Genomic DNA, 57,671 nt, shown 5'->3' with positions numbered 1-57,671 from the left:
AGCGCCCAGTTTGAAAGCTCCCGCAATTCCACGGCCGTTGGCAATTCCCCCTGCAGCTACCACAGGAATTTTTACACTATCTTTAATTAATTGAATCAAAGCAAAAGTTCCTGTTGTAGAAAGTTCAGCCTGATCCAGAAACGAAGGTCTGTGCCCACCGCTTTCAAAGCCGGAAGCTACAATGATATCCACTCCGGTTTTTTCCAGTGCAATTGCTTCATTCAATGTTGTTGCATTTCCCAGGACAATAGTTCCCTGACGATGAAGATCTTCGATGAGGTTTTCATTCAACAGTCCAAACATAAAGCTGAAAACTTTAGGCTTAATATCAAAAATAACATTCAGCTGATTCTGGAATCTCGATTCAAAAGAGGGTGGAAGGCCAGGAATAGCCGTGTTTAAAAGATCAAAATAAGGTTTGAAAGTTTCAACCGCCTTTTGATATTGCTCTTTTGTATATTCTTCGTTAATGATATCGTGATCACTTACCCAGAGATTAAGATTATAAGGTTTGTCCGTTTTGGACTGTATGGCTTTGTGAGTGTCATAGATCTCCTGTGGTGACAGAGTATACGCTCCGAAACCTCCCAATCCGCCAAGATTACTCACGGTTGTTGTCAGTTCTACGGTGGAAAGTCCTCCACCAAAAGGACCTTGCAGAATAGGATATTCAATTCCTAATAAATCTGTAATTCTATTTTTATTCCACATGATGGTATTGGTTTTCATTAAAAATTGAATTAAGGCTGTACATGGGTCAATGTCTTGTTAACAATCAGCCATCGTCCGTCTATATAATTGAAAGTTATGAAATTATAATAATTGAAATCATACATCCTCACGTTTAATTTCGCAACAGCAATTGAATTTATAATGTCTATTGAAATAATTTCAGCTTTAAATCCTTTGCCGGATTTCTGTGGACTTACACGATTTCCAACACCTTCAATATATTGCTCTGCAGTTTTGAAATAGGGAACTTCATTGACGTCTCCGAAAAGCAATGCGCCTTTATAAAAAGCTTTGGTAAGAAGTTCAGTATTCCCTTCATTAATTCCTCTGAAATAATAATGCTCTATAACATTCCTTATTTCAGCTTCTGAGGTCTGATTATTTTTCATATTCTTTATATTTTGCGCATGGCCGTTCAACGGAAAGCTGAACAGCCATGCTATAATTAATGATAGTTTCATGATAAATGATGTCCGGCACCCATCCCACCGTCTACATTGATGATGGCTCCGGAAATTAATTTGTTCTTGGCAATCGCATGGATCATCTGAGCAACTTCTTCCGGCTCACCGATACGATTGATTAAGTGGATTCCTGCATTATTGTCAAGATCTGCACCATGCATCGGAGTTCTGATCAATCCTGGGGCAACCGTATTGACTCTGACATTATCTTTCCCAAACTCGGCAGCCAGTTGCAATGTCAGAGCATGGATAGCTCCTTTACTCGAAATAGGTGCTGTAGAAGGAGATTCAGCAATTGCGTGATATACCAATGGTGTTCCGATATTGATCACGACGCCGTCTTTTTGTCTGATCATCTGGGGAATGACAGCCTGCGTAGTGAAGAATGTTCCTTTTAAATTCGTTGTTAAAAAACGGTCCAGATAATCTTCTGTAACTTCAAGGAAAGGTTTATTCTCGTAAATGCCTGCATTATTGACAAGAACATCGATTGATCCAAATCTTTCAAGTGCCTTTTTTACCAATGCTTCTCCTGTTGATTTCTCTGAAACATTTCCGGCAACCATGGCCAGATTTTCTCCCGCTCCCAATTCATGAAACACTTCCTCTAATTTGGATGCAGTTTGTGAATTGATGATGACATTGTCTCCTCTGTCTAAGAAATAACGGGCGGTTTCCAATCCTATTCCTGAAGAAGCTCCTGTTATAATGACGGTTTGTTTTTTCATTGCTGATTTATTTTTTTTCTGTTGAAAATCCCTGTTCTTTTAATACTGAAACCTGTTCTCCGGCATATCCCCAGTTATCATCTTCAATTTCATTGATGACAATATGAGTTAAATGAGGATCCTTATTCAAAACTGAAGTTACAGCCTCGTTTATTTTTCTGATTAATTGTTGTTTTGTTTCGCGGTTAAGATCTTCGCGAAGTACTTCTACTTTGATGAATGGCATGATGTCAATTTTTAAGGTTAGAATTAATAAGCTTCCGCAACAAGATGAATGTTTAAGTCAAAATTGTTGTAGATCAAGGTGTCACCAAGATTGGTGAAGAAATTGGAAGACCTGAATTTAATGTTGAATTTCGTTCTGTCAACCACGATCTTTGTTTTTAAAACAGCTGTGTTATCTGTTTTTACAATCTCCAGGCTGGTATTGATTGGGTGAGTAATATCTTTTATCGTAAGATCTCCTTTCACATAATAAAGATTCTCATCACCCGGTTCCGTATGAGTGATCTCGAAGTAAGCTTCAGGAAACTGTTCCGAATTGAAGAAATCATCGGAAGCCAGATGGTTGGCAAACTGTGCATTGGTTTCGGCATCTTCAATATCAAGGATTTTGACAGAACGGGTGTCAATGACAAACTTTCCTGATAGAGATTTCCCTTCTTCAAATATGAAGTTTCCTTCTTTGATACCAATTGTGCCGTTATGAGCGCCGGTTACTTTTCTTCCGATCCAGTCAATAGTACTGTTTTCTGCATTGACTTTAAAGTTTTTTGTGTCCATTATTATTGGGTTTAAATATTGACACAAAGTTCAGCCGATCGAAAGAAAAAGTTACGTGATGTACCTCACAAAATAGAGGAGGAGACCCATCTTTTTTTAAGGTTGATTATTGATGGAGTCTGCTCAAAGTTTCTCTGGTTACTCCCAGATAAGAAGCGATCAAATGTTTTGGAACCAGGTTGTACAACTGAGGGTACATGGATAGAAGTTCTTCATACCGGAATTTAGCATCATTATTCATGAAAGAAAGCAACCGTTTCTGGGCGGCTACGTATCCTTTATTGGTTCTCCATCGGAAGAAATGTTCAACTTCATGAATTTCATTACAGATTTTTTCCCTGTCTTCATTGGAGATAGAAAGAATAGTAGCATTGGTAATGCAGTCTACATTAATGGTAGCCCTTGTTTGGCTGTAAAGTGCATCAAAATCTGTTACCCACCACGTGGGCATGGCAAACTGAAGGATAAACATTTTCATACTGTCATTCAGATAAAAAGCTTTCAGGCAGCCTTCCAGAACAAAATATTCATGATTCACAAAATCACCTTCAGAGATGAGACTTTGTCCTTTCTTTAAACTAATCAGGTTAAAATGTTCGAAAACATAGCCAAACTGCTCTTCAGTAAGAGTCGTGAATTTAGAGATGTGATCCTTTAATATTTCTTTAGAATTAACCATGATGTGTAATGAATATTCAAAAGTAAGAGTTTTTCAGAATAGTTTTAAAAATAATCTGATAACGCTGTGTCTGATTTTCTGAGGGTTATATTCCGGATCTTATATTTATTTTTCTTATATTTAAACAACGCCCACAAAAAAGTTTTAACAAAACAGGATGTGTGACGACTTATTATAAAATTAAAAACTATGGGAATATATTTAGCGCCCGTTATTTTCTTCGGGCTAATCATTTTATTCGCTTCGTTCTTTGTCGTTAAACAGGAAACTGCAGCGATTATTGAGCGTTTTGGGAAATTCAAGGCTGTAAAACATTCCGGCCTTCATCTTAAGATGCCCATCATAGATCAGATTGCCAAAAGACTGAATTTGAGAATTCAGCAGCTGGACGTCATGATTGACACAAAAACATTAGACAATGTTTTCATCAAAATGAAAATTTCTGTTCAATATCAGGTGATCAGAAGTCAGGTGGGAGATGCTTATTACCGTTTGGAAAATCCTGAAAATCAAATTACTTCATTTGTGTTTGATGTGGTGAGGGCAGAAGTTCCAAAACTGAAACTGGACGATGTTTTTGTAAGAAAAGATGATGTGGCTATTGCTGTGAAAAGTGAGCTTCAGGAAGCAATGAACAGCTACGGATATGATATTATCAAAGCTTTGGTAACCGATATTGATCCGGATGAGCAGGTAAAACATGCGATGAACAGGATTAATGCTGCAGAAAGAGAAAAAACGGCTGCAGAATATGAATCTGAAGCACAAAGAATCCGTATTGTAGCGGTTGCAAAAGCAGAGGCAGAATCTAAAAAATTACAAGGGCAGGGGATTGCCGACCAAAGAAGAGAAATTGCAAAAGGACTTGAAGAGTCTGTAAGAATGTTGAATAATGTGGATATCAATTCTCATGAAGCATCAGCTCTTATTGTTGTAACACAACATTATGATACTTTACATTCTGTAGGAGCAAGCAACAGAAGTAACCTTGTACTTCTTCCCAATTCACCTACTGCAGCAAGCGGAATGCTTAATGATCTTGTAGTGGCCATGACCACCGCAAATACTGTAGGAGAAGCTACAAAAGGAAAATATCCGGATCCACCTCAGAAAGAAACCGGATTTTAAGATACACGGGAAGTAAGAAGAAAGGAATAGATAATTAGAGATGAATCATTTGCTGATTTTTCCTGATCGTCCAAAAGTACTTCTGACTTCATTCTTCCAGCCTCCGGCAAAATAAAAACGCTTCTGAATTTTCAGAAGCGTTTTTCATGTATTATTTCTTCGTTTTAGAAACCTGTTCTATCAGTGTATATTTGACTGAAGATGCATCTGCCGGCGGATTCTCAATTTTTTCTGTTTTTACTTTTAAAACATATTCGTAACCCGGCTCGTAAGTGAAGCCTTCAATATTGCTGTAGAAATTGGTCCAGCTTTCAGATGCACTTTCTTTTACCTGCATACATTTCATACGGCCGGCTCCTGCAGAGCAGTCTACCGTTTGTGGTCCTACGATAATGGTTTTTTCATTGGCTGCCATTTCAGTTTTTTTTGTTTTAGAAACCTGCTTTACCAAAGTGTATTTTATAGAAGATCCATCGGCTGGCGGATTGGCAATTTTTTCTGTTTTTACCTTTAAAACATATTCATATCCCGGTTCATAAGTAAATCCTTCGATATTGCTGTAGAAATTCGTCCAGTTTCCGGAAGTGTTTTCTTTTACCTGCAGACATTTCATAGGAGCTACGCCTGTACAATCTGCTGTTTGTGGTCCTACGATGAAGGTTTTTTCATCACCTGCTGATGCATTGGCTGTGGTTGTACATTGCGTCATTGCGAATAATGCTAATGCGGGTGCTGCCCCTTTTAGAATTGTTGCTATACTTTTCATAAACTTGATTTTCCCCATACCTCGCAATTACTATGCCGAAAAAAAATCCTTATTTGTAGTACTTCTGCTATTGTTTTTTACTTTTTTAATTATTTAATTTGAATTTCTTAAACACTAACCACAAATTAATTCTTATAATAAATATGGATAATCAAATGCAAGTTGAAAATTACAGGATTCAAAAACCTGAAATGTGGGCAGGAAATATTGGGGATGAGGAAATAAAAGACCGCATCAAAGATTCCGAATTTGCCAAAAAACAAATTGATGAAGGCCGGGATTACTGCTATTTTTTAGACAAAAAATACTATACAAGCAATACGGAAAACAGTGAGTATGTCTGTATGGCGTATACTCTGAACGAGCCTGGAAATCTGGAAAGAGCATCTGTTTCTGATGTGATTGTGGAGGAAAATGAAGTCTATCAGATTCACAGAATCAGCGTGTTGAGAGACGGAGTACTGATAGATAAGATTCCGGATACGAAAATTAAGGTTCTTGACAGTGAAAATCAGAGCAGCGGAGGAGTTTTGAGCAGTAATAAAAAAATCAATATTACCATCAAAGATCTCAGGCTGTATGATGTTCTGATCTTGGAAGATTCAAGGATCAAAGAATTTACAGACCGCGATTTTCTGAGAAAGGAATTTTCAAAATATGTCTGGGTAAGTCCTGATAATTATTGGGCCTATGGCAGTTTTAAATTTACATTCATCAACGAACGTGAACAGACTATTGCCTACAAAAAGACATTTTTCAGAGATGAACAGGGAAATGTTCTTGAGCCGGAGATAAACCATCTGAAAAAAGGAGACAGATTTGTCATTGAAGAAGAAAACTACATCAATCCTGTGGATTCCGGACGTGAAATTTTTCCTTATGTAGACTTTGCTACAGAAAGCAACTGGAAGGACCTTTCCAACTATATTGTCCCTTTCTATGAGGAGATTTTTAATAAATCCTCTTTGCAGGATTTTGCTCCGAATCTGGTTGAAAAACTGGATGCCATTGCTGATCAGGATGAAAAACTACAGTTTGCCATAGAATATGTACAGAACCATATTTATTATGTGTTCAATGCGGATGAAATGAATGGTCATAAACCACAGGAGCCATCAGTAACCTATGAAAATAAACAGGGAGATTGCAAGGCAAAGTCGGTTTTATTGAAGGTGATCCTTGATTATATAGGAGTAGATGCATCTGTAGTGCTGGTAAATTTTAATACGGATTATTATATTAAATATTATCTGCCATCACTGTTAAGTTTCAATCATGTTGTGGTAAAAGTGAATTATAAAGGTGAAGAATACTTTATTGACGCAACCATCCGTGATGAATTCGGATTGATTGAAAACAGAGGATTTATCTATTTTATGCATTATCTCGAAGTGAAGAAGGATCAGGAGCTTCAGGTAAGGAAATCTTATAAATTCCCTTATTTCTGCATTAATGAAAGAGTCGATTTAACCGCACAGGGCAATACCGGAAAACTTACTCTGTCAACAACTTACAAAGGAAACAGAGCCAATGCAATGAGAAGGTATTTTAAAAGTACCAACAAAAGAGAAATCATAGACAGCTGGAACAGTTTCCTCTTTTATGCGCTTAATTATTCAGGTGACCGTAATGGTACTGATGTAAGAAACGTATTCAAAGATGCCGCTATTGATGTAGTAAGTGATGACAAGAGGCTGAATGAGGTGAAGATTCAATATACTGCAACTATTGAGAATCCTTATTTTGTGGATCCGCAGAAAAACCGTTTTCTGATGTACTTTGACCGAAATGTTGTAAAGGCGAGTGCTAGAGATTTCATTCATAAAGATTTGCCTTTCTGGCATAATTTCGACAGTGAAAAATATGAAATCAATTTGCAGACGGACCAGAAAATTGATGTTGAAGAGAAATATACGGTTCAGGAAAGTACGATATCCAACCCGTATTTTGACTATAAAAGCCGAAAAAAAGTAAACAAAAATGGGGCAAGTGTATACATTGAATACAATCCTCTGATCAATATTGAAATTCCGCAAAGTGAGTTTGAAAAGTTCAGAACAGACCATCATACCGTTGCAGATAGTAATTTCGGACTGGGAATTGACATCATTGAACCAGGACTTATGAATATGCTTAAATTCAGCTTTAAGAAGAAATTCAAATAGAATTCTTTAAGTTTAAATTTAAGGGTTCAAAGGTTTAAGGTTTAAAGCTTAGAGTATCTTCGGGCGGCGAAGCCGCCCGAAGATACTCACTCATTATGATATTCATTTAAAATAAAAAACACAAATTCATTGATGTATAGGATATTTTTTCTTGCTTCTTTTATGACCGTTTCTATGGTCAGTGCCCAAAAATTAATCAAAGAAAATGTTACAGGATTCTGGAAACTAAAGGAAGCTGGATTTTATGAAAATAAAAAGAAAGTAGTAAAACAATTTGATAATTGCCGTCTGATGAGAAATTATGCCATCAGAGAAGATGGTTTTGCCATTTATAATTATGTGGAAGGAACAACAGGGGATTGCAGCCCTTCCGAACCCAGACTTTCTTTTTGGAGGATTGTAGACAACAGAATCCAGTTTTATGTGGATGAGCAGAATATCCTTGAAGAAGTGGAAGTAACAATCAATAAAGATGATACTATAACCTTTTCAAGCTATATTCCTGAACGGAAAAAAGTAAATGGAGATGCATTCGCTGAAAAAATTGCAAACACAGTTCATTACGATATACTTGAAAAACAATATTAACCGTAAACACAAAATTTTTTGACTTATGAATTATGTAACGGTCATCTATCTCGTGAATCTGATATTGTATGCCATGTATTTCTTTGGAAGAACGGGAAGTGAGGTTGATGTCTCAGGACTGGATTATATCGTTTCCGGAATATTATCTCTGTTTCTGATCTTCGCCGGATATCTGAATGCAAAAAAGGGAATGATCTACAGAACCATTTTGTGGATGTTTTTCGTGAATGTGTTCTTATTCGTCTGCTCGGGGTTGTTTGATCATTTTGGAAGTGATTTTAATATTCTTTCTACGAGCAACAGTGACAGTTTTCTTTTTACATTGGCGTTCATCATTTATAATGGCTATCTTTTTCCTTTAACAGTTATTCTTGAGGGCTCAGGCATAGCATTGTTATTTCCTGTTGTACTGTCATTTATTCTGCCTTCAATAGGATATATGATAGGGAAGAAGCTCCACCCAAACAAACAAAACCCTACTGAATTATAGTCATTGCCAACCGAAGGTGAAGCAATCTCAATCGAAAAGTAAAGGCTGGAAATATTATTAGAAGGAATGCTTTTAAGGCGCAAAGATTTTATCTCTGATAAAATTTCAAAACTCTGTTTTATCATTCCGGGCAGAGCAAGGAATCTAAACTTTAATATCCTCTACAGCTCTTGAAAACCAGGCAGATATTATTAAAAAAAATCTGCGAAATCTCCACAATCTACGAGAAAAATCATATCATCATTTGCTGAAAATCTCACATTGTGCGAAGTCGGAATGCTCTGCGTCTTCAAAACTAAAAAAAGAAAAGAAACTCAAGGCTATTCCTGCTTTTGAGGCTGGTTATTGGACGTAAAGAATTTCTGCTTACCGATCAGCAGCTCAAAAAACAGTCTGAAATCTGAAATTAAAGACCATAAAGGATATTTAAAAGTAGCCGGTTTATTTCTCTCAATCACAGCATGACTGAACCAGGCAAATCCATAGCCTACAATCGGGATGTACCATAGAAATCGCTCCTTTCCGGAACTGATGACATACCCTATAACGAAAAATACGAGAAATGTTCCTATAAAATGGAATATGCGGGTTCCTGTTTTACTGTGTTCAGTAAGATAAAACTGGTAAAATTCTCTGTATGTTTTGATTCTTTCAGTCATGGCGGTCTAGTTTATTGATTCTCCTGGTGGTAAAGCAATAATTCTGCCGATTTTCATCAAAGAATTAAAAAGTAAAAAGGCAAAATAACAAATCAGTCTTTCCCTCAGGTTTAACGTCTTTGCTATTTTGCCCTTTTGTAACTATTTAGTTGCTTTCTTAGCTATTCTTTAGTTCTTTTCCAAGCTTACTGTTTTTATATCCATAGCAGAAATAAATAACCATACCCACAAGGAACCACATTCCGAACCAAAACCAGTTTTCATGGCTCATTCCTGTAAGAAGGTACAGGCATGAACTTAATCCGATCAATGGAATTAATGATAAATTCTTGATAAAAGCTACTACACATAGAATCAGGTTGATGATAATAAAGAAGAAAATAGAAGCCCTGAATTCTCCTTCTTTAGGATCTGACCAGTTCATCAGATTGTCAAAAAACTCTGGCTGCCATTTGTAGAAAACCAATAAACTACCAATGAAAATAACAGGAAAAATGATTTTACCATTCACATAAGGAAGGTGAAATCTGCCCTTAATCTTTTCTTTTGCAGGAAGCATCAGCACTCCGGCACATACCAGTACAAAGGCAAAAATAGTTCCGATACTTGTAAAATCAAGGATGAACGTTTTATCTGTAAACAGGATAGGAATACCTACCACAATTCCCGTAACAATAGTTGCGTATGAAGGCGTTTTATACTTTGGATGTACCTTTTGAAACCTTGCAGGCATCAGTCCGTCACGGCTCATAGCATACCAGATTCTCGGCTGTCCCATCTGGAAAACCAATAGTACAGTGGTAATGGCAACAATGGCAACGAAGGATACTACAAGTTCCATCCAGGCCACATTAGCATTTGTTTTTTCAAATATGAATGAAAGGGGATCTCCTACACCATCAAATTTTTTGTAATCTACCATTCCTGTTAATACCAGTGTTAAAGCAATATAGATCACTGTACACAATACAAGAGAGATGATCATTCCTTTTGGTAAAGTCTTTTGTGGATCTTTGGTCTCTTCAGAAAGTACACTTAAAGCATCAAATCCGATATAAGCGAAGAATACTCCTGATACGGCACTCATTACTCCCGCAAAACCATTCGGCATGAAGGATGGTGTCCCGGTTACAGGACTTACAGGAGTCCAGTTTTCAGTATTGATATAAGCAAAACCAACCAGTATAACCAATAGAATCACTCCCAGTTTTAAGATAACTAAAGAGTTATTGAAGTTTTTACTTTCTTTTACTCCTACGTAACAAAGCCATGTAATTAAACCATTGATAACCAATGCCGGAATATCTACAATGAATTTCAAACTTCCGATTAACGGAGCGGTTTTCCATGCATTTAGCAGTTCTTTGTTTTCTGAGCCATATTGAACAGCTTTTCTGGCTTCAGTATAGCTGCAGGTCAGATAATCAGGAATATGCATTCCGAGGCGTCCTAAGAAACTGGTGAAATAATCCGACCAGGAAAAGGCTACATAAATATTTCCGAAAGAATATTCCATGATTAAGGCCCAGCCAATAACCCATGCGATTAGCTCTCCGAAGCTAGCATAAGCATACGTATAGGCAGAACCCGCGGTTGGAATTCTGCTGGCAAATTCAGCATAGCATAAAGCGGTAAACCCACAGGCAAAACCGCAAATCAAATATAGAAGGATAACACCGGGGCCACCTCTGAAAACGGCTTCTCCCAAACTGCTGAAACTCCCAGCTCCAATGATAGCCGCAATACCAAAAAATACAATGTCCCATACACCTAAGACTCTTAAAAGTCCAGTTGAAGTATCTGTATCTGAATAGATTTTTCTTCTAAAAAGTTGACTCATTCAATAACTATATTTGATTTGAAAAAAAGCAAATGTAATGATTTTTTATCTTGATGTTAACAGTTGTTAAGAACATTTGAATAAAAATGCTCAAACAAAGGATGTTAATCTTTATAAAGAGGTATTTCTACATAACTGTCATTGTACCATTTTATTTCCAGAGGTTCACCAGCATCTTTTATGGTTTCATCACTTACATTTTTTCCTGTCCCATAGTTGACCTGCCAGCTTTTACTTTTATTAACTCCTACCAATAATACCAGTTTGCTTCCCTTTTCTATTTTTTTGCTCATAAAGAATGAGTTTTTGATCGGGATCTGCTCCTTTCTGCCAGGCTTAAGAAGATGACGTTTGGAATTGTCTTTTGCATAGCTGGCCCTTGTAAGATGCGTAGAGAGTAAAAATGTCTTACCGTCCGGCTGTACCTGATATAATAAGGTATTGGAATCAAAATCTTTCTTATTAACAGAAACATTGAATACTCCGGATAAATTTCCGCTTAGTACAATATCTCTGTCCAGGACTTCACTTTCAAAATGAATAGAATGGGTTACATTTACACTGTCCTGTTTGCTTACTTTATGGTAAAGATATTTCGGATCTCTGTCTTTAAAATCAATGGTCTGTTTGGTAAATTGTTCGGTTTTGGGTTTCTCAAAAGCCGAAGAACCGTCTTTACGATCCTGAAGATAAAATTTAAGAGTAGAAGAATGCATTTTATCAAGATCGGGAACATGTTTCCATGTATTACTGTTCATAATCTGAAAATTGACCTTATCCTTTAGAAGTTCCGGCTTTTTGCCATCTTTCAGAATATAATCAAACCAGGAAAATGCAAGCTCATCAATACTTATTCTGGCTACGGGATCTATGAGGATACTTCCGGAACCATAGACATAGTTGTATCCATAACTTTGAGCACCTGCATGATCATATGGTCCGATCACTAAATAATGATTAGGATTTTTGTTGTATTTGTGATGTTGTTTATAATAATACATGGCTCCGATCTGATCAGCATCATAATAGCCTGTAGTTGTTAAAACGGGAATATTTATTTTAGCAAAATCCTTTTTATAAGGAACCATTTTCTGCCAGTATTTATCATAACCGGGATGATCCAGCCATCTTTGGAAAATTTTATTAGGCTTTCCGCTGATCGAATCCAGAGCTCTGAATGACCTGCCACTTTTGTACCACGCTGTATTGACAGAATCCCATTTCGGATAATTGGTGAAGGTTGCTTCGTCAGTCAGCTTATTATTGGTAACATAGCGGATCCACTGCATCATATAGCTCATGAAGACATTGTTTTGAGCAGGATAATCTATCCCGATTCCTACAGATACCTGAGGTACAATGGTCTTTAATGCCGGGTGCAGTTTTTTGGCTGCTGCCCATTGGCTGAATCCTAAATAGCTTCCACCTATCATTCCTACTTTACCGTTGCTCCACGGTTGTTTGCTTACCCAGTCTATGACTTCATAAAGGTCCTGTGCTTCATCTTCAAATGGATTATTAGGGTCATTACTGCCCCTTTTTCCACGCGTATTAACCACAGCTCCTACGTAATTGTAGACTGCCGCTCTTTTTCCCATTCCTGCATCTACAAGTTCTCCTGCATAAATATTATTGGTAAGAATAACTGGAAGGGGAGATGTATTTTCTTTTTTTCGTACAACAGTAATCGTGAGTGTTGTTCCGTTTTTTAAGGTAAGGTTCTTGCTTTCGATGATGAATTTTTCCTGCTCCTTTACTTTGAACAGCTGCATAACCTGAGGCTTGATGCTGGAATAAGTTTTATAATTGACATAATTTTTACATAGAGCAAGAGCAGAAGTATAATCTATACTGTCCTTATCTTTTTGCTTATCAAGAGCTGCTTTCAGAGATTTTTTATATTCCTTTACATCACCATCCAGAATGGTCCCGATCTTGGCAATCAGCGGATCAGGATAACTTTCATATTTTGTAGTAAATGCTGCCTGAAGGGCATTGGGAAAAGAGATTTTTTTATCTTTTTCCATCTGTTTGGCCATGCTGTAGATTTCATAAGCAAGAGATTTGTTCCCTGCCATATTATGATCTGCGTATTCTTTACGGTAGTCAGCTAAACTTGTAATAGAATTTTTATAATCTTTTGCAGCGAGTTGTAAACGAAACAGGTTGTCTAAAAATGTGACGGTAGATTTCGGTTTATTTTTAGAAGACTGATGTTCAGTAATCACCTTTAGAGCGAGTTCCGGAATTTGTTTTTCAAGAATGACAGAATCTGTTGTCGCTGTTTTCGGAAAGTAAAACTTCTGGGCCTGCATTAGATTGACAAAAACTAATGCTAAGAGTATCTTAAATTTCATTAATGGTATTTTTTGAGCCACTGAAAAAGCATCACATCGAAATATGTTCCTGATCATTGAGTGCTCATGGGTTATTTTTAGCCGACTAAATTAAGAATTTTTATCATTAAGGGATGAAATAACCCTTTTGTTGTTTAAAGCCTGCTGAAATTTACTGAAATAAAGGTTTTTAATCATTATAAACAGGTAACTCCACATAGCTGTCATTGTACCATTTTACCTCCAGCGGCTCCCCGGAATCTTTTATGGTTTCATCACTTACATCTTTGCCAGAACCATAATTGATCTGCCAGTTAGGATTTTTATTAACGCCAACCAGCAGCAGGAGTTTGCTTCCTTTTTCTATTTTTTTACTCATCACATAGGAATTGTTAATAGGAATTTGTTCCATTTTATTGGGCTCAAGCAGCTGCCTTTTTTCATTGTCTTTTGCATAGCTGGCTCTCACAATATGAGTAGACAGCAGCGAAGATTTCCCATCCGGTTGAATCTGGTACAGATAAGTGTCCGTATCAAAATCTTTTTTATTGATGGAAACATTAAATACACCAGAGAGATTTCCACTTAAGATCATATCCTTGTCAAGAACTTCACTTTCAAAAGCAACGGAATTTGTCATTTTTATGCTGTCTTTTTTGCTGACTTTATAATAAATGTCTTTCTGATCTCTGTTCTTAAAATCAACAATTTGAGTTGTAAAACTTTTAGTTTGGGGTTTATTAAATACTGAAGAAGTGTTCTTCTTGTCCTGAAGATAGAATTTCAAAGAAGAATTATGCATTTTGTCAAGATCAGCAACATGTTTCCAGGTATTCGTGTTCATCACCTGAAAATTGATTCTGTCCTTTAAAATTTCCGGCTTCTTACCTCCTTTCAGGATATAATCAAACCAGGAGAAAGCAAGATCGTCAATGCTTATTCTGGCCACCGGGTCAATAGGGTTACCATTCACATAAGTAAATCCGAAACTTTGTGCACCTCCGTGATTGTAAGGACCTATAACCAGATAATGATCTGCATTTTTATTGTATAAATGATGTTGTTTAAAATAATACAGCGCACCAATCTGATCATCATCATAATATCCCGTTGTAGTCAGAATAGGAATGTTAATTTTAGAGAAATCCTCTTTGTAAGGAACCGTTTTCTGCCAAAATTCATCATATCCAGGATGATCCAGCCATCGCTGGAATATTTTGCTCGGCTTTCCGCTTATTTTGTCTAAAGATCTGAATGATTTACCGCTTTTGTACCATTTCGTATAAATAGAATCCCATTTTACAGCATTGGCAAAATCTGCCTCATCTGTAAACTTATTATTGGTAACATACTGAATCCACTGCAACATATAGCTCATAAAAATATTATTCTGAGCAGGATAATCAATCCCGATACCTACGGCAACCTGAGGAACGATGGTCTTTAATGCCGGATGAACTTTTTTTACGGCTGCCCACTGGCTGAAACCTAAATAACTTCCGCCAATCATTCCCACTTTTCCGTTGCACCAGGGCTGTTTGCTTACCCAGTCTATCACTTCATAAATATCTTTCGATTCATGTTCAAAAGGATTATTCACGTCATTGCTGTTTCTTTTACCCCGGGTATTGATTACTGCTCCCACATAATTATAGGTAGCCGCTCTCTTCCCAAAAAACTCATCAAAAGGACCAGCGTAGATATTATTGGTTAAAATAACAGGAAGTGGGGAAGTATTCTCCTTTTTACGAACAATAGTAATCGTTAAAGTATTCCCGTTGATCTTAAGATCTTGGGTTTCAGTAATGAATTTTTCCTTGTCTCTGGAAGCCAGCAGCTGCATGACCTGAGGTTTGATGTTGGAATACGTTTTATAGTTCAGATAATTTTTACATAATGCCAAAGCCGTTCTGTAATCAATGCTGTCCTTGTCTTTTTGTTTATCCAGCAGACTCTTCAACAGTTTTCTTGATGCATTCACATCTCCGTCAAGAGCGAGCCCAAGCCTTGGAATCAGTTTTTCTGGAAGACTTTCATATTTTTGGTTGAATACTTTCTGAAGGGCATTCGGAAAGGAAGAATTAGTTTCTTTTTGTTCCATTTTAGCCAAAGCGTACAACTCAAGACCTATAAATCTGTATCCACCCATATTGTTATCGGCAAACAGATTGCGGTTCTCTGAGAGGGAAGTCAATGAATTTTTATAATCCTGAGCCACCATCTGCAAACGGAAAAGATTATCCATAAGATCAACCGTATTTTCCGGTTTATACTTTGCGGACTGAAGCTGAGGAATGATCTGCTGAGCAAGTCCGGGAATCTGTTTTTCCAATATAACAGAGTCATTTACAGCGGTCTTTGGAAAGTAAAATTTTTGTGCCTGCAAAAGGTTCACAAAAATTAATGCTAAAAGAATCTTAAATTTCATGGAATGGTGTATTTATGGTATGTTTTTAGCTGCTGTTGAAAAAGTATCAAATTAAAATACGTTTTTGATAACTGTTTATTAAAATTGTTTACATTTTATCAAACGAAAGTAGTAAATTTTATCATTGTATAGTGAGAAAATTTTCGTTGTTATGAAATAAGTATTAACATCCATTAACGCTGTTAAAACTTGCTTAAACAATAAGTTTTTAATATTTTCGTTAACTTATTTAGACTAATTTTCTTATATCAAGAAGAATGAAATCAAAAAAAATACTTTTAGCGGCTGCTGTAATCTATTTCGGAATCTCCGATGCTCAACAGTCCCAATATTTTACCCAGAAAGAAAATTACAGGCTCAATCTAGCCGAAAACCTTTATCAGACTAAAATTTATAACGCTTCACAATACGAATATGCAAGACAATATTTCTATAATCAGAATTTGTCCCGTTCGAAAAAGGAAGCTGCGCAGTTTTTTGATAATGTAATTGGTGTGATTCTTCAGAAAAATCATGCTGAAGAAGGGTTAACAGCTTTTATAAAAGAATATCCTAATTCTGCTTATTTTGCTCAGGCTAATCTTCCGCTGGCAGATTACTATTTAGCGAAGAAAGACTTTGACAAGGCGCTGGAAACGCTGAAAAAGGTAAATCAGTATCAGCTTTCGAAAGAGGAAAATACCCAGTATATTCTGAAGCTTGGATATGCAAAATTTATGACGGGTGATTCCAAGGGAGCAATTGATGCACTGGAAGAAGCTTATAAATCAGCGGATCAGTCTCAAAAAGGAGATATTGCTTACATGCTGGGACATTTATATTACAGCAACAGACAGAATGATAAAGCTTTCCAGTATTTTGATTCCATAAAAGATCAGGATAAATTCTCGAAGCTTGTACGTCCTTATTATGTACAGATGTATTATAATGATAAGAATTACGATCAGGCAATTACAGAAGGAAATGCGCTGTTAAAAGAAAATATTTCAGATTCTTATAAAGCGGAAGTTCATAAGATCATCGGAGAGAGTTATTTCATGAAGAATGATTACAGTTCTGCTTACCCACATTTAAAAGATTATCTGAGCGTACAGCAGAATCCATCCGAAAACGATTTGTATGAGATGGGATTTGTCGCTGCACAGCTTAAAAAATATGATGAAGCGGTTTCTTATTACAACCAGCTTCTGAACAGTAATTCTGCTTTAGCACAAAATGCTTACTACCAGTTAGGAAATGCTTATCTGGCAGTTGATAAAAAGCAGGAAGCGCTTTCCGCATTCCGTTCTTCTTATCAGATGGATTATGATGCGAAAGTGAAAAAGCTGGCTCATGAGCAGTATGCCAAATTAAGTTATGATATCGGAAACCCGTTTGAAAGCCCTTCTGCGGTGATCCAAAGTTATATCAACGAAAATCAGAATGGTGCCAATGCTACAGAAATGAGATCATTATTGGTGAAATCATATCTGTATTCCGGAAACTATAAAGAAACCCTGAATGCAATTGACAGATTGCAGAGTTCAACTCCCGAGATCAATAAAGTAGACCAGGAGGTTTCTTATTTATTGGGGACTGAAGAATTCAACAAAGGAAATTATGATGAAGCTGAGAAATATTTCTTAAGAAGTCTTGGCTTTAATATCAATAAAGAATTCAACAGCAGAGCTTTATACTGGCTGGCACAGGTATATTACCAGAAAGGAAATTACCCTTCTGCCATTGTTCGTTATGAAAAGCTTCTTACGGAAAGCTTCCCTGAAAAACAGCAGCTGCCTTATGATTTAGGGTATGCTTATTTTAAATCCAAGAAATTTGATCAGGCTGCTACTTATTTCAAACAGTATCTTACCAATCCGAAACCGGAGTTTAAAAATGATGCAGAACTTCGTCTTGCAGATATTCATTATGCCAACAATGATCTGAATGAAGCGATTGCTATCTACGATAAGAATGAAGATGCTACGGATTATACTTTGTATCAGAAAGCAATGGCTTTAGGATTTAAAGGAGATACTCAGGCGAAGATTACCAACCTTAAAAACCTTTTATCGAAATATCCGGATTCTGAATATTTTGATGACGCTCAATACGAAATAGGAACAGCGTATGCAGCTCAGGATGATTTTGCGAACTCCAATGATTATTTCGGAAAAGTAATTAAAGGATCTTCTGATAAAGATTTAATAGCAAATGCCTCAATTTACAGAGCGCAGAATTACATAGACCAGAATCAGAATGATAAAGCGCTTTCTGAACTGAAGTCTCTGGGTGAGCAGTATAAAAATACAGCCTATGCTCAGAAAGTGGTTCAGGCTGCAAAACCTATCTTCACGAAAAACGGAGATGTTTCAGGGTATGAAACTTTCGCAAGAAATATTGGGGTGAATGTAGATACTGCTGAAATAGATGAAATTAACCTTTCAACAGCTAAACAGTTCTTCGCTAAGAAAGATTATAAAAGTGCCATTTCTTACTACGAAAAGTATCTGACACAGAACCCAACAGGGGAAGGATTGTACCAGGCGAAGTATGAATTGGGAGAAAGTTACTATCAGACCAATAATTCAACTAAAGCTTTACTTGTTCTTCAGGAAGTTGCTGTAATTCAGAATGATTACCAGGATGATGCACAAACTCGTTTAGCTCAAATCTTTATTGCACAGGGGAATACGGCAGAAGCCAAAAAGTATCTTGAAGGCATTAAAAATTCGTCTGATATCAGCATTAAAAATTATGCTAATGTAGAGCTGATGAAACTGTATGCAGAAGAAAATAACTTCGCAGAAGCAGAGAAACTGGCTAATGCAGTCATTGCTAATTCTAAAAACTCAGCAGCCGTTATTGAAACAGCAAAAGTGATCAAAGCAAGAAGCCTGATGAACTCAGGAAAAGATAAAGATGCTCAGGCAGCCTATGTTTCGCTTGAAAAATCCTCCAATACTTCGGTAGCAGCGGAAGCTTTATATGCTAAAGCTTATTATCAGAACAAAGGAAAGGCTTTCAAGTCTTCTAATGAGACCATCTTTAAGCTTGCCAATAACTATGCTTCGGAAGAGTTCTGGGGAGCAAAAGCATTGGTATTGATGGCGAAAAACTATATCGGTCTGAAGGATAATTATCAGGCAAGTTATACGTGTGATCAGATCATCGCGAATTACAAAGATTTCCCAGAGATCGTAGCTGAAGCTAAAGAAGTTAAAAAACAGATTAAGAAATAATACATGAAGGTGTTTAAAATTACCCTATATTCTTTTTTGATTTCCACTTCTCTCTGGAGTTGCATTCCGTCGTACAGTGCCTACCCAAAAGAGTATAACCATGCAAAAGCTGATTTCAAAAAGCAAAAAGTTTTTGTAATGAACAAGGATCTTGAAAGAGAATTTAAAATTTTAAAACATTCTGATATTTATGAAATTGTAGAAGACAGTACCCATGCAGCAAAAATAACTCTGCATCCGATGAAAACCTATACTCCTCCTTGCGGAAACCCAATGATTGGAAGTATGCTGACAGTCGGATTATTGCCTTCAGGATTTCCTTATGATATTTCTTACAGTTATGATGTAGCTGAGAACAGTACAACAAAAAATTATCAATACAAACTACAGGTTTATCAAAGCCTTTGGCTGTTTAATATATTCAGACTAGGGAGAACTTTTTCAAAACAGTCAGGGAAAGCTTTATTAGGCAGCTATATCGCTTCCAATAAATAAAAACCCGTTATATATTTTTTTCAAATAAAGAAAATATGAACAAGAAGATTCAAATATTATCTATATTATTTTTAGGAATTTCGTCTGTGGCGTTTTCCCAGATCAAGGAGGAAAAACTGGTTCTTAATAAAAAGAGAGAACCGGAAGTGAAGAAGATCGAGAAGAAGAAGACTTCTGTGGAAACCATTAAAAATTATCCGCCGGAAGAGAAATCGCAGACTCCCGTGAAATATACCATCACGGATGTTCCTGCTGTTTCAGACTTCAAGACTTCAACCATTCAGGGTGAAGATGTAGCTCCGAAATTTGATGGAATGGCTCAGAATAACTACTTCCAGTTCGGAATGGGTAATTACGGAAAAATTCTGGTAGACGGAAACGTCTCAAAAACCCTTGAAAATAAGCTTGAAGTAGGAGCAGATGTTCATGTTCTTTCCACTAATGGTCTTAAAAAAGACTACGACTGGAAGTCCGGGCAGACTTCTGCTAATATTGGCGCTTTCTTAAACTCATATGGTGAAAAGGGGAAATTCAACCTTAATGCTGAATATGGTTTAGACAGCTATAATTATTATGGAATCTACGCCATGCAGCCTACCGGAGAGCTTGATCTGAAACAAAAAGTAAATCAGTTTAAAGTAAACGGATATTATGATTTTTATTCCAATGAAATCTTAAATGATGTAAGGGTAAAATCATCATTCCTGAAAGATCATTTTGATGCGCAGGAAAACCAGGTGTCCATCCTTGCCAATTTCTCCAAACATGCTGTTGAATTAGGAAAATCAGGAATCAACCTGAATGCTGATCTTGGAGTAGGATTAGAGGCTGTGAAAACCGATTTTGCCATCAGAGATAAAAATTCTTCCAATTTCTTCAATACAAACCTTACTCCGAAAGTAACGTTCAGAAAAGGAGACTCTTATCTGATGTTAGGTTCTTCATTTTCTTTCCTGAATGCTAAAAATTCAGCGGAACTGTTTTCTCAGCAGAAAAATAATAAAACGTATTGGTTCCCACAGGCGGAGTTCCAGTTTGCAGCAGCTAACGAATTTAAATTCTACGGGGGGGTAGACGGTGGTTTGAAACTGAATACCTACGGAGATATGTTACAGACGAATCCATTTATCCTTTCTGACCAGTTTTTAAAGCCTACAGAGACGAAATATCATTTTTATGTAGGATTGAGAGGGGACATTGATGAAACACTGAAATACGACTTCTCTGCGGGTTACGGAAAAATGAGAGACATTATGTTCTTCAAAGCGAATGGTCTTTTCGATAACAGCTCTGTTAACCGTTCTGCCTACAATTTTGCCAATACTTTCTCTGCGGTATATGATGATGGAAATGTAAGCGATATCAAAGGGAGTGTGCAGTATTTCCCATTGGCAAACCTGATTTTAGACGGAGAATTGAGGTTCACCAAGTATGATCTTAAGAATTTCGATAATATTTATAACGTTCCTTTGTTCAATGCTAGCATCGGGGCGAAATATACAATGCTTGACAAAAAGTTATTGTTAGGATTTAAAGGAATCTTTGCAAGTGACAGAACAACAAACTCTTATGCAATCGAAGGCGTAGGCGCTCCAAATGTAATCTTCCAGTCTACAGAGAATACAAATGATAAAGTTGGCGGTTATGCTGATTTAAATCTTTCTGCAGAGTATAAAATTCACAAAAATTTCAGTATTTTCGCACTCGGAAATAATCTTCTGAGCTCAAAATACCAGACTTACAAAGGATATAAAGTCCTGGGTGCACAGATTCTGGGAGGTGTGAAAATTACTTTCTAAAACATAAAAGACAATGAATGATAAGTAATCAGGTATTACTCATTACTTATCATTCATAACTTATGAATACGGCTGCATAGTTTAATGGATAGAACTTCGGATTTCGGCTCCGACAGTGAGGGTTCGAATCCTTCTGCGGTCACTCTTCGGGAAAGAGCACTTTTAGAAGTGCTCTTTCCTTTTTTTTCACTTTGTAACTGATTGTTAATCAGTAATATTTGGGTCAGTGCAGAATTTAATTTGGGTGTTCGAAAAGCATTTTCTTGAAATTCTAGTTTTTCGGCCAAAATCGAACACAATATAGAATTTTTTGTCTCATTATCACCTTTAATGTACAATTGAGAAAGGTTTGGCAAGATGTTTAGAACCTGGTCAAGCTTTGCTCTGATATCTGTATTTTTACGTGATAGCCTTTGATTCTGAAGTTCCATTTCAAGCTCATCAATTTTTTTCTTACTTTCATTTTTAATAACTTGATAATCTTCAAAATCCAATCTGTCTTCGAGATACTTTTCTCTAGCGCTAGATAGCCTATTGGTTAAATTAACAATCTGTTCGGACAGTTCCCTTTTCTTACCTTCAATATTTTCCTGTATGTATTTAAAATTGCTTAATATTATTTCTTTTAATAACGTATTTATGCTTTCATGGTAATCATATTTCACTAATTCTTTTTCAAATGCAGAATTAACCTTGTCTGAGCTATGTCTATAGCCGCACTTAGAATTACAGTGATAGTAATAATAAACATTTTTCTTGCCTTTGGATCCGCTACCTGAAATATGTCCTCCACATCGTGGACATTTTAAAAAGCCTCTCAGTGGAAATTCATTTGCAGTGATAATTTTACCTTTGGGTCTTTCAGCCCAAGTTTTTCCACTTAAAACATTCTGCACTTTATAAAATAGGCTTTCTGATATCAAACTTTCATGATTGGCCTCAACAATACAGGCATCCTCGTCTTTGTATGCTTTAATATATATTTTACCAATATAAACCGGATTTTTTATTGCTCTGTAAAAAGAAGTACTGCTAATTTTTGCGCCTTCCATCTTATTCATTTTAAGTCTTATCTGGTTGGTCGCATATTTACCCTTAGCAATTTCATTAAATGCCCATCGCATATTTGAAGCCTCGGGTTCTTTTAAGGCTACAAACTTTCTTCCATCTTCAGTACATTTGTTAATGTAGCCATAAGATGCGGTGCCCATCAGTCTTCCTTCTTTTTGAGCTCTTCTCATCCCATAGAACGTATTAAGTGCTCTTCGATCATTTTCTACCTCTGGTGCAGCTAAATAAATAGCAAGCATCATTTTGTTTTCCGGTATCGACATATCCAATGGCTGTTCTATAGCTTGAGGTGAAATATTATTATTTAAAAGTAATTTTATCATTTGATAACCATAACTGTTGTAATGATTAAATTTTTCATTGTTTTAAAATTTTAATGATTTAAGTTTCTTTTGTATTCGATTTGATTCTCTTAAGAGAAATCCGCTTGATGGCATGCTCTACATTGCCATCAAGTTCAGAAGCCAATTGCATGACTTCCATTTTCTCCGTTTCTTCTGTGGTATAGGCCAGATATTCTTCTGTGGAAACTTCCGTGGCATATACAGCAGAGTGCGTTCCTCCTAATCCGATCCAGACTTCTTTATACAGTCTTTTCGGATCATTATTCATATTGATGGAAAGAACCTGTGCTTTTTCTTTGTCTGTAAGACCCAGCATAGACTGAATATCATCAAACTTGTTCATGTATTTCCGCTGATCCAAAAGGATCTTACAGTCTGAATTGTTGATGATGCTTTCCTTAACAATGGGAGAATGAATGATGTCATCCACCTCTTGTGTAACGACAATGGCTTCTCCAAAGAATTTTCTTACAGTTTTGAAGAGATATTTGATGTATTCAGCCATTCCTTCTTTAGAAATTGCCTTCCAGGCTTCTTCAATCAGGATCAGTTTTCTGATTCCTTTCAGTCTTCGCATTTTGTTAATGAAAACTTCCATGATGATAATGGTTACAATGGGAAAAAGGATTTTATGATCCTTGATCGCATCAATCTCGAAAACGATAAATCGCTTAGAAAGAAGATCTAATTGCTTTTCTGAATTCAATAAGTAATCATATTCTCCGCCTTTATAATAAGGCTCTAAAACATTCAGAAAGTTGGCAATATCAAAGTCTTTTTCCCTGACTTTTTTTTGCTCTAATACTTTTTGATAATCATTTTTTACATACTCGTAAAAGCCATTAAATGAAGGGAACTGCTCATTATTTTTGATTCGATCAATATAGCCGCTGACTGCATTTGATAAAGCAACTTCTTCGGAGCGGGTTGGCGGTTCATCATCTCTTTTCCATAGTGTGAGAATAAGTGTTTTGATGCTTTCCCGTTTTTCTATATCAAAAACTCCATCATCAGTATAGAATGGATTGAAAGCAATCGGATTGTCTTCTGTATATGTAAAGTAAACTCCATCTTCACCCTTTGTTTTTCCTTTGATCAGTTCGCATGACCCCTGATAGGAATTTCCGGTGTCGACTAACAGAACATGGGCTCCCTGCTCATAATACTGCCTCACCATATGATTAGTAAAAAAGGATTTACCACTTCCTGATGGACCGAGGATAAACTTGTTGCGGTTGGTAATGATTCCCTGTTTCATCGGAAGATCTGAAATATCCAGATGGATAGGTTTTCCCGTCAATCGGTCTGCCATCTTTATCCCAAAAGGTGAAGGGGAATCCTGATAATTGGTTTCTTCAGTGAAAAAGCATAATGCAGGTTCTATAAACGTGTAGAAACTTTCTTCACTCGGAAAATCTCCTGCATTCCCGGGAATTCCTGCCCAGTACAATGTTGCAGTATCTGTTGTGTTGTGACGGGGTTTACATTCCATCAATGCCAAGGCACTTCCGGTATCATTTTTTAGCTGTTTAAGCTCAGCAGGATTATCAGACCAACACATAATATTGAAATGGGCACGTATAGACTGTAGTCCGAAAGAATGCGCTTCATTGAGATACTTTTCAATCCATTCCTTGTTAATCTGATTGGCTCTGCTGTATCTTGCCAACGAATGCATATTTCTCGCAGACTTTTCAAATTTGTTTAGGTTTTCATCACTGTTATCAATAAACAGATATTGATTGTAGATGTGATTACAGCTGAGTAGCAGTCCAACCGGAGATGCAAATGAGAGCAAGCAGTCACTTCTGTCGGTGCTTAACTTTTCGTATCTGCTGTGCGAAGAAACTGAATAAGGTCTGCCTTCTGTAAAGAGCATAGATATGGTCTTATATGCTGAATTCTCAATTCCAAATTGAAAAGAGATAAAAGTATTAGTGTGATTATTAATGATTTTATCCTTAAAATGGAATTTATGAAACAGAAATAAGAGTATAATATTACTTTTTTTAATTTATAAATTATATAATAATGTTTAAAGTCAAACAGACGCAAGAATTACATTTGGGAGAAGATGTTATATGGAAACATCGTTTACCTATTTCTCTGGACTTTGAGGAAAGTTCCCGACTAGTACTTGTTCAGCAAATCAAAAGTCTAGCAAATATAGAGCTTATGTGTAGTGTAGATATTTCAAATGAAGGCCAGCCATTCAGTTGTTTATTGCCTGAAAAAAATTTTAAGCGTAAACACCTTTTTTCACATGAACCAAAATATAAATATAATTCAATTGGATCCGCTTATTATTTCCCATATAAGGCAGGATTTGATAGCAATAAAGATTTTATAGAGAATATTGGTAATGTTGAAATATTAGTTAATCCAGGCAGTGATGAACCTCATTATGTTCTAACAGGAGCGATGAACGGATGTGCAATTATTATAACAAAAGAGGAAGGTCAGAAAATGATGGGACGGCCTTCATTCAGAGCGTGGCATTTTCAAAGCCCTACCAGTAATAAAACCCAACTTAGAGCATTTATCAACAGGTATCGTAATTGTATATATAGTTACATTTGTTTCCAGGATTATGCAAGTCCGAACAACGGTTCTGGTTATGATGAGAAAGACGTAGAAGGTTTTAATTATCTTTTTTTTAATAACGCTGTTTTTGAAGGATCTCTTGATGGAACTTGGGAATTAAATTGTATTCCACTTAAGAGAATTCCGATGCCCCTTCCTGAAAGTGAGTGGAAAAAATCTTGGGTACAGAAATCAAGACATTGTAGATCCAGAAGACTTATAGATTTTACTAAAGGTCCTATAATTATACCTCCAGATAATGCTGAAGGCAAATGTCCGGTTATTGACTGGATAGTGTGGGATATAACATATGCTGTAGAAAAACCTTTTGAGAAAAGAGAAAGTGAACCTGTGGTGGAGGGAAGGCTGCCTTCAGGTTTACCGCCTGAAGGATCTATCAGGAAAGGCATAAAACTTCGAAAATAATGACGTTAAGATGTTGAGCTGTTTTTTGCAGAACTCAGACATAATAAAGACTTCAAAAGAATCAAGCTTTGAAGGATAGTGTCCAAATAATAAAGTACAAGGAAAAATTGAGGAGTATTTATTTTATGATAAAAACGTTAATTTTTAATTTATTTTTATAACGTTATCTATTATTTCAAGAGAATCTTGATTCTAAACACACATTTGTTTAAACATGAAAAATTTGTTCTTATTCTGTATGATCCTGATTTTTGGATTTTACAAATCTCAAATAGGTATCAATACTCCAATACCTAAGGCTACATTGGATGTTGAAGGTCAAGCAACAAGCCCAACCACAATAGATGGCTTTATACCTCCCAGATTAACAGGGGACCAATTAAAAGCAAAAGATAACGTGTATTCATCTAATGAAACAGGTTCTATTGTTTATGTTACAGCAGCCACAAATTCACCTTCGGCAAAAACGATCAATGTAACTGCTGCAGGATATTATTCTTTTGATGGATCTGTATGGAAACCCCTTGCTAACCCGGCTTCTGGTGGTACAGTATTAGGATATAGTGCATTAGTGTATGGTAATAGCGTTCCATGGACTGTTGACAATGTTATTACTACATTTGATATAAGCCAGGGAAGTGGTAATCTTGCATCATGGAGAACTGATAATACTACACTTACTGTTCCTGCTAATCAAGGGGGAACGTATATAATTTCATATACAGCGGGACTTTTAATAAATGGCAATGTCCCGACAACCTATTCTTTCATGGCTTTTGCGACTCAGAACGGTAACCAGATAGGTAATCGTTCTACAACTGCAGTGCCTGGTGGAGCATCTACAAATTATTTAAACGAAACCGTTGCCATTACCTGGAGTGTAGTAGTAAATTTAGTAGCCGGGGATCAGATTCAAATGAAAGGATTTACTTATAATGCTTCCGGTAGTCCTACTTCTTTCAGAGTAGTACGTTTATCATTAGAAAAAGTAAATTAGTTTTAGAAAAAATAAAAGTAAGTCGTCTTGAAATAGGTTGGCCTAAAATTAAAATATAAAAGATCCGGAGAAATTTTTTCTTCGGATTTTTTTATATTTATATAGGATTCTGCACAGGAAACTTTTACATCTTTGTAGTGTGATTCCAAAATCAGGGTAGTGCCTAATCTTACTACGAAGTGATCATCGGCAATAATAATTTTTCTAGTCATCTTTTTGTTTTTTTATTTTAATGGATATTATGGTTCCGTTGGGTGTGTTATTTTTAAATTCAATTCTACCATTAATCATCATAAGCAGCTGAAGGATAAGGTGTAGTCCTAAACTGTACTTTTGTAAAACCAGCTTCTCATTTTCAATATTATCCTGAAGCTTTTCATAATAGGTCATCTGTTCCCGGCTCATTCCTTTACCCGTATCTTTTACCTCCAGGAAAAAGGTCCTGCTATCTTCAGTGGTAGAAAGTTCTATGATTCCATTAATCGTATTTTTAACCGCGTTATCTATGAGATTATGAATGATGACAGCAATCACATTCTGGTTGTTTTTTGAGTAAGTGGGATCTTTAATATTGTTGATAATAAGAGTGTTTTGTTCTTTCGCTGCAACCTCAAAAAGAGCTTTTTTAGCTTCTACCACCTCATAAATATTATAAATTTCATTTTTTTCAGAAATGTTATATATCTCTGCATATTCCTTTAGCGTTTTCACGAAATTGTAAAACTCTACAGAAGATGTGTAGAAACTTTCGAAATATTTCTTTTGTATATAACGATCATGTTCGTCTGTCTCATATAACTTTTGGGCGGTAATGGATAAATACTTTATGGGCGTAATGATATCATGACTTATGGTCTCCAAAAGTTTTTTCTGCTGTACACTCTCTTTTCGGAGCTGTTCCTTGGTATCCTCCAGTTTTGAAACCGTCTTTGAAAGTTTCCGGGTTCTTATGGTAATGATTTTTTCAAGTTCTCTTTTTTTCTGTTCCTGCCTTTTTATTCTTATTTTAAAGAATGTAAATACAATAAGAGACAATAGTAAAACAATAAAGAATTTAAAAATAGGTGTTTGGTAAAACAAGTATTTTACACTGATATCCATTGTTTTATAGATGTATTTTCCTTTCGGAGAAGTCAATACCCTCACCATAAGCTGATATTGGCCCGGTTCCAGATTTGAGATATAATATTTGCCATCACTGCTTACCCTTTCCCATCTTTCATTCTTGGAACCTTTCAGTTTTCCTTCAATAACCAAATTAGCTCTGTTAGCATAATAAGGAACATCTATTAAAATTATCGTTTTATAAAAATTGTTTTCCAGATTAATATGCTTTCCCTGTATCCTACTTTTGTAATCATAGAATATAACCCTTTCCAAAAAGAAATTTTTAGGGTAATAGCTTCTTATTTTTTCAGGATCAAAAAATACCAGTCCTTTGATAGATGGAAACACAAAACTTCCATTTTGGAGAGCTGCGGCACTTGGAGAACTGCCTCCATTGAATTCATTGGTTTTAAAGCCATCTTCTTTACTGTACCGGTAGTAGTAGGGTAACGTTTTTTTATCTTTTAAATATTGCAGCAGGTTACTTTTCAGCACCTTGAATAAACCATTATTGGTGCTGATCCAGAGAAAACCATTTTTGTCTTCCAGAATCGTATGTGAAAATGAAAGATATCCGTTTTTATCTTCGGGCATTTTAATGAGCTGACCCTTTTTGTATAGAAAGAAGCCATTTCCCTGGGTCATGATCCAAATATTCCCATCTTTTGCTTTTGTAATTTCTCTTACATGTAATGAACGGGTAGAGATCTTTGTAAGAGTAAAAGAAGGTTCTTCCATCGAATACAAGGCATCCCTGGTTCCTATCAGCCATTTATTATGGGCCAGCTCTTGTACTGATGTAACAATATTGGGCATTGAAAACTGTAAAAACGGCTGTTTGAAACCGGAATCTTTATAAAAAGAAAGTTGAGATTGTAATGAAGGCAGATGTAACGTTGTAATATAACAATGGTTGACATTGAAAACGTACGGTGGTGTTTCCTTGAAATACAGGGATTCGTGTTTTGAATAATCGGAACCTTTGAAAAAACGAAGTAGTGATCTGCCGTTTTGAACAAAAATATTTTTTTGTGGATCATAGAATAAAAAATATTTGCTGGTTGTATTAAAATGATATTGCTTTATCAGTCTGTTTTCGTTGTATACATCTCCAGATGCAGTAATTACTTTATCATTTTCAAAAGGAACTATCGAATAAAAAATATTTTCATAAGATTTGTTTGATCGGTTGGCCACATGGAAATTATTAAACTTCACTACATTCAAACCGTCTGATAAGTTACCGAGATAAACTTTATTATTAATCTCGTCATGATAAACAGATGCTAAAGAGTTTTCATTAAGATCATAATCTGTCATTTTTTTTAATCCGATAGTATTGTTTTGATAGGATACCTTATACAATGACTTATGATGAAAGATAAAACACTGATTGTTAATCTGACTCCAGTATACTTTGACGTGATTCTGGAAGAAAATCTCTGAAGCATTTAAATAACTGATTTGCCCTGAAGATATTCTGATGATTTTTTTTAACCTCTTATCAATAATAAAAATATTTTGCCCAAAACAAAAAGTATCGGCTATATAATGTTTATGCAGTTCCTTTAGGGATACTATCTTTTTATCATTATATTGTATAGTTCCATTATTAAACAGATGATAGGAATTCTTTCTGTCAAAATAAATGAAGAAGTCTTTATGATCTATTTTTTCAGGAGTTCCGTTTTTTACAAATAATCCATATAACTTGCTTTCATCCAACATTTTTTGAGTACAGCTGTTCATCTGATGTAAAACATTTACATTTCTTCTGGACAATAAAACAATGTTTTCCGTATAAGCTGTAGAATTATAAATGGAATCTTTTTCAATACTTCCGAAAAAAGAAGTAAATCTGTTGTTTTTAAGATTAAGATGATTATACGTTACAAAATTATATCCATCGTAGCGTACTAAACCGTTTTCTGTACTCAGCCATATAAATCCGTATTGATCTTTAGTAATATCTTTTACACTATTCTGTGGAAGACCATTATCTGTGTCATACCATACAGAAGCTGTTTGCTGGCTATAGCATAGCAGTATCCGGAATAATAGCAGCAATATAACTGCTTTATGATACATTGAGGAGCGTTGGTACATTTGTGTTTGTTCGGTTCAATTAATATAAATGTAGTAAAAATAAATCATTGTTGAAAGAATTAAATGTCATTTAAAAACTACATGATACGCAATTAAAAATTACAATATTGCTAATCTATTTTTACAGTAATTATTTTACCTTTTGTTAAGATTATCAGACATTTGCATTAGTAACTTTAATGCTTTGTTTAACCATTAAAAGTTAAATAAATTCTCAAATTTTTTAAACAAAATTCTGTATTTATTTCACTTTTGTGAGATGTTTTTATTATTGTTTTTAAAGAAATAACATGCTTTAGTTAATTAAATTATTAATGAAGTCACTTTGTCTTAAAGAGTAAAAGGTGAGTGGTAGGTGAATCAATGTACATGGAAAATTAAGTATGGTTAAAATTATAAAAGTTACATTTTTAATAGCAGGGCTGTTACGGAGTGCAACCAGCGTATTTGTACAAGCTCCGGAATGAATGGAATAACAATATTCCGCCATTTGAATTCAAAATATATACAGAGAAAATAAATAAGAATAGACACATTTAATAATTGAAGGGTAATGAAAATAAATAATAAGAAGAGAGTAAGTCATCATATGATTGTTCAGTTAGTTCTATTGTCGCTACTTTCTTTGAGCATTGGTATTCTCATGTTTTTTGGATACATTTTTACTTCAGAGGTTTTTTCCCTGGTCGTTTTATTGGTACTGGTATATGGGCTGCTAAAAAACCGGTTTATATTTGAATATGAGAATTCCGGAAAGGTGATTTCTATTAAAAGCTATCAATGGCTTTCAAATGGAAGAAATCCAGTCTTTGAAATGCCACAAAAAAAAATTGTAAGGATAGAAATACTGGAAAGGACCTATCGAAAATATTTAATTATTCTTTTTTCAAATTCTTCAGGGAAGCTGTTAAGAAAAAATATTGATATTACATTTTGTAGTGAAAATGAAATCCACAAGCTTTTAGGGGATATATCCAACAATTTAATAAAGGATAAATCAGGAACTTACTTCTTATAAAATATTACTTTTCGAATACAGATATAAATTAATTAAAGATGGAAAATTTGAAAGACATTCACATTGGTGCATTGGTGTATGAATGTGTCAATGAACAGGATATTGAGATGAGCAGAATCTGCAGATTCTTACATTCAACAGAAAAGGAGATTCTCGAAATGTATTCTAAGAAATCATTAGACGTTGATATACTTCTAAAATGGTCGAAATTATTGAAATATGATTTTTTCCGTCTCTATTCCAATCATTTAATATTATACGCACCCATCGCCAGCCAAAATAAAAATGGAGTGAAATCAAAACTGCCTCAGTTCCGGAAAAGTCTCTATACAAAGGAAATTATAGACTATATATTGGAGCTTTTGAAAAATAAAAAAAAGACTTCGGTAGAAATCATTACTCAATACCGGATCCCAAAATCAACATTGAATAAATGGATAAGCAAGTACAAATAATAAATGCAGGACCTAATTATAAAAGGATTTATCATGATTTCATAAAGTCTAAATGTCCGGAAAAATTAGAATATGTAAAGAAATATCTATCAAAAGAAACAATGTCTTTATCTGATGTTTTGAAAGTTAATAATATTATATTTTTTGATGGGTCATCTGAAAATCAAAAGTTCAAATCTTATGATAAACAGACTATTTTTGAAATCCTTGATTATCAAAAAAAGCATCAATTAAATAACAGTCAGTTAGCGAAGCATTTTAAATTAAGCAGAAATACCATTACAAAGTGGAAGCGGATATTTTTAGTATAATCTGCTTTTTATTCTCAAGTAATGAAGTATATATTAGCACGTTTTTTCTAAGTTTTAAAGAGTATCCGCAGTGATACTCTTTTTATTAATTTCCATAGTGTGAATTTTTTGGAAAATTGAATAAGCTTAAGCATCAGAATTCTATCATAATTATAATCCTTTTAAAACTAAAATAAAAAACTCAGAGCGAAATTTCACTCTGAGTTTTTGTATTTGAATATATACTGTTAAGAATGTTTTAGTTTTTCTTAAGACATAGTTTTACTGGTGCTCACTGGCATTATCCTAAATCTACTTCTTTGTCTGCAGAGACAGGTTATCCATATAAACAGCCTGATGTACTCCATTCAGTAAGACTTTCAACCCTAAATGGGAGTCTTTTTTTAAAGAAACGGTAAATGTTTTTTTCTCTCCTGTTATTTTGGAAGGTTTAGTGATTGAAACATAAGTTTTCACATCAGAAGGGTTGTCTACTGAGAAAAGCTCTAAGCTTGTTTCACCTCCATTATCAGAAAGATCAAGAGACAACGTATAGGTTCCCGCTTTAATTTCGGGTGTTACCAGATACATATTTTCTCCAGGATTGCTCATTGAATAAAATATAATTCTTTTGTCACTTGCATAAAGCATCGCTTTTCCCGCTTGAGCAGTCCAGCATTTATTAATATCTTTCCAGGTATCAAAACTTTCTGTAAGAGCGGTTACGGGTTTGCACTGTGCATTTGCCGTTAGAAATCCTCCTATCACTGTTATTCCTGTAAGTACAATTTTCTTCATGTATTATTTTTATTTATAATGAGTAAAAATAACAAAAAAAAGATGTACTTGATGCTTCTGTTATATGATTTACGTTAGTTTTTCAGCTTGAATTTTAAATAAAGAAATTGAAAAGAGAATCTTAACTTAGACCTGGATAAAACATTAAAATGAAATGAAAAAAATATTATTTTTAATGATCACCGTAACAGGCACGATACTGATAAAAGCACAAACCATTGAATCCAGCAGCCGGAGTACCATAGGATATATTAAAACTGATGGAACTATTGAAAACAGCAGCCATTCCACAGTCGGTTATATCAGGAGTGATGGTATTGTTGAAAACAGCAGCCATTCTACGATTGGTTATATCAGAAATGACGGAACTATTGAAAATAAAAGCCGTTCTACAGTAGGTTATGTAAGGGAAGACGGAACTGTAGAAAACAGCAGCCGTTCTACCTTGGGATATATTAAAGATGACGGAACCGTTGAAAATGCCAGCCGCAGCACAATAGGCTACGCCCATGGTATAAAAAAAGAATGGGTTGCCGTGGTTTATTTCTTTTTTAAACTGTAGAAGGAAATTTTTTTATAATTTTAGGTTACTATATTGTAATCTGAATGGAATACACCAGTAAACAACTATTTTTTTCTTTTAAAAACCATAATTTATACATTCGGATGTCTCAGTTTAGTAAAGATCTCAGGATTTGACTAGGATCAAAAGAAAACTGGAGCAAATGATGGGTAATGAATTGATTCCGGCATTACTGGTCAGAAGTATTTTTTTTGACAGTGGTAGGATTATTATTTTTAGGATTATCTTCAATAGTAAGCAAAATTTACAGGAAAAAAAGACCTTTTTTGAAAGAACTGGTTATTCTGCTATTGTTTTATTTCACGCTGAATGTAATACTGATGTTAGGCTTAATCTGACATGAATTTATAATAAAATACAGACACTCTTTTATTTATAAAATGAGACTATCGAATAAAGTGAGCTTTACATAGAAAAATTTCTTAAATGTGGTAGGTATTGAAGCTTTATTGGCGTATAAATTGATACAAGAAACTTTATTGAATTTTGATGACTAATGACTAGAACGACTCTAACTCTGATTTTCCTTTTAAGTGGTTTTTTCTTTTTAAATGCACAGGAGAAGAAAGATTCACTTTATTATAAGATAGAAGAATTTTCGGACAAAAGAAAAGTTACCAAATTCATCCACCGCTTTATATTTCGTAGAGAGCCGGATTCTACTTCCGTGAAGTCCAGTACTGAAAAACTTTCGCAGAAAACTTATGATAAAAAAATTATCAGAAATATCAGGATAGAGACCATTGACCCTTTTGGATATGGCTCTAAAGACAGTAAGGAAATAGGCAAATGGTATGATTGGATAAAGGATCACCTTCATTCCAGTACCAGAAGATCGACCGTTAATAATTTTTTACTTTTTGAAGAAGGAGAAGAATACAATGCCCAAAAGCTCTATGAATCTGAACGTTTGCTAAGAGCGATGCCTTTTATAAACAGAGTTAATATCAGTGTTTCAGACAGCACTTCCAGCAAAGATTCTATAGATGTTGTGGTAAAAGTTCTTGATTCCTGGAGTCTGAAGCCGAGAATCAGTTATTCCGGAAGCAAAATTGGCCTTGGGGTGACTGAAGAGAATGTGCTGGGACTGGGCCACACCCTGGACTTCCTCTACAGAAACGATTCCAAAGAAAAGCAGGACTATCTGTTAGGAAGCTATACCACCCATAATCTTTTTGGTACCTATATCAATGCCCAGATCCTTGGAGAACGGGACTTTTCAAGAAATGAAAGGATTAATTTCAGCCTCAGAAGAGACTTTTTCTCACCTTTAACGAAATGGGCAGGTGGTTTTACATTCGAATATTTTATGCGGAAAGTTTTATTGCCGATAAATACGGATACTCCGTTTCCGGAAGTTCAGATCAAGGTGTACAGTGAAGATTTATGGGGTGGTTATCAGATCCCGGTGTCATCTGATCCCAGTGAAAAGGTATCCAGTAATATTGCCATAATAGGAAGATTTCAAAACTATCAGTACAAAGACAGTCCAGGAATTGATCAATATAAATATTTCAGTTCTTATAACAGTTTTCTGATGTCTGTTGGGTTTATTCAGAGATACTTCTCGGTTCAGAAGAATATTTTCCAGTATGATTTGCCGGAGGATATTGCGTATGGTAATTCTGTAAACATCATTGCAGGAGGTTTATCAAGAAATAAAGAAGTAAATCCGTATGTGGGGATTTCTGCATCTTACGGACGTTTTACAAAACTGGGATATTTCACTGTGAAAGCACAGTTTGGAAGATTTTTTAATGAAGACAGCCAGAACAGGGAATCTTTTCGCTTTGACGGAACGTATTTTACCAACCTGATGGACTGGAAATTTGCCAAAGTAAGACATTTTTTCTCTCCAACATTAGCATTGGGAAATCCACAGCATAATTACTCGTATAAGGATAGGATCAACCTTTCTTCTGCAGATGAATTTCCTGTTTATAATTCGGATTATATCGGAACAAAAAAAATAGTGTTGAGGTATCAGCTTCAATTGTTTATTAATAAAACCTGGAAGAATTTCCATTTCAGTCCTTATTTAACTACCGCAGTGGGCTGGCTGGGAATGCCTGATGATAAATTATTGAAAACCAAAGCCAATGCAAAAATCGGAATAGGTGTTTTAATTAATAATCCCTATCTGGTTTTCAACAGGATTCAGATTTCTTTTATGTATTATCCACGTGTTCCTTTTGATAATAATTCTGTTTTTGACTTTAACAGTAACAGAAATAATCTTTTACCACTGAACAGCTTTGCTACGGATGTTCCTCATTTTGTCAATTTTGGAAATTAATATAACAGACTTTTATATCCGGAATATCTTTTTCAGACAGATTTAAACAAATAGAAACCTTCCTTGCTTTAGCAGGGAAGGTTTTCGTCAAAATGGGCTAAACATTGTGAAAATTAAACTACTACATCGATCTTTACATTGATATTTCCACGGGTTGCTTTTGAATAAGGACATGTTGCATGAGCTGTCTCTACAACTTTTCTTGCTTGGTCTATTGCTAAACCGGGTAAAAGAATCTGCAGGTGAGCCTGCAGGAAAAATTCATCATCATTGGTAGCAAGGTCCACAGAGGTATTGACAGATAGGTCTGCAGGAAGAGTAATCCCAATTTTTGCAGAAGCCAGATGCATAGCTCCAATAAAACAAGCCGACCATCCTGCCGCCAATAGCTGTTCCGGATTGGTTCCGTTTCCTTTTGAACCGGGAGAAGTTAATTCAATATCCAACTTTCCGTCACTGCTTTTTGCTTCGCCGTTACGACCTCCGGTTACAATGACATTACCGGAATACAACACTTTACTGATGTTAACTACTGTTGTATTTTCTACTTCCTGAATGGTACTTAGTTCCATATTTTTATTATTTAAATTAAACGATATTGTTGATTGATAGTTATGGTTAAAGTTTTTTTCTTAAATCTTTGAAAGCGGCTCTTAGCTCTTCCGTAAAGACTTGTGGCTGTTCCCATGCTGCAAAATGTCCGCCTTTGGAAGCTTTATGGTAATAATATAAAGTAGGATAAGCTTGTTTTGACCAGCTTTCCGGAGCCTGATAAATTTCGTGAGGGAATACCGAAATAGCTACAGGAACTTTAATGTCTTTCGTTTTCTGTGCCTCGGCACTGAAATTATTTTTGTTATTTTCCCAGTAGAAGCGGGAAGAAGACGCTCCCGTATTGGTGAGCCAGTAAAGAGTAATGTCATCGAGGATAGCATCACGGCCAATGACATTCTCAGGATGAAGATCACTTTCACTCCATTCTGCAATTTTTTCGTAAAGGAATGCTGCTAAAGCTGTTGGAGAATCAGAAAGTAAATATCCTGTTGTTTGTGGACGTGTCACCATCATTCCTCCGTAGGCTGCATTTCTTCCAAAGAATGTACTCATTGCATTGTATGCTTTTGCTTCTGATGCAGAAAGTCCTGATGGGGCAGGGTCACCGGCATTGATGGGCTTTACAAGTTCAGCAGGAATGGTAGCCGGCATCGTCAGGTGAATTCCCAAAAGGCCTGAGGGAGCTTGTTTAGCCAATGCATCAGAAATAACGGAGCCGTGGTCACCACCTTCAGAAACATACTTTTTATAGCCAAGTCTTTTCATCAGTACATCCCATACACGGGCAACACGGTCAGGATTCCAGCCTGTTTCCGTTGGAATTTCTGAAAAACCATATCCGGGAATTGCCGGTATAATCACATCAAAGGCATCACTTGCTTTCCCTCCGTATTTTACAGGATCTGTCAAAGGATCTATAGCATTGATAAACTCCAATGGAGATCCCGGCCAGCCATGCGTGAGGATCACCGGCATTGCATTGGACTCTTTTGAACGTACGTGGATGAACTGGATATCAAGTCCGTCAATTTTTGTTACAAACTGGGGAAGCGCATTCAGTTTATTTTCCACTTTTCTCCAGTCGTAACCGTTGCCCCAGTAGGTGATCAGTTCTTTTAACTGTTCAAGCTGAATTCCCTGAGAAGCATCTTTCACCGTCTCTTTATCCGGGAATCGGGTTTCGGAAATACGTTTTTTAAGATCATCCAGCTGAGATTGTGGAATATTGATGTTAAAAGGACGGATACTGGTATCATTTTTTGATAATAGAGTAGCAGTATCATTTTTTTGCGCCTTAGAAATAGCAGGCGTACCTAAGATAAAAGTTGCTGCTAAAAGAATTGTTGAAATTGTTGTTTTCATTGCTTTGCTGTATTAGATTTTAAATCTGTTTTTCTTTTTTGATGAGACAAAATTATACCTTGAGAAAGGCCGGGGAAATGAGTATTTTGTTCAAGTAGTCATATTTCACAGCGAAACAGACATTGCAGCTGGTGAAAAGCAAAACGATACGGGGATGAAGCATGAAAAATAAAATAAGCTCCGTTCTGACAGAGACGGAGCTTATTTTATAATGCATTTTGGGGAAATTATCCGTGAGCTTCTACGGATACATCATTCCATTCTTCCCAGACTTTTAGACGCTGTTCGTAATTCTGTTTTACAAACGGAAGTGCTACTTTTCCAAGCAATAAACGCAGTGGCGGATTTTCAGTTTCTGCTAACTTTATCAGTGCAGGAGCAGTAGCTTCTACATTTCCAAAAGATGTTTCAGATTCAGAGAAAGCCTTTTTAACACCATCATATACCGGATTGCTTTGGGTATTAATTCCTGTATGCCAGATATTGGAAGCATAGCCGTTAGGCTCTACCAAAGTTACATTGATTCCGAATCCTTTTACTTCCGTTGCTAACGTTTCGCTTAATCCTTCCAATGCAAACTTAGACGCATTATAAAGTCCCATGGTAGGTAAAGTAGCTAATCCCAAAATAGAAGAAACCTGAATAATATGACCGCTTTTCTGCTCTCTCATAATAGGAAGCACTGCCTGTGTAAGCCATAAAGTTCCAAAGAAATTCGTGTCAAACTGTGCTCTTGCTTCCTGTTCATTGGTTTCTTCCACTGCGCCTGTTAATGCATATCCTGCGTTATTGATCAGGATATCAATGCTGCCGAAGTGCTGATGTACTTTCTGAACAACAGCTAATGATTCTTCTCTTTTATCTACATCTAGAGTTAAAGGCAGTACAGAATCTCCATATTTTTCTTTTAAATCATGAAGAGTTTCTACATTTCTGGCTGTTGCTGCCACGTTGTATCCTTTTGCTAAAAAAGCTTCAGCCCATGATTTTCCGAAACCTTTTGATGCACCTGTAATTAAAACTGTTTTTGACATTGTTCTGTTTTTTAAATTGTTATGATTATATTTTTCAAAAGAATTATTATATATATAAATGACCGATCGGTCATATTTTGAATAAAAAAATTATACTGTATTTTCCTCGATCGTTTTTTTAAGATAATTGACAATAGTTATCATTTTATCGTTATTACCAGCCATTCTTGACATTAAGTGTCCACCTTCAAGCATGGCAAACAAAACTGTTGCAAAACCTTCCGCATCCCATTCCGCTCTGAATTCTTTATTGGCAATTCCTTTTTCTATAATACCGGAAATCAATTTTTCTCCCTGCTTTATTCCATGGTTTACCTTTCCTTTAACGACTGGATTGGTATCATCAGCTTCTGTTCCAAAGTTTAACAGGGGACAACCGCCAACTACAGGTGGATGATTGGGATCACTAAAAAAATCAATATAGGCGAATAACTGTTCCCTGGAAGTTTTGAATCTGCTTAAAGTTTTTTGAAGTTGATCACTCAGCATTTGCATATTATGCTCAACAGCAGCACAGGCAAGTACTTCCTTATTTTCAAAATGAACGTACATACTGCCTTTAGACAACTTGGTGGCCTCCATAATATCACTCATAGAAGTAGCTGCAATCCCCTTTGTATTAAAAATTGGAGCTGCTTTTTCTATAATGAACTGTCTGGTTTCTTCCCCTTTGGCCATAATGATAGTAAATAATGATGCAAATATATGACCGATTGGTCATAAAAGCAAACTTTTTGTATTAATATTTTAAAAAAAATACAAATATTCTTGTCAACCTTGTGATAGAGGGGAAATACAGCTTTTGAACCAATCACTATTATTAGGCTGACGAGTCAATATTAATAGCGAATAACTTTTTTTAATCCTAAATTTGCCGTGGTAAAAGGAACTATGAAGAAACTGGAGATTAAAAAAAATATTCAGAAGCAGGAAGATAAAAATCTGTCTTTCCGGGTTTTTGATTTGAATAAAGATCATTTGGATCTATATGCACAACCTCACAAAAAAGACCATTTTTGTATTTTTATTGTAGAACAGGGAAAACTGCAGGTTTGTATTGAAGATAAAATGCATGGGATGAAAGCTGGAAAAATATCTGTTATATTTCCGGAACAGGTCCACTTTGTGGCAGATTCAAGCGAAGATCTCACAGGAAAGGTTATTCTGTTTGAGGAGATCCTGTTTTGTTCTGACATTTTGAAAAATGAACTGAGTACCTATAACGTCAATCTTTCCACACACCTGAATTGTACGGTGCTTTCCCGTGAAGACTTTGAACAAAGTTTACATAACACTTTCATCATTAAAGAGATTTACGAACAGCCAACACTGATCAAAAAAGAACAGGCGAGATTTTATATTAAAATTATTCTTCTGGGACTCATTGAATCTATTCACGGGCTGCATCCGGTTTTGCATGAAAAAACTGCAGACAAGCCTGTATATGTAAGATTTAAAAAGCTGTTAAACGAGCATTATAAACACTACCGAACCGTTCAGCATTATGCAGAAGAATTGGCTATTACCCCCAAAAAATTAAACTCTGTCACCAAAAAGCATTGTGGAGAGACAGCCATTCAGGCCATACATAACCGTATTTTAACAGAAATTAAACGCCAGCTGATGTTTTCTGACCTTTCTCATAAGGAAATTGCTTTTGATCTGGGATTTAATTCTCCCTCAGCCCTCAATAAATTTGTAAAAGCAAAACTCAAAGAAACTCCTACCGAACTTCAGCAGGAACTGGCGCAAATGTATAACGCGTAGTCCCGTTTGTATAACAGAGCTCATGAAGGCTTGTCTAATTTTGTATCATTAAAATCAGATAAGAAAATGAGCAAATTATTTATTGCAGGTGAAGTCTTCCATGGTGCGGGAAGTCTTGATGAATTAAAAAATATCAAAGGAAAAAAAGCTGTTATTGTAACAGGTGGAAGTTCCATGAGAAACAGCGGAACCCTTGACAAAGCGGTAGCGTATCTTAATGAAGCAGGAATCGAAACACAGATTTTCGAAGGGGTAGAAGAAGACCCTTCATCAGCAACATGTCTGAAAGGTGCGGAAATAATGAATACTTTTCAGCCTGACTGGATTATCGGTTTAGGTGGATGTTCTGCCATCGATGCCGCAAAGATTATGTGGGTATTTTACGAATATCCTGAGGTAGAATTTGATGCTTTAATCAAACCTTTTACAGTTCCGGTGTTAAGAAATAAAGCCCAATTTATTGCGATTCCTTCTACCAGTGGAACAGGAACTGAAACTACAGGGCTGGCGGTGATTACCGATAGAGAGAAAGGGGTAAAATATCCTGTTGTTTCTTACGAACTGACACCGGATATTGCTATTATTGACGGAGAAATCTGTGCTTCAATGCCAGCACATGTAACTTCCAATACAGGACTTGATGCACTGACACATTGTGTAGAGGCCTATGTTTCAAATATTGATAATAATATCGCAGATGCCTTATCTAAAGGTGGTTTAGAGATTGTTTTTGATAACCTTAAAGAAGCTGTAGAAAATCCAGATAATATTCAGGCCCGTCAGAATATGCATGACGCATCATTTATGGCTGGTTTAGCCTTCAACAACGCATGGCTGGGCATTGTTCACTCTCTTTCTCATCAGGTAGGAGCGCTGTATGGAATTCCTCACGGAGCTTCAAACGCTATTTTTCTTCCGAATGTGATCCGTTACAATGCGCTGGCTACAGAACGTTATCCTGATCTGGCAAGAGTAATCGGGAAACAAACTACTGAAGACCTGGCTCAGGCTATTGAAACATTACGTTCTGAAGTCAATAATCAGTCAGCGATCAAAGATTTCGGAATTTCAAGAGAAGACTGGGATAAGAATCTTGATTATATCGCAGCCAATGCTTTAGCAGACCCTTGTACAGGTTTCAATCCGAGGGTTCCTGTTTTAGAGGAATTGAAAGCGATTTATAATGCCTGCTACGAAGGGGTGGTATATAGAGAAGAGGCTGTTGCAGGCTAATCTCATGATCCGATAAAAAAGAGAACTCATCTGAGTTCTCTTTTTGTTGTTATTCAATTATTTAACTAAAACCTTAATGCTTTCCCTGTTATCATTTTCATAAAGGATACTGATCAGATAAGCACCTTTACTGTACGTTGAAAAATCTAATTTTATATCATGAGTGTAAAGGTTTTTTCTGTCAAAAACCCTGCGTTGGGCCATATCATAAACAACAATGTCTTTCATTTTCTCTTTACTTTTGAGGTAACAGAAATCTTTCACAGGATTAGGGTAAAATATAAGTTCAGTCGGCATTTTAGTATCCGCAGTTCCCAGAGAACCAATCGTAATTGTTTTACTGAAAGTTTCTGCGCAGGCGTTTTTGTTGACAGTAAGTGAAACAGTATAAGTTCCGGGAACCATATATTGATGAACCGGATTCAATGAAGAATCGGTGGTACCATCTCCAAAATTCCATAATACTGAAGTGTAATTGGCAGAGTGATTGGTGAAATTTACCGTCGTCCCGTTAATTCCTGCTATAAAATCCGAATGAAGATTAAACGTATTGCTGTTCCATTGCGCCGGATTATCAAAAAAAACGAGATCTGCAATAGTCTGAAAATTTTCAGCAGTATTTTGAGGCAGCCCGTTATAAAAAGAGGATGGAAAAACATGATCCTGAAAAATTGCAGAATACATAGAAGCTGCCACAAGATAACTTCCTTTAGGTCCAGGATGAATATCATTATAAGATCCGTGAAGTGCCAGATCCTGGGAAGAATTGTAGTAATGCCTTGCAGATTCACCGGCAGGTACCATTTCCACCAGCATCAGATTAGACATCTTTGTAATGGAATCCTTAATTTTCTGCTGAAATGCAAAATACGTATTGTACTCATTTGCAGAGGGTACTCCATAAGGAATTTCATACAGAAATATTTTAGAACAAGGACTGTATTTACGAATAGAATCCCTGATTTTACGACCACGTTCAGCGGTTACTGAAACAGGGTAGGAATGGCCGGCAGATTCAGCAGTTCCTGGCTGCATGATGACATATTGATAGTTTTTAGATTTTATTTTCTGATAGAGTGACGGATCATCTACATGATTCACAAATCCTGTTCCTCCCGGCGTATGCGTCGTTATGGAAACATTTTTTCCCTTTGAAGCCGCTATATTTTTGAAAATTTCAGGCATGTCATTAAAATAGGTGACACTGTTTCCAATAAACAGTACCTCATCAGACTGGCAGAATGATAAGACTGAAAAACCAGTACATATCAGAAAGAGTAGTTTTTTTATCATATCATATGTTTTTTAGATTCTTATTTAAAAAAGGTACCTGCAAACAACCACTTATTATGCAGGTACACAATACAAACGATGATTAAAAATGTTTTTTTATCAATATAGAATTATACTTTTCTTTATCTGTTTTTATTAAACCCCTTAAAAAATACCTGCAGGAAACCCAATCTATACTGCAGGCACAGGATTAAAAGGTGTTTAAATGAAAATGTTAGTTTATTTACTTTGTTCGAGATTTTTTGATTTACTATGAGTTAATGACTGGGTTTTATTTTTTTTAAATAGATCTGGAAAAGTACCTGCGGGTATTACAGATGTCCCACAGGTACGCGGTACACTAATTATTACAACTATTTCTTGATTAATTTCGTATTATAAGTCGTCTTATCATCCTTTATGGTGATGACGTACATTCCTTTGATCAATGACGCAACATTGATTCTTTTTCCGTCCGGTTGTCCTTCCTGAACAAGTCTTCCGTCTGCACTGTAAATTTTGTAATCAGCTTTACCTTTCAGGTTTTTTACTTCTATAAATGTATCCGCAGGATTAGGATAAATTTCAATATCAGATGAGGACTGAGCTGATTCTTTAACCCCAAGTGCCGCATTGATCTTTACAGAAAAATCCCATACTGAGCCACGGGAGAAAAGATCTCCATTATCATTTATAGAAGGGCTTGTACACGCATCAACTGACGCATTATAAAAACCGCTGGCAACTCTCATTCTTAATGTTTTGTCGCCATTATAAGCATCAGCCGGAACCGTAAATGCAAAACTTCCCTGGTGTCTTTTATTGGCATTGGGAACAGCTCCGTTAATACCTACTCTTTCTGAAGCTTCAAATACTCCGTTTCTGTTGTAATCAATCCACACCAGTACCCAATCCTGAAAGTTTCCGCCTGCACGGTTAGCATACACAATATAGTTCAGATTATATTGAGCGCCCTGAGTAAGCTGAATCAGTCTGGCTGGATCTTCCGAATAATCTTTATAAGCGTGCTGCACGGTTGTTCCATTCCCGGCTAAATCTACATTCGCTAAAGTCACTCTTAATATTCCACTGAAATACGGACTGTTTGTAGTATTTCCTCCTGTAGTCATCAGGCAGTAATCATATCCTGTACGTAATCCTTTTGTCTTAAAATTATACACAGGGGAAAATTCACCGGCAACATTATTGATTACTGATGCAACACGAACTTCATAAGAAGTTTCATCTTCAAGGTTATTCAGGAATACTGAATTAACAGGGCTGGCAGCATTGGACCAGTTTCCGGCTCCTGTTTTTCTGTAATTCACAGAATAGGTTGCTCCCGGTATATGATTCCATGAAACAGTTGCTGAGGTTTTTAATATATCATTATCGAACGCGGTAAGTCCCGTTGGTGGATTATTTAAAGAAGCGGGGGCATTTCCTACGGTCAGGGTAGGAGAAACAGCATAAAATATATTTCCTACCGCTGAAATTCTCAGTTTAATATTTCCCTGAAGCGCAGCAGGCATCTGTATATCAAAACTTCCGTCATTAGGCGTTGAAGCCACCAGTTCTGTCCATGCTGATCCATTAACCAGATCGGTTGTATATTCAATCTTTACATTGGCAGCATTATAGGGAGCCTGATTGGTATTGGCAACGTCCCAGGAAATGGTATTGGAAGCATTATTATACAGCGTAGTAGAAGGAGTTAATCCTCTGAATTTAAACGGTCCGTCATTTCCAACGGTTACTGTATTTTCCGCAGAAATAGCTAAAGGCCTGTTCGGATTATTATCACGTACAGTTATCGCATAATGTAACACTCTGGGAATATATGAAACTGTTTCCCATGTATCTTTATTGGTCAGTTTGCCGCTCATCACAACAGGCAGGCTTGGGAAATATCTTCTTCCGGAAACCACTGCAGGAAAAGAACGGGTAAGTGAACCTTCAGGATTGAATCCCCAACCGCTGTCTCCGGAGATTGAACTGGTAGATCCTACGCTGTCATACTGTTCCCAGTTGTAGGTAAACTGATCCCCGTTGGCATCTACTGCATTGGCATCCAGATAATAGGCTGTCCCTTTAGGAATGTTATAGGAAATAAGCGGAGTAATAGCCGGTGCATTATTGGCAATATTTTCGGCTATACCACATCCCACTTTGCCTTCAAGGTTGGTAAGGATTTGATTGATGGATGAATAATGAAAATAAGCATCACTGTTCATCTGTACATTATTGGCAGTAATTCCCGCATAGCCCATAATAGTTGTACCTCCTCCCGGTTCTATATTGACATCTGAACTTTCAGTTACTGTCGAAAACGTATGATTCCCTCCAAGCTGATGTCCCATTTCATGAGCTACATAATCAATATCAAAGGTGTCTCCTACAGGGTTCTGATTTTGGGTATACCCGGAACCTTTACCCAAAGGTTCTGCAGCTGTTGGATTGGTACAGATACAACCTATACACCCTGCATTTCCATCTCCTCCGTCTGCATTAAAGACATGCCCGATATCATAATTGGCATCACCTACCTGAGCGCTTAAGGTTTGTTGCAGCTGTCCGTTTAGATCATTGGTATAAGGATCATTAGCCGGATTGGCATAGATGATATTGGGAAGATTCTGTATCGTAAGATGGATTGCAAATTCTTTTTCAAAAACACCGTTTACCCTAGTCATCGTATTATTCATCTGAGCAAGTGCACCCGCAACTCCTCCAAAAAGGGCTGTATATTCACCCGTTGCAGACAAGGCCAGTCGGTAGGTTCTGTATCGAGAAGCGGCAGGCCTTCCGGTAATATTGATTCCGGCAAGTTTATTTTTTCCGGAGTTTTTTAAAGATTTAATATCCAGTTCTTTTTTCCCTTCCATGCTGCAGCTAAAGCCATGCTCAGAATCTGTTCTTTCGGTTTTATAGAATACTCCATAGGTCTTTTTATCCGTTGTAATGGGTTCTATGAACTGAAAGACACCGTTTTTAATAATCATTGACTGTATTTCTGCTGGTGATATACTGAATCTTACATATTTGGAAGGGTCATCAATTCCCACCCCTACATAAGATCCTAATCCATATTTTTCAGCCAAAGATTTTTCCATTACAGGGTTACTGTATACCGCAAAATTTTCTACAGTTCCTTCCGCCGTTGGTAATTGAATCGTTACTGCTTTTGCATTAGCGCCGGTTTCCTCAGCGTTTTTTAATAACTGTATCAATGCATTAATATCAGTTTTGTAAGCATACTTGATTTTTACCTCTCTCCTGATTTCAGATACTTTCTGTGAAGAGGGTTCCCATCTTTGGGCATTGGAAAGACAGAAACCTGAAATCAAAAATAATGATAATAGAGTTTTTCTCATTTTAAAAATTAGGTATTTAAATAGTGGTTTTGTAAAGAATGAATATAATATTCGGTGATTCAAAAGTAATTGCTAATTTTGTATTATAAGCAATGTTATATTGCGATTTTAATACATTGTGTATGTAATACGTATGTATTTTTAGGTTTTTGGCGATTGCGTAGTGTTAATAGTATATTTTTATTTTGATAGATTATGATGAAAAAACTAACTGTTTTATTCTTTTTTATTTCTTCCTTTTTCTATGCACAGCATACAGAAGAAGAAATGAAGAATATTCTTTTTGATATAGACTTTTCTAGCGCCGGGCCTAAAGAAATAGAAAAGATTGACAGTCTTATTGCAGTTTGTAAAAAAGATTCGTACAATGATTGTGTTGCATTGGGATATCTCAAGATTGCGAATATCTATGATAAAATGAATGACACCAAGAAGTCTTTTTATTATATCAATAAAGTAGAAAAAGAAAACCTCATTAATTCTGACACTGATTTTGAAGTCATTTTTTATGTTCATTTGCAAAAATCTTTTTTATACCGGAAATTGGGCGAAAGGGTTGCTTCTTTTAAGGAATTGGACGAAATCTATGATGATGCAATGAAGACAGGTAATGCTTATTTCATTTATCTGATCAACAGACAGTATGCCGATAAATATATTGAAACCAATAAGCAGCTCGCATTAAAGTATAGCAAAATTGCGTATCAATTTTCAAAAATATACAGAGAAAATAAAGGTAAACGCTACCGGATTGATAAAAACAGATTGAGTAACAGTTATAAAACTTCAGCTTATCTCGGAGGAATATATACAGATCTCAATAAATTGGATTCTGCCAGAATTTATATTGAAGAAGCCATTCAGAATGAAAAAAAAGTAGATGATATCAGTCTGAAATATATTACTTCTCTGTATGCCGGAAGATATTTCAGAGTCATTAAGAATGTTGAACAGGCTCAGTACTATTTATGGAGTGCTAAAAATATTGCTAAGAATTACTTTAAAAGCGAAAACTATCAAATTGCAGTGGGAGATGAGCTTAATGCTTTATATGAAAGTATTGGTCAGAAAGACAGTATTGGTTACTATTCCAACTGGCTGGTGGGAATAGAAGAGGTAAACCGCGAGCAAAATCAAACATTGAATGATACTGTAGACAAACAGAATGAATTGGAAAAAAGCAATATAAAGAAGGAAACAAAAGGACTCTTTTTGATCTTATCTGTAAGCATTGGAGTATGTCTTCTCTTTATCTTCCTTTTCCTGTATTATTATAGAAAGCATAAAAGTAAAAATCTTGATAAAATAGATATTCCTCATCAGCCTTCCGTGGATGAAAGCGCGTTTAAAGAACTTATACAGCTTGCCAAAGAAAATAATCCGGAGTTTTTAACCCGTTTCAATGAAAGTTATCCACGTTTTTCGGAAGAACTTCTTAAGGATTCTCTTTTGAAAATATCAGAAATAAGATTCTGCGCCTACCTCTACCTGAATTTTTCTACCAAAGAAATTGCTGAATATACTTTTACCTCAGTGAGAACGGTGCAGACTAAAAAGTATAATTTAAGGAAAAAACTGAATATTCCCGGGGATATGGATATCTATGTGTGGTTCTCAAAATTATTGAAATAAGGCTTAAAATATCTGTAAAAACAAAGGCTATTTCATTATGAAATAACCTTTGTGGTAAGTATAATTGTTTGAATTTATGTAAAACTTTGAAGAAAGTACCTGCAGGAAAATAACACGAAACCTACAGGTACACGCTAGACTAATTATTAAAAACTATTTTCTGATTCTGAAAAAGGTGTTACTTTTTAATCGCTTTTATTGTTTTTACAGTGCCGTCCGTCATTTTTAAAATAATGAAATGCAATCCTGCTTTTACATCATTCAAATAGATCTGAGATGCAGGTTTCTCAATCGTTCTAACTGTCTTTCCGGAAGCATCCATAACCGAAACCGACTTTACTTTTGAGATGTCAGAAATGGTAACAGCATCGCTGAACGGATTAGGGTATGCTGTAATCGTATTTTTATTATTGAAAGTCTTATGGGTAGATAATAAGCTGTTGTCATAGGCCGATACTTTGAAGTTTCCACAATTTTCTACTTTAATATAAAAGCATAGAATAATTTTCGGGACAAAAGTAATTGGTAATTCTGTAATTTAAATGGTGTTTAATTGTCCTTTTGTGATGTTGTGTATGTGATACGTAGGTGGTTTGAGTGATATGGTAGAACGATAGTATTAATATTGTAATTCAGATTATGAACAAACCATGATACGAAAGCTGACCTTCTTGTTTTTTTTATTTTCCACATTTTTTTATTCACAGCAAACAGAAGAAGAACTGAAAAATATTCTCTTTGATGTTGAATTTTGTACGGCAGGTCCCAAAGAAATACGTGAAATTGACAGTATTGTTACCATTTGCCGAAAGTATTCTTACCATGATGGTATGGCATTGGGATATCTTAAAACAGCCAACATATACAATAAAAATAATGAGGTAAAAAAAGCATTTTATTATATTGATAAAGTGGATAAAGAAAACCTGATCAATGAAGAATCCGATTTTGAAATCATTTTATATCAACACATAATCAAATCTCTTCTGTATTTTAATCTGGGAGAAAGAGTTACGGCCTTTGGCCTTCTGGATGAAATTTATGAAGAAACCATCAGGCAAAATAATGCGTATTACACTTATCTGATCAATTGGCAGTATGCAGGATTTTATAATGAAATGAATGAGAGGGAGAAAGCCCTGGAAAAAATAAAAATCGCTTATCAATATTCAAAAATATACAGAGAAAATAAAAATCACAGGTATAAAATACACAAAGCACATTTGAGCTGGAGCTTTATGACAACTTCTTACATGGCTGCAATATATATTGATATGGGCAGGCATGATCTGGCAAAAGGTTATATTCAGGAATCTCTTAATGATCTTAAAAAAAATGATAATAAGAGTTTGTTGTACTTTAATCTGTTCAATGCAGCAAAATATTATAGAGCTGTTAAAGATTTTAAAAGTGCCCGGCATTACCTGTGGATCTGCAAAAAAATTGCCGGACACCATTTTAAAGATGAATTCCATCAAAAGTCTGTAGCCAAGGAATTGAAGAGTCTGTATGAAGAAATGAAAGAAAAAGACAGTACGGCATACTATGTAAATCAGTTACTGGATATTCAAACTGCAAAAGAAAAACAGAATCAGGTTTTAAAAGATATCATTGATAAAAAAGATCAGACTGATGAGAAGAATGAAAAAAAACTGACACAGGGGCTTTTCTTTATTTTATTGGTCAGCACAGTCATATGTATTCTCTTTATTTTCCTGTTCTTATATTATTATAAAAAACACAAAAGCAAAGACCTGGATAAAATTGATATTCCTCACCAACCGCCGGTACAGGAGTATATTTTTAAAGAAGTCATACGGCTTGCTAAAGAAAACAGCCCTGAGTTTCTGACCCGTTTCCACGAATACTGTCCGCATTTTTCAGAAGAACTCCTTAAAGTTTCAGTGTTGAAAATCTCAGAAGTAAGATTTTGCGCCTACATTTATCTGAATTTTTCTACAAAAGATATTGCGGAATATACCCACACCTCGGTAAGAACTGTGCAGACCAAGAAATACAATCTCAGGAAAAAACTGAATATCCCCGGTGATATGGACATTTATGTCTGGTTTTCAAAACTATTGAAATAAAGATTAAGAATATTGTGAAAAGCAACAGAGACTATTTCGGAATGAAATAGTCTCTGCTTTTAAATTAACTTCCGATTGATATCAGTAATTAATTTCTTATAGTTGAAATATGGATGTTTTTCTGTCCGTTGGAATCTATAAGTTCAATGTTGTCAATCATTTCATTATAGACTAAGGTAGAGGTATCATTAAACTGATATCCTTCAATAAATACAGGTCGGTCTTTGGGCAGATTGTTCTGCTCATTCAGCATTTCCAGCGATAAACTATCAGGAAAGCCTGCATTTTTTTTAAACTTTATTTCTGTTAAACCGTTATCAGCGAGATAGTCAAACTTCTTTAAATGAGAAGGCAAGCTGGCTTTTGTTTTAAAAACGTTTACCTTTTCAATGCTGTCTTTATAAAGATCAAACATGCTGGCAGTTCCGATGGCGTTATTGTAAACGGCAAACTTTACATAGGTGTTTTTCTGAGCCACAAGCATACCTGAAAAGAACACAAGAAATATATATAATAGCTTTTTCATACTTAAAATTGATATTTTAGAGGTTGGGTTAATTTCTGTTTTTTACCATAATCCACCCCGTATATTTTATCGGAGTCTGTTTTTTGTTGGTCTCATTCCAGCCCATATCAAACCAGTAGTTTCCGGTGGATACTTTCTTGCCGCCAATGCTGCCATCCCATTGATATCCGTTTACTTTACCTCCTTCATGTATTTTGCTTCCATATCGGTCATAAATACTGAATGTGAAATTAGGCTTCCCGGCCAGCGCAGAATAGTCCAGCACATCATTTATTCCGTCACCATTGGGAGTAATGATATTAATAAGATTGGGAACTGTAATTTCTACTTCCAGAGGAGTACAGTTATAAGAGTCTTTTACATAAAAAGTATTGCTCCCCCTCGGAACATTGGCAAATACATTTTCATTCTGCCAGCTGATATTATCCATTGAATACTGATAAGGAGCTGTTCCTCCAATTACAGTCAGGGTAACCGTATTGTTGCTGATGTTAATATCTGCAATCACAGGATGTTCGGAAGGATAAACCTTTACGGTTTGTCTGGTGGTACATTCTCTGGTTTTCAGATCTACCCAATAGGTTCCTACCCCCACATTATTGATGGCCTGGGTGGTTGCTCCGGTGCTCCACAGATAAGAAGTGTATCCGGGTCCGGCATCCAGTGTGGTAGTACTTTCCATACAGATAATTTTATCCTTTAATACCTCTGAATAGGTAGGTGGAATAACAGTAAGGGTAACTTCCGCAATTCTGTAACATCCGTTGGCATTGCTTACTTTAATATAAACTACTCCGTCCGGGGCGATATAATTGGCAGGAGTCAGAATTTCATTGGTTCCGTTATGGACGTCAGCGGGAGAAGGGTAATACTGCTTAATCGTTCCCGGCTGTACATTCACTCCTGCTGAAGTTAGGTTAAATATGCCAAGTACAGGATTGGAAGGCTCAAAACATGATCTTAAAGCAGCGTCTTTAACAATTGGACTTTCAGAAACAGTTAAAGTTAACGTTACCTGTTCACAATCTGTAAAATCGGGATTGTTTCCGCAAAACTTATAAACAATAGTATCCGTACCCATATAACCGAAATTAGGAACATAGGTAATTACTCCTGCCGGATCAATGGTTGCCGTACCATTTGCCGGAGGTGTCAGAATTGTTACCGTGCTGGGAACATAGCTTTGAGTAGAATTGGTAAACTGAGGTACAATAGACTGATATCCTTCGCAGACCGTCATTGCCTTGGTAGACTCTTCAAGACACGTAAATACTTTGTAAACCGGAGTGATTGCCGGTGTACATGAACCTACAGCAATTTTCACTGTATAATTTCCGGAAACCAATGGAGTATAAGCATTGGCATTGGCACCTGTAATAGGATTACCGTTTAAATACCACTGATAGGTATCATAGCTGTCATCTACTTCAAGGACAATACCCGGGATACATTCTCCTGTCTGTTTGGCAATTAACGGAATGGAAGAAAATCCTGCAAAATACCCTCCGTATCCTGAGGTACTGTATCCTCCATTGATCCCTGCTGTTACAGCTTTGTCAGAAATAACCGTTACGTTTCCGGTTATCGATGGAATGGCATAGGTCACCCAGCTGTTATTTCCGGTTAATGGAAAAGGACCTTCTGATGCCAGCGGAGGATTTCCGTTGACTGTTACATTAGCTCCGGCTTCTGTTAAAATATTCAGTTTTACGACAGTTCCGTTCGGAACCGTACTTGTTGTTCCCGTTCCGGTTGGCATTTCATTGATCTTCCCGATTTCGTCAATTTTTCTGGGTAAGAAGCAGTTCAATGGCGGGATATAGTTGAATCCACACGTTGCACTGCTGTTATTAACCGAAACTAATTGATATAAATAAACATTTTTTGAAGTGGTAATAAACATATTAAAATGCCCGGAATTTCCCTGCTGAACGTAATTGTTCCCGGTGATCCTGTAAAAATCACCACTGTTGATGGTTGCTATAGGGGTAGTGGAACCATTAATGAATATTTGGGTATGATCTTCCGTCCCAATGATGATACCTCCTTCCAGGTCATCTGAGGAAGACCTGGTTCTTACCATGGCAAAAGTACTCCCCAGTCTTTCTGTAGGTACAGATTGATCAAGGATAGCATCAGAGCCCGATCCGGTATTATTCCCAAAATTTCCATTCACATTCCCGTTGGTAAGCGTAATCGGTTTATCAGAAACAATTTTAGCTCCGATAAAAGCAGATTGGTTTTGTCCTCCCGTTCCGGGCCCTCCTGCAAAAATAAAAGACTGTCCTTTATTAAGAGTAATAGTCTGAGTATTGGTAGCTGGAGCTGCTCCAAAGAACGTTACGTTTCCACTCCATGTAGCGGTTACTACAGTATTGTTTTCAGTGGCCAGTATTCCTGCTGTGAAATTATAGCCGCTGAGTGATGAGGTAGTAGGAGTTCCGGCCACATAAAATTCCTTACCAATTCCTGCTTTCCCTTTGCTTGTTATGATTTCGGCATGAGTAGTGTTGCTTACTATTCTTAACGAACAGTAAAATGGCTTCGTCCCCTGCACATGCAGCCCTTTGTTGATCACACTGTATGCATCTGATGTAACATTGGCAGCGATAACGGCAATGGGTACAACAAATATCTGTGGGGCATTTTTACTGATTGTGACAGTACCAATCGGAGCATTGTTATTATTAATCGTAACAACAAAAGGGGTTGCAGAATCAGTAGAAAGGTATAATGCCTGTGTGTAACTTGTTGAAGCATAATAAGGAGCAAACCAATGGTCTGTGTCTCTTTGTGCCAAAACAGGGATGCTCAATAAGATGAATAATAAACTGAATATAATATTTTTCATGAATTACATAATTTTGATTTTAAAAATTGAATCTTCATTAATAAAAAAGGTTATGATTCTTTTATAAATTTCTTCTGAACAGTTATACCTCCATCTTCTATCTCTATCATATACATTCCGTGGATAAGATTGCTCACATCAATTGCATTGTTCAGGATGATTCCATTCGATATCAATCTTCCCGCAGCGCTGTAAATTTTATATTGAGCTTTTGTACTGATATTTTTTACATGCAATACTGAGCTGACAGGATTGGGGTAAATGTGAATATCTGCTTGGTTAAGAGAGTTCGGTACAGGTTGTTTAGAAATTCTGACCGTATAATCTTCTACTTCACCATCTTTGAAATTGGTACAGTTCACAGGAATACCATCCTTTTGTAAAGCGACTCTCATGACTACATATTTATAGTCTGTCATGCTTATGAAGGCATGGTCAGGAACAGAGAAAGTGCTACTTGCTGTTGGGCTTCCATTGGGGCCGTCTGCCAGAATTCTTTCATTGATGTCAAATTCTCCGTTTCTGTTGAAGTCGATCCAGACTGCAACGCCGGCGTTAGTTCCTGAACTTAAAGTCTTATCAATCGTAATCTGATTGCCCTTTGATCCCTGAATCAATTCAATAAACTTTAAAGGATTTCCCGTAAAATTTGAATAGGTTGATGCAAGAGATTCGTTAATCATTTCCTTATTGCCATTAGGTTTCACGGTTACCTTTGAAATAAATTCAGTTGTAGAATTAGCCGCTGACATCGGGCAGTAGATGACGGTAGGAGTCGTAAAATAATATAGTTTTGTAAAATTTCCAGGTACTCCATTACAGATATTGGATACCTGCATTTCGTATTTGGTAAGCTCCAGCAATCCTGTGATAGTATAAGTGTTCGTAGAAACCACAACATCGGTCCAGCTTGGAATTCCTACTTTTCTGTATTTTAACAGATAAGTGGCTCCCGGAAAAGGATCCCACACAACTTCTGCCGTTGTTGGCATAATCTGAGTGATCATAAGTCCCGGAGGAGGAATTTCACATATTCTTTCCGTAGTAAATACTTTTGGATTAGACCACGGATTGGGTGTTAACTCTCCATTACAGATATTGGCCACCTGTACTTCATATGTTTTGAATGAATCAAGGTTTGGAATGGTATATGAATTTGCCGGTGGTTGAGGGATCGTTGGCGTGTTCCATGGGCCAGTGCCTACTTCTCTCCATCTTAAAATATAAGAAGCACTTGGAACAACCGGATTCCAGGTGATCACGGCTGAGCTTGATGTTACATTACTTATCGTTACAAATGGTGGAGTAGGATTACATCTCGTTGTAAATGTTTTAATCGGAGTGTACACTCCAGTTCCCGTACTGCCGCAAACTGCTGCAATTCTTACTTCATAAGTCGTGGCAGGAGTTAAAGCATTGATTGTTACGGGCGGATTTCCTCCTAAAACAGACAGGTTTAAAGTGGTCCATGCAGAAACAGGTACTGTAACAGGTCTGTATTCTAAAACAAAAGCATTACTGTTTGCCGCCGCTGTCCAGTTGATATTCACAGAATTATGGGTGATATTGGTGAATACAGGATTTCCCGGTGTTGCATTATTACATGGTCTTAATCTTACTGCATAATCTTCCACTTCACCGTTGGCTGCATCTGCGCACATTACAGGAGCACTGGTTCGTTTCATGACCACTCTCATAGTTGTTGTTAAAGGTCCTGTATAAACACCTGTTGCAGGAACATCAAAAGTGTTGGTTACAGGAGTTGTTGTACTTGCTGCAGAAGTCATTATTTTTTCAGCATCTGTAAAAATTCCATTTCTGTCCCAATCGATCCATGCATTTACAGCATCAGCATACTGAGTTCCTTCCCAGCCTTTGGAAACTGACAGCTGATTTCCCTGAGAACCTATTTCAAGATTAATAAGTGTAGCAGCAGATGTATAACTGATGTAATTTGTCTGAACAGAAGTATTGTCCATTACCGGGAAATTGACAGGGGTAACTTTTACGTTTGAAATATAATCGTTTGTTCCCGTTCCGGTCATGTTGCAATACGTTAAAGGCGGAGTTGTAAAACTTACACTTGGAGAAAATACCCCCTGATTTCCATTACAGAGAGTTGCAATCTGTACCTGATATGCGGTCTGCTCGGCAAGTCCCGTTATGGTATAAAAGCTTTGTCCTGCCGGAAGTGTCTGGCCTGTTGCAGCTGGAAGCCATGCCCCTGTATTTCCCTGTCTCCATCTGATAATATAAGTAGCATTAGCAGCAGGCATCCATGATACATAGGCAGAATTATGCGTAAGGTTATTCACCGCAATAGTAGCGGGAGCGGCAGTAGTACAAGGCTGTAAATCTATAAACTTCACATAATAATCCTCCACTTCTCCATTGCTGGTTAAAGGTCCGCAAGCATTAGGTGGAGTGAGAGAATATACGATGACGCGCATTTTTACTTTACTTGTTCCCACGTAGGCATTGGCTGGAACATCAAAAGCAGCCGTAACAGGCGTTGTATTTGAATAGCCCAGATTCATGATTCTTTCCCCACCAGGGCTTGTTGCCGGATTATTATCAAAAATACCATCTCCGTTAAAATCTATCCACGCATTGGTAGAATAGGTTCCTGATATAATTGATCTTCCTACAGACAGTGTATTGTTAACTGAATTTCTCAGAAGTGTAATTGTCTTTGCAGGATCTGTAGAATAATCTGTATACGTTGTTGGCCCGGAAGTATTACTTGTTAAAGGAACATTGGTACCCATCATCGTAATATTGTTTATATAGCCATTCGTCACGGTAGCTGTTGCAGCGTTACAATAAGTCAGCGCAGGAGTTGTAAAACCGACAGGAGCAGAAAATATTCCCTGGGTTCCACAAATGGTTGCAATCTCTACCTCATATTGAGTCTGCTCAGTTAAGGAGGTAAGCGTTACACTATTGGTAAAAGGAGTTGTTACATTGATTGTTTGCCATGTAAGAGAAGGAGGGATTCTGTATCTTACGACATAGGTGGCATTGGCTGTTGCAGTCCAGGTAACATTGGCTGAGGTGGCTGTAATATTATTTACTGCAATATTGGCTGGAGGTGTATTGGTACAGCTTGGTAATGTGGTTCCTGTTAATTGTACCCTTGGTAATACAGCATATCTGCTTGTTGCAGCAGGAAGATTTGCCGGGTCCGGATTGGTCGTTGAATTGTAATAAATCATTCCACGGTTATTTCCCGCAGAATAACTTCCCCAGTTGGCGGTACATGATGTTCCTGTTGAATTCTCGTCAACACTTATCACCACATTGCTGACGCCGTCCCATAAGAATGGAGTACTTAGAGGAATTTCAACCCATGTGCCCGCTGTCATTGTTGGCAAAGTACCGGAATATACCTGTGTTAAAGAAGTGGAAGGTATCCAGCTTGAAGTGGTTGGGAAATCTACTTGTGACGTGTTTCCCATAGATACTACCCATTGGTTATAATTAGCTTGGGTAGCTGCAGTGGTGGAAACAAAAAACCTGATAGCGGTTATATAATTATTTGTTCCTACAGCCGCCCCAATCTCTGAAGCCATATAAATTTGCTGGGAATAATTAAATCCTGAACAGGAATACACAGGTAGAAAAGCATGAGTAGCTGTACCACCTCCAATCTGCCCGGGAGTGAAAGGAGCACCTGCAACCCATGGTGATTTGTCCGTTGCTGAACAAACAGACCTTATCCACCAGTAATAAGTAGCTCCGGAAGTAAGGGAGCTGATATTAACGCTCGTTCCGGGATTGGGTGTGCCTGATGTTGCGGCAGCAGGAGGAGTATTGTTTATACTGTAGAAATATTCATAACCATTGGCTGGTGCCGGTGCCGGAGCAAGCGGAGCTGTCCAGTTCAATGTTGCAGAAGCAGGGGCTATATTGGAAGCAGGTAAAGTGACAGGTTCAAAACAGGTAGGAGCCTGTATTACCTGAACTTCATCCAATAAGACATCATCATAGAAATTTCCATTTCCTGCTACATCTTTATCCACTGTAAATTTTAACTGAATGGTTGTTCCCACATAACTTGCCGCCAAAGGAACACCAACAGTTCTCCATTCAGGAGCATTGGTGTCACTCGACCAGACTTGTACCCAGCCCGAACCGTTATTTACCGCAAGTTTCAGCTGATTATGATCGGCGGCAGGTACTGTACCGTTGAGTCCGGTCAGATGATCTTTAAACCATTCGAATTTGATATAAGGATTTGTTAATCCCGCTAAGTTGATCTGAGGACTTATAAGTTCCACAGTGTGTTCACCGGCATAAGGGGAAGAGGCGTCAACCCATGCAAAAGTTCCAGCCGGTTTTCCTCCGTTTCCCGTGGCTCCATATCCGGCAGATCCGGAAAATTTCCACTTTACATTGGCATTTGTAGAGGTTGAAGAAGGATTCTGACTGGTCCAGCAAGCCGGTAAGGCACCAGTACCGAATGACTCTGCAAATGGCACCGGAACAGCCGCGCAGGTTTGTCCCCGGGCATGTGAAAAAGTCATTAGAAATAAGATAATGGGTAGAATTTTTCTCATATAGTTTCATTTTAAGTTAAAGTCTGTTATTCAATTCACTT

Annotated in this window: 42 protein-coding genes, 1 tRNA gene and 2 pseudogenes (1 of these 45 only partly in view); 19 read left to right on the top strand and 26 right to left on the bottom strand. The window is 36.5% G+C overall.

The features are described from left to right. The 6 genes from J2786_RS08285 to J2786_RS08260 form a co-directional block, all read right to left on the bottom strand. Positions 1-729 carry the 5' portion of an NAD(P)H-dependent flavin oxidoreductase gene (locus J2786_RS08285; RefSeq protein ID WP_310024697.1) on the bottom strand. 366 nt of this gene lie to the left of the window's left edge, so only the first 729 of its 1,095 coding nucleotides appear in the window; it begins with the start codon at positions 727-729; the stop codon falls past the left edge of the window. An 11-nt stretch (positions 730-740) separates the two neighbouring features. Then, complete coding sequence (locus J2786_RS08280; RefSeq protein ID WP_047433522.1) at positions 741-1,193, bottom strand: nuclear transport factor 2 family protein; 453 nt, start codon at positions 1,191-1,193, stop codon at positions 741-743. Then, entirely contained in the window at positions 1,190-1,924 is a 735-nt protein-coding gene (locus tag J2786_RS08275; protein ID WP_310024694.1) for an SDR family NAD(P)-dependent oxidoreductase, read from the bottom strand. The genes J2786_RS08280 and J2786_RS08275 overlap by 4 nt, the downstream gene beginning before the upstream one ends. A 7-nt stretch (positions 1,925-1,931) precedes the next feature. Next, on the bottom strand, positions 1,932-2,150 hold the full coding sequence (locus J2786_RS08270; RefSeq protein WP_047433520.1) for a tautomerase family protein: 219 nt from the start codon (positions 2,148-2,150) through the stop codon (positions 1,932-1,934). Between the two features lie 23 nt (positions 2,151-2,173). Beyond that, entirely contained in the window at positions 2,174-2,707 is a 534-nt protein-coding gene (locus tag J2786_RS08265) for a YceI family protein (RefSeq protein WP_310024688.1), read from the bottom strand. Between the two features lie 106 nt (positions 2,708-2,813). Then, positions 2,814-3,386: a Crp/Fnr family transcriptional regulator gene (locus tag J2786_RS08260; RefSeq protein ID WP_310024685.1), complete on the bottom strand. Its 573-nt coding sequence runs from the start codon at positions 3,384-3,386 to the stop codon at positions 2,814-2,816. Between the two features lie 189 nt (positions 3,387-3,575). On the opposite strand from J2786_RS08260, the gene J2786_RS08255 reads away from it, so the two are divergent. Then, entirely contained in the window at positions 3,576-4,514 is a 939-nt protein-coding gene (locus J2786_RS08255; RefSeq protein ID WP_310024682.1) for an SPFH domain-containing protein, read from the top strand. Positions 4,515-4,665: 151 nt separating this feature from the next. Here the strand turns inward: J2786_RS08255 and J2786_RS08250 are convergent, their stop codons facing one another. Continuing rightward, on the bottom strand, positions 4,666-5,280 hold the full coding sequence (locus tag J2786_RS08250) for a DUF4377 domain-containing protein (protein WP_226798653.1): 615 nt from the start codon (positions 5,278-5,280) through the stop codon (positions 4,666-4,668). Between the two features lie 155 nt (positions 5,281-5,435). Between J2786_RS08250 and J2786_RS08245 the strand changes: the two genes are divergently transcribed. The 3 genes from J2786_RS08245 (at position 5,436) to J2786_RS08235 (ending at position 8,523) form a co-directional block, all read left to right on the top strand. Beyond that, positions 5,436-7,445 carry a hypothetical protein gene (locus tag J2786_RS08245; protein ID WP_374710484.1) on the top strand — a complete coding sequence of 670 codons (2,010 nt, stop codon included), beginning with the start codon at positions 5,436-5,438 and terminating at the stop codon, positions 7,443-7,445. A 132-nt stretch (positions 7,446-7,577) separates the two neighbouring features. Then, a complete protein-coding gene (locus tag J2786_RS08240; RefSeq protein WP_310024678.1) occupies positions 7,578-8,033 on the top strand; it encodes a lipocalin-like domain-containing protein in 456 nt (151 codons plus the stop codon). 25 nt (positions 8,034-8,058) lie between these two features. Further along, the gene (locus J2786_RS08235) at positions 8,059-8,523 is read left to right on the top strand and encodes a hypothetical protein (RefSeq protein WP_047433515.1); all 465 of its coding nucleotides are present in this window, start codon (positions 8,059-8,061) and stop codon (positions 8,521-8,523) included. Between the two features lie 320 nt (positions 8,524-8,843). Here J2786_RS08235 and J2786_RS08230 read toward each other — a convergent pair whose 3' ends face one another. The 4 genes from J2786_RS08230 to J2786_RS08215 all read right to left on the bottom strand — a co-directional run bounded on the left by J2786_RS08230 (position 8,844) and on the right by J2786_RS08215 (position 15,786). Next, complete coding sequence (locus J2786_RS08230) at positions 8,844-9,182, bottom strand: Mpo1-like protein (RefSeq protein WP_047433514.1); 339 nt, start codon at positions 9,180-9,182, stop codon at positions 8,844-8,846. A 157-nt stretch (positions 9,183-9,339) separates the two neighbouring features. Beyond that, a complete protein-coding gene (locus J2786_RS08225) occupies positions 9,340-11,022 on the bottom strand; it encodes an APC family permease (RefSeq protein WP_047433513.1) in 1,683 nt (560 codons plus the stop codon). Positions 11,023-11,126: 104 nt separating this feature from the next. Next, positions 11,127-13,379, bottom strand: a complete 2,253-nt coding sequence (locus tag J2786_RS08220) for a CocE/NonD family hydrolase (RefSeq protein ID WP_310024674.1) — start codon at positions 13,377-13,379, stop codon at positions 11,127-11,129. A gap of 169 nt (positions 13,380-13,548) precedes the next feature. Then, positions 13,549-15,786: a CocE/NonD family hydrolase gene (locus J2786_RS08215; RefSeq protein ID WP_310024671.1), complete on the bottom strand. Its 2,238-nt coding sequence runs from the start codon at positions 15,784-15,786 to the stop codon at positions 13,549-13,551. Between the two features lie 257 nt (positions 15,787-16,043). Here J2786_RS08215 and J2786_RS08210 point away from each other — a divergent pair, with 257 nt between their 5' ends. From J2786_RS08210 to J2786_RS08195, 4 genes are all read left to right on the top strand, one after another. Then, positions 16,044-19,007 carry a tetratricopeptide repeat protein gene (locus J2786_RS08210; RefSeq protein ID WP_310024669.1) on the top strand — a complete coding sequence of 988 codons (2,964 nt, stop codon included), beginning with the start codon at positions 16,044-16,046 and terminating at the stop codon, positions 19,005-19,007. A gap of 138 nt (positions 19,008-19,145) precedes the next feature. Continuing rightward, positions 19,146-19,502: a hypothetical protein gene (locus J2786_RS08205; protein WP_142016883.1), complete on the top strand. Its 357-nt coding sequence runs from the start codon at positions 19,146-19,148 to the stop codon at positions 19,500-19,502. A 35-nt stretch (positions 19,503-19,537) separates the two neighbouring features. Next, positions 19,538-21,301: a TonB-dependent receptor gene (locus tag J2786_RS08200; protein WP_310024667.1), complete on the top strand. Its 1,764-nt coding sequence runs from the start codon at positions 19,538-19,540 to the stop codon at positions 21,299-21,301. 70 nt (positions 21,302-21,371) lie between these two features. After that, positions 21,372-21,443, top strand: a tRNA-Arg gene (locus tag J2786_RS08195). 547 nt (positions 21,444-21,990) lie between these two features. Here J2786_RS08195 and J2786_RS23050 read toward each other — a convergent pair. Further along, positions 21,991-22,425, bottom strand: a pseudogene (locus tag J2786_RS23050) (recombinase family protein); the annotation flags it as partial. 328 nt (positions 22,426-22,753) lie between these two features. Then, a pseudogene (locus J2786_RS08190) lies at positions 22,754-24,703 on the bottom strand (TraG family conjugative transposon ATPase); the annotation flags it as partial. A 44-nt stretch (positions 24,704-24,747) separates the two neighbouring features. Here J2786_RS08190 and J2786_RS08185 point away from each other — a divergent pair. Together J2786_RS08185 and J2786_RS08180 are read left to right on the top strand one after the other, a co-directional pair. Continuing rightward, complete coding sequence (locus J2786_RS08185) at positions 24,748-25,725, top strand: hypothetical protein (protein ID WP_310024664.1); 978 nt, start codon at positions 24,748-24,750, stop codon at positions 25,723-25,725. A gap of 214 nt (positions 25,726-25,939) precedes the next feature. Further along, positions 25,940-26,722: a phage tail-like protein gene (locus J2786_RS08180; protein ID WP_310024662.1), complete on the top strand. Its 783-nt coding sequence runs from the start codon at positions 25,940-25,942 to the stop codon at positions 26,720-26,722. A gap of 2 nt (positions 26,723-26,724) precedes the next feature. Here J2786_RS08180 and J2786_RS08175 read toward each other — a convergent pair whose 3' ends face one another. Together J2786_RS08175 and J2786_RS08170 are read right to left on the bottom strand one after the other, a co-directional pair. Then, the gene (locus tag J2786_RS08175; RefSeq protein WP_310024660.1) at positions 26,725-26,934 is read right to left on the bottom strand and encodes a helix-turn-helix domain-containing protein; all 210 of its coding nucleotides are present in this window, start codon (positions 26,932-26,934) and stop codon (positions 26,725-26,727) included. Then, positions 26,927-29,917 carry a ligand-binding sensor domain-containing protein gene (locus J2786_RS08170; protein ID WP_310024658.1) on the bottom strand — a complete coding sequence of 997 codons (2,991 nt, stop codon included), beginning with the start codon at positions 29,915-29,917 and terminating at the stop codon, positions 26,927-26,929. Before J2786_RS08170 ends, J2786_RS08175 begins: the two co-directional genes overlap by 8 nt. A 571-nt stretch (positions 29,918-30,488) precedes the next feature. Here J2786_RS08170 and J2786_RS08165 point away from each other — a divergent pair. Genes J2786_RS08165 through J2786_RS08155 form a run of 3 tightly spaced genes read left to right on the top strand, consistent with a single transcriptional unit; the run spans position 30,489 to position 31,719 of the window. Further along, the gene (locus J2786_RS08165) at positions 30,489-30,953 is read left to right on the top strand and encodes a hypothetical protein (RefSeq protein WP_142016819.1); all 465 of its coding nucleotides are present in this window, start codon (positions 30,489-30,491) and stop codon (positions 30,951-30,953) included. Positions 30,954-30,991: 38 nt separating this feature from the next. Beyond that, the gene (locus J2786_RS08160; protein WP_047433466.1) at positions 30,992-31,408 is read left to right on the top strand and encodes a hypothetical protein; all 417 of its coding nucleotides are present in this window, start codon (positions 30,992-30,994) and stop codon (positions 31,406-31,408) included. After that, the gene (locus J2786_RS08155) at positions 31,387-31,719 is read left to right on the top strand and encodes a transposase (protein WP_047433465.1); all 333 of its coding nucleotides are present in this window, start codon (positions 31,387-31,389) and stop codon (positions 31,717-31,719) included. The genes J2786_RS08160 and J2786_RS08155 overlap by 22 nt, the downstream gene beginning before the upstream one ends. Before the next feature lie 291 nt (positions 31,720-32,010). Here J2786_RS08155 and J2786_RS08150 read toward each other — a convergent pair whose 3' ends face one another. Beyond that, a complete protein-coding gene (locus J2786_RS08150; protein WP_047433464.1) occupies positions 32,011-32,496 on the bottom strand; it encodes a hypothetical protein in 486 nt (161 codons plus the stop codon). 154 nt (positions 32,497-32,650) lie between these two features. Here J2786_RS08150 and J2786_RS08145 point away from each other — a divergent pair, with 154 nt between their 5' ends. Together J2786_RS08145 and J2786_RS08140 are read left to right on the top strand one after the other, a co-directional pair. Then, positions 32,651-33,058, top strand: a complete 408-nt coding sequence (locus J2786_RS08145) for a 5-fold beta-flower protein (protein WP_047433463.1) — start codon at positions 32,651-32,653, stop codon at positions 33,056-33,058. Positions 33,059-33,575: 517 nt separating this feature from the next. Continuing rightward, positions 33,576-35,375, top strand: a complete 1,800-nt coding sequence (locus J2786_RS08140) for a hypothetical protein (protein ID WP_310024654.1) — start codon at positions 33,576-33,578, stop codon at positions 35,373-35,375. A gap of 113 nt (positions 35,376-35,488) precedes the next feature. Here J2786_RS08140 and J2786_RS08135 read toward each other — a convergent pair whose 3' ends face one another. The 4 genes from J2786_RS08135 to J2786_RS08120 all read right to left on the bottom strand — a co-directional run bounded on the left by J2786_RS08135 (position 35,489) and on the right by J2786_RS08120 (position 39,004). Then, a complete protein-coding gene (locus tag J2786_RS08135) occupies positions 35,489-35,947 on the bottom strand; it encodes an organic hydroperoxide resistance protein (RefSeq protein WP_310024652.1) in 459 nt (152 codons plus the stop codon). A gap of 46 nt (positions 35,948-35,993) precedes the next feature. Further along, positions 35,994-37,292, bottom strand: a complete 1,299-nt coding sequence (locus J2786_RS08130) for an epoxide hydrolase family protein (RefSeq protein WP_310024650.1) — start codon at positions 37,290-37,292, stop codon at positions 35,994-35,996. Positions 37,293-37,519: 227 nt separating this feature from the next. Continuing rightward, a complete protein-coding gene (locus J2786_RS08125; protein ID WP_310024648.1) occupies positions 37,520-38,326 on the bottom strand; it encodes an SDR family NAD(P)-dependent oxidoreductase in 807 nt (268 codons plus the stop codon). Positions 38,327-38,416: 90 nt separating this feature from the next. Beyond that, positions 38,417-39,004 carry a TetR/AcrR family transcriptional regulator gene (locus J2786_RS08120; protein ID WP_310024646.1) on the bottom strand — a complete coding sequence of 196 codons (588 nt, stop codon included), beginning with the start codon at positions 39,002-39,004 and terminating at the stop codon, positions 38,417-38,419. 213 nt (positions 39,005-39,217) lie between these two features. Between J2786_RS08120 and J2786_RS08115 the strand changes: the two genes are divergently transcribed. Next, complete coding sequence (locus J2786_RS08115; protein ID WP_310024643.1) at positions 39,218-40,093, top strand: AraC family transcriptional regulator; 876 nt, start codon at positions 39,218-39,220, stop codon at positions 40,091-40,093. 66 nt (positions 40,094-40,159) lie between these two features. Then, positions 40,160-41,326, top strand: coding sequence for an iron-containing alcohol dehydrogenase (locus tag J2786_RS08110; protein WP_310024641.1), 1,167 nt, complete (start codon positions 40,160-40,162; stop codon positions 41,324-41,326). A gap of 57 nt (positions 41,327-41,383) precedes the next feature. Here J2786_RS08110 and J2786_RS08105 read toward each other — a convergent pair whose 3' ends face one another. Both J2786_RS08105 and J2786_RS08100 read right to left on the bottom strand, forming a co-directional pair. Beyond that, a complete protein-coding gene (locus J2786_RS08105) occupies positions 41,384-42,619 on the bottom strand; it encodes a PKD domain-containing protein (protein WP_310024638.1) in 1,236 nt (411 codons plus the stop codon). Positions 42,620-42,972: 353 nt separating this feature from the next. Continuing rightward, positions 42,973-45,972: a reprolysin-like metallopeptidase gene (locus J2786_RS08100; protein ID WP_310024636.1), complete on the bottom strand. Its 3,000-nt coding sequence runs from the start codon at positions 45,970-45,972 to the stop codon at positions 42,973-42,975. Between the two features lie 195 nt (positions 45,973-46,167). Between J2786_RS08100 and J2786_RS08095 the strand changes: the two genes are divergently transcribed. Next, positions 46,168-47,604: a helix-turn-helix transcriptional regulator gene (locus J2786_RS08095; RefSeq protein WP_142016804.1), complete on the top strand. Its 1,437-nt coding sequence runs from the start codon at positions 46,168-46,170 to the stop codon at positions 47,602-47,604. Positions 47,605-47,782: 178 nt separating this feature from the next. On the opposite strand, the gene J2786_RS08090 is transcribed toward J2786_RS08095, so the two are convergent. After that, positions 47,783-48,001, bottom strand: a complete 219-nt coding sequence (locus tag J2786_RS08090; protein ID WP_310024865.1) for a T9SS type A sorting domain-containing protein — start codon at positions 47,999-48,001, stop codon at positions 47,783-47,785. Positions 48,002-48,254: 253 nt separating this feature from the next. On the opposite strand from J2786_RS08090, the gene J2786_RS08085 reads away from it, so the two are divergent. After that, positions 48,255-49,694, top strand: a complete 1,440-nt coding sequence (locus J2786_RS08085; protein ID WP_310024633.1) for a helix-turn-helix transcriptional regulator — start codon at positions 48,255-48,257, stop codon at positions 49,692-49,694. Between the two features lie 88 nt (positions 49,695-49,782). Here J2786_RS08085 and J2786_RS08080 read toward each other — a convergent pair whose 3' ends face one another. From J2786_RS08080 to J2786_RS08070, 3 genes are read right to left on the bottom strand one after another with little or no spacing between them, the layout of a single operon-like run. Next, on the bottom strand, positions 49,783-50,220 hold the full coding sequence (locus tag J2786_RS08080) for a hypothetical protein (RefSeq protein WP_310024631.1): 438 nt from the start codon (positions 50,218-50,220) through the stop codon (positions 49,783-49,785). Between the two features lie 28 nt (positions 50,221-50,248). Then, positions 50,249-53,071, bottom strand: coding sequence for a T9SS type B sorting domain-containing protein (locus tag J2786_RS08075; RefSeq protein WP_310024629.1), 2,823 nt, complete (start codon positions 53,069-53,071; stop codon positions 50,249-50,251). A gap of 50 nt (positions 53,072-53,121) precedes the next feature. Next, entirely contained in the window at positions 53,122-57,630 is a 4,509-nt protein-coding gene (locus J2786_RS08070; protein ID WP_310024627.1) for a GEVED domain-containing protein, read from the bottom strand. Positions 57,631-57,671: the final 41 nt, after the last annotated feature.

It is taken from the genome of Chryseobacterium vietnamense (genome assembly GCF_031454475.1).
Lineage (GTDB): Bacteria > Bacteroidota > Bacteroidia > Flavobacteriales > Weeksellaceae > Chryseobacterium > Chryseobacterium vietnamense.
Note: the sequence above shows the minus strand (reverse complement) of the source record. Positions and strands in the feature narration are given on the sequence as shown.

Excerpts from the sequence above, each read along its gene's own strand:
- J2786_RS08165 (WP_142016819.1), top strand. The coding sequence starts at position 30,489 with ATGAAAATAAATAATAAGAAGAGAGTAAGTCATCATATGATTGTTCAG.
- J2786_RS08235 (WP_047433515.1), top strand. The coding sequence starts at position 8,059 with ATGAATTATGTAACGGTCATCTATCTCGTGAATCTGATATTGTATGCC.
- J2786_RS08255 (WP_310024682.1), top strand. The coding sequence starts at position 3,576 with ATGGGAATATATTTAGCGCCCGTTATTTTCTTCGGGCTAATCATTTTA.
- J2786_RS08205 (WP_142016883.1), top strand. The coding sequence starts at position 19,146 with ATGAACAAGGATCTTGAAAGAGAATTTAAAATTTTAAAACATTCTGAT.
- J2786_RS08130 (WP_310024650.1), bottom strand. The coding sequence starts at position 37,292 with ATGAAAACAACAATTTCAACAATTCTTTTAGCAGCAACTTTTATCTTA.
- J2786_RS08075 (WP_310024629.1), bottom strand. The coding sequence starts at position 53,071 with ATGAAAAATATTATATTCAGTTTATTATTCATCTTATTGAGCATCCCT.
- J2786_RS08150 (WP_047433464.1), bottom strand. The coding sequence starts at position 32,496 with ATGAAGAAAATTGTACTTACAGGAATAACAGTGATAGGAGGATTTCTA.
- J2786_RS08240 (WP_310024678.1), top strand. The coding sequence starts at position 7,578 with ATGTATAGGATATTTTTTCTTGCTTCTTTTATGACCGTTTCTATGGTC.
- J2786_RS08155 (WP_047433465.1), top strand. The coding sequence starts at position 31,387 with ATGGATAAGCAAGTACAAATAATAAATGCAGGACCTAATTATAAAAGG.
- J2786_RS08280 (WP_047433522.1), bottom strand. The coding sequence starts at position 1,193 with ATGAAACTATCATTAATTATAGCATGGCTGTTCAGCTTTCCGTTGAAC.
- J2786_RS08105 (WP_310024638.1), bottom strand. The coding sequence starts at position 42,619 with ATGATAAAAAAACTACTCTTTCTGATATGTACTGGTTTTTCAGTCTTA.
- J2786_RS08070 (WP_310024627.1), bottom strand. The coding sequence starts at position 57,630 with ATGAGAAAAATTCTACCCATTATCTTATTTCTAATGACTTTTTCACAT.
- J2786_RS08185 (WP_310024664.1), top strand. The coding sequence starts at position 24,748 with ATGTTTAAAGTCAAACAGACGCAAGAATTACATTTGGGAGAAGATGTT.
- J2786_RS08220 (WP_310024674.1), bottom strand. The coding sequence starts at position 13,379 with ATGAAATTTAAGATACTCTTAGCATTAGTTTTTGTCAATCTAATGCAG.
- J2786_RS08140 (WP_310024654.1), top strand. The coding sequence starts at position 33,576 with ATGACTAGAACGACTCTAACTCTGATTTTCCTTTTAAGTGGTTTTTTC.
- J2786_RS08270 (WP_047433520.1), bottom strand. The coding sequence starts at position 2,150 with ATGCCATTCATCAAAGTAGAAGTACTTCGCGAAGATCTTAACCGCGAA.
- J2786_RS08110 (WP_310024641.1), top strand. The coding sequence starts at position 40,160 with ATGAGCAAATTATTTATTGCAGGTGAAGTCTTCCATGGTGCGGGAAGT.
- J2786_RS08125 (WP_310024648.1), bottom strand. The coding sequence starts at position 38,326 with ATGTCAAAAACAGTTTTAATTACAGGTGCATCAAAAGGTTTCGGAAAA.
- J2786_RS08180 (WP_310024662.1), top strand. The coding sequence starts at position 25,940 with ATGAAAAATTTGTTCTTATTCTGTATGATCCTGATTTTTGGATTTTAC.
- J2786_RS08085 (WP_310024633.1), top strand. The coding sequence starts at position 48,255 with ATGATACGAAAGCTGACCTTCTTGTTTTTTTTATTTTCCACATTTTTT.
- J2786_RS08145 (WP_047433463.1), top strand. The coding sequence starts at position 32,651 with ATGAAAAAAATATTATTTTTAATGATCACCGTAACAGGCACGATACTG.
- J2786_RS08210 (WP_310024669.1), top strand. The coding sequence starts at position 16,044 with ATGAAATCAAAAAAAATACTTTTAGCGGCTGCTGTAATCTATTTCGGA.
- J2786_RS08175 (WP_310024660.1), bottom strand. The coding sequence starts at position 26,934 with ATGACTAGAAAAATTATTATTGCCGATGATCACTTCGTAGTAAGATTA.
- J2786_RS08250 (WP_226798653.1), bottom strand. The coding sequence starts at position 5,280 with ATGAAAAGTATAGCAACAATTCTAAAAGGGGCAGCACCCGCATTAGCA.
- J2786_RS08080 (WP_310024631.1), bottom strand. The coding sequence starts at position 50,220 with ATGAAAAAGCTATTATATATATTTCTTGTGTTCTTTTCAGGTATGCTT.
- J2786_RS08230 (WP_047433514.1), bottom strand. The coding sequence starts at position 9,182 with ATGACTGAAAGAATCAAAACATACAGAGAATTTTACCAGTTTTATCTT.
- J2786_RS08120 (WP_310024646.1), bottom strand. The coding sequence starts at position 39,004 with ATGGCCAAAGGGGAAGAAACCAGACAGTTCATTATAGAAAAAGCAGCT.
- J2786_RS08260 (WP_310024685.1), bottom strand. The coding sequence starts at position 3,386 with ATGGTTAATTCTAAAGAAATATTAAAGGATCACATCTCTAAATTCACG.
- J2786_RS08200 (WP_310024667.1), top strand. The coding sequence starts at position 19,538 with ATGAACAAGAAGATTCAAATATTATCTATATTATTTTTAGGAATTTCG.
- J2786_RS08225 (WP_047433513.1), bottom strand. The coding sequence starts at position 11,022 with ATGAGTCAACTTTTTAGAAGAAAAATCTATTCAGATACAGATACTTCA.
- J2786_RS08170 (WP_310024658.1), bottom strand. The coding sequence starts at position 29,917 with ATGTATCATAAAGCAGTTATATTGCTGCTATTATTCCGGATACTGCTA.
- J2786_RS08160 (WP_047433466.1), top strand. The coding sequence starts at position 30,992 with ATGGAAAATTTGAAAGACATTCACATTGGTGCATTGGTGTATGAATGT.
- J2786_RS08215 (WP_310024671.1), bottom strand. The coding sequence starts at position 15,786 with ATGAAATTTAAGATTCTTTTAGCATTAATTTTTGTGAACCTTTTGCAG.
- J2786_RS08135 (WP_310024652.1), bottom strand. The coding sequence starts at position 35,947 with ATGGAACTAAGTACCATTCAGGAAGTAGAAAATACAACAGTAGTTAAC.
- J2786_RS08265 (WP_310024688.1), bottom strand. The coding sequence starts at position 2,707 with ATGGACACAAAAAACTTTAAAGTCAATGCAGAAAACAGTACTATTGAC.
- J2786_RS08275 (WP_310024694.1), bottom strand. The coding sequence starts at position 1,924 with ATGAAAAAACAAACCGTCATTATAACAGGAGCTTCTTCAGGAATAGGA.
- J2786_RS08100 (WP_310024636.1), bottom strand. The coding sequence starts at position 45,972 with ATGAGAAAAACTCTATTATCATTATTTTTGATTTCAGGTTTCTGTCTT.
- J2786_RS08245 (WP_374710484.1), top strand. The coding sequence starts at position 5,436 with ATGCAAGTTGAAAATTACAGGATTCAAAAACCTGAAATGTGGGCAGGA.
- J2786_RS08095 (WP_142016804.1), top strand. The coding sequence starts at position 46,168 with ATGATGAAAAAACTAACTGTTTTATTCTTTTTTATTTCTTCCTTTTTC.
- J2786_RS08115 (WP_310024643.1), top strand. The coding sequence starts at position 39,218 with ATGAAGAAACTGGAGATTAAAAAAAATATTCAGAAGCAGGAAGATAAA.